Origin of the sequence: Myxococcus sp. CA051A, from assembly GCF_013336705.1 — a bacterium.
Lineage (GTDB): Bacteria > Myxococcota > Myxococcia > Myxococcales > Myxococcaceae > Myxococcus > Myxococcus llanfairpwllgwyngyllgogerychwyrndrobwllllantysiliogogogochensis.
Window position 1 is genome coordinate 1 of record NZ_JABUMS010000007.1, and the last position, 57,435, is coordinate 57,435.

Annotated in this window: 46 protein-coding genes (1 of these 46 only partly in view); 25 read left to right on the top strand and 21 right to left on the bottom strand. The window is 70.1% G+C overall.

The features are described 5' to 3' along the window. Positions 1-141: 141 nt before the first annotated feature. From HUA74_RS20755 to HUA74_RS20765, 3 genes are all read right to left on the bottom strand, one after another. Positions 142-912 carry a hypothetical protein gene (locus HUA74_RS20755; RefSeq protein ID WP_174455902.1) on the bottom strand — a complete coding sequence of 257 codons (771 nt, stop codon included), beginning with the start codon at positions 910-912 and terminating at the stop codon, positions 142-144. Between the two features lie 313 nt (positions 913-1,225). Next, complete coding sequence (locus HUA74_RS20760; RefSeq protein ID WP_174455903.1) at positions 1,226-1,639, bottom strand: hypothetical protein; 414 nt, start codon at positions 1,637-1,639, stop codon at positions 1,226-1,228. A gap of 63 nt (positions 1,640-1,702) precedes the next feature. Then, positions 1,703-3,130, bottom strand: a complete 1,428-nt coding sequence (locus HUA74_RS20765; protein ID WP_141646416.1) for a S8 family serine peptidase — start codon at positions 3,128-3,130, stop codon at positions 1,703-1,705. A gap of 634 nt (positions 3,131-3,764) precedes the next feature. Here HUA74_RS20765 and HUA74_RS20770 point away from each other — a divergent pair. Further along, positions 3,765-4,559: a prolipoprotein diacylglyceryl transferase family protein gene (locus tag HUA74_RS20770; RefSeq protein ID WP_174455904.1), complete on the top strand. Its 795-nt coding sequence runs from the start codon at positions 3,765-3,767 to the stop codon at positions 4,557-4,559. Between the two features lie 96 nt (positions 4,560-4,655). Here HUA74_RS20770 and HUA74_RS20775 read toward each other — a convergent pair whose 3' ends face one another. Together HUA74_RS20775 and HUA74_RS20780 are read right to left on the bottom strand one after the other, a co-directional pair. Then, positions 4,656-5,615 (bottom strand): sigma-70 family RNA polymerase sigma factor, encoded by a 960-nt coding sequence (locus tag HUA74_RS20775; protein ID WP_174455905.1) that lies wholly within the window; start codon positions 5,613-5,615, stop codon positions 4,656-4,658. Positions 5,616-5,618: 3 nt separating this feature from the next. Further along, on the bottom strand, positions 5,619-6,920 hold the full coding sequence (locus tag HUA74_RS20780) for an NAD(P)/FAD-dependent oxidoreductase (RefSeq protein ID WP_174455906.1): 1,302 nt from the start codon (positions 6,918-6,920) through the stop codon (positions 5,619-5,621). Between the two features lie 265 nt (positions 6,921-7,185). On the opposite strand from HUA74_RS20780, the gene HUA74_RS20785 reads away from it, so the two are divergent. The 3 genes from HUA74_RS20785 (at position 7,186) to HUA74_RS20795 (ending at position 9,124) form a co-directional block, all read left to right on the top strand. Beyond that, the gene (locus HUA74_RS20785) at positions 7,186-7,431 is read left to right on the top strand and encodes a hypothetical protein (RefSeq protein WP_174455907.1); all 246 of its coding nucleotides are present in this window, start codon (positions 7,186-7,188) and stop codon (positions 7,429-7,431) included. A gap of 76 nt (positions 7,432-7,507) precedes the next feature. Beyond that, complete coding sequence (locus HUA74_RS20790) at positions 7,508-7,987, top strand: peroxiredoxin (protein ID WP_174455908.1); 480 nt, start codon at positions 7,508-7,510, stop codon at positions 7,985-7,987. Between the two features lie 201 nt (positions 7,988-8,188). After that, the gene (locus HUA74_RS20795) at positions 8,189-9,124 is read left to right on the top strand and encodes an alpha/beta fold hydrolase (RefSeq protein WP_174455909.1); all 936 of its coding nucleotides are present in this window, start codon (positions 8,189-8,191) and stop codon (positions 9,122-9,124) included. Positions 9,125-9,137: 13 nt separating this feature from the next. Here the strand turns inward: HUA74_RS20795 and HUA74_RS20800 are convergent, their stop codons facing one another. The 3 genes from HUA74_RS20800 to HUA74_RS20810 form a co-directional block, all read right to left on the bottom strand. Continuing rightward, on the bottom strand, positions 9,138-10,097 hold the full coding sequence (locus HUA74_RS20800; protein WP_371817279.1) for a DMT family transporter: 960 nt from the start codon (positions 10,095-10,097) through the stop codon (positions 9,138-9,140). Between the two features lie 30 nt (positions 10,098-10,127). Then, positions 10,128-10,409 carry a rhodanese-like domain-containing protein gene (locus HUA74_RS20805; protein ID WP_174456228.1) on the bottom strand — a complete coding sequence of 94 codons (282 nt, stop codon included), beginning with the start codon at positions 10,407-10,409 and terminating at the stop codon, positions 10,128-10,130. 81 nt (positions 10,410-10,490) lie between these two features. Then, entirely contained in the window at positions 10,491-11,993 is a 1,503-nt protein-coding gene (locus HUA74_RS20810; protein ID WP_174455910.1) for a hypothetical protein, read from the bottom strand. A gap of 191 nt (positions 11,994-12,184) precedes the next feature. Here HUA74_RS20810 and HUA74_RS20815 point away from each other — a divergent pair, with 191 nt between their 5' ends. Together HUA74_RS20815 and HUA74_RS20820 are read left to right on the top strand one after the other, a co-directional pair. Beyond that, the gene (locus tag HUA74_RS20815; RefSeq protein ID WP_141641679.1) at positions 12,185-12,700 is read left to right on the top strand and encodes a GreA/GreB family elongation factor; all 516 of its coding nucleotides are present in this window, start codon (positions 12,185-12,187) and stop codon (positions 12,698-12,700) included. 100 nt (positions 12,701-12,800) lie between these two features. Further along, entirely contained in the window at positions 12,801-15,323 is a 2,523-nt protein-coding gene (locus tag HUA74_RS20820; RefSeq protein ID WP_254613989.1) for a sensor histidine kinase, read from the top strand. Between the two features lie 18 nt (positions 15,324-15,341). Here the strand turns inward: HUA74_RS20820 and HUA74_RS20825 are convergent, their stop codons facing one another. Next, positions 15,342-17,087, bottom strand: a complete 1,746-nt coding sequence (locus HUA74_RS20825; RefSeq protein WP_174455912.1) for a HAMP domain-containing sensor histidine kinase — start codon at positions 17,085-17,087, stop codon at positions 15,342-15,344. Between the two features lie 226 nt (positions 17,088-17,313). Between HUA74_RS20825 and HUA74_RS20830 the strand changes: the two genes are divergently transcribed. Together HUA74_RS20830 and HUA74_RS20835 are read left to right on the top strand one after the other, a co-directional pair. Further along, entirely contained in the window at positions 17,314-20,175 is a 2,862-nt protein-coding gene (locus HUA74_RS20830) for a PAS domain S-box protein (protein ID WP_174455913.1), read from the top strand. 6 nt (positions 20,176-20,181) lie between these two features. Beyond that, positions 20,182-20,838 carry a hypothetical protein gene (locus tag HUA74_RS20835; RefSeq protein WP_174455914.1) on the top strand — a complete coding sequence of 219 codons (657 nt, stop codon included), beginning with the start codon at positions 20,182-20,184 and terminating at the stop codon, positions 20,836-20,838. A gap of 7 nt (positions 20,839-20,845) precedes the next feature. On the opposite strand, the gene HUA74_RS20840 is transcribed toward HUA74_RS20835, so the two are convergent. From HUA74_RS20840 to HUA74_RS20850, 3 genes are all read right to left on the bottom strand, one after another. Further along, positions 20,846-21,457: a hypothetical protein gene (locus HUA74_RS20840; protein WP_254625165.1), complete on the bottom strand. Its 612-nt coding sequence runs from the start codon at positions 21,455-21,457 to the stop codon at positions 20,846-20,848. A 45-nt stretch (positions 21,458-21,502) separates the two neighbouring features. Beyond that, positions 21,503-23,017 carry a M91 family zinc metallopeptidase gene (locus tag HUA74_RS20845; RefSeq protein WP_174455916.1) on the bottom strand — a complete coding sequence of 505 codons (1,515 nt, stop codon included), beginning with the start codon at positions 23,015-23,017 and terminating at the stop codon, positions 21,503-21,505. 434 nt (positions 23,018-23,451) lie between these two features. Further along, entirely contained in the window at positions 23,452-24,963 is a 1,512-nt protein-coding gene (locus HUA74_RS20850; RefSeq protein WP_174455917.1) for a M91 family zinc metallopeptidase, read from the bottom strand. Positions 24,964-25,306: 343 nt separating this feature from the next. Here HUA74_RS20850 and HUA74_RS20855 point away from each other — a divergent pair, with 343 nt between their 5' ends. Further along, complete coding sequence (locus HUA74_RS20855) at positions 25,307-26,734, top strand: VWA domain-containing protein (RefSeq protein ID WP_174455918.1); 1,428 nt, start codon at positions 25,307-25,309, stop codon at positions 26,732-26,734. A 19-nt stretch (positions 26,735-26,753) separates the two neighbouring features. Beyond that, positions 26,754-27,896, top strand: coding sequence for a hypothetical protein (locus tag HUA74_RS20860; protein WP_174455919.1), 1,143 nt, complete (start codon positions 26,754-26,756; stop codon positions 27,894-27,896). A 10-nt stretch (positions 27,897-27,906) separates the two neighbouring features. On the opposite strand, the gene HUA74_RS20865 is transcribed toward HUA74_RS20860, so the two are convergent. Then, entirely contained in the window at positions 27,907-28,239 is a 333-nt protein-coding gene (locus HUA74_RS20865) for a hypothetical protein (protein ID WP_246137061.1), read from the bottom strand. A gap of 254 nt (positions 28,240-28,493) precedes the next feature. On the opposite strand from HUA74_RS20865, the gene HUA74_RS20870 reads away from it, so the two are divergent. After that, positions 28,494-29,318: a sterol desaturase family protein gene (locus HUA74_RS20870; RefSeq protein WP_174455920.1), complete on the top strand. Its 825-nt coding sequence runs from the start codon at positions 28,494-28,496 to the stop codon at positions 29,316-29,318. Positions 29,319-29,380: 62 nt separating this feature from the next. Here the strand turns inward: HUA74_RS20870 and HUA74_RS20875 are convergent, their stop codons facing one another. Both HUA74_RS20875 and HUA74_RS20880 read right to left on the bottom strand, forming a co-directional pair. After that, positions 29,381-30,028 carry a hypothetical protein gene (locus HUA74_RS20875; protein WP_174455921.1) on the bottom strand — a complete coding sequence of 216 codons (648 nt, stop codon included), beginning with the start codon at positions 30,026-30,028 and terminating at the stop codon, positions 29,381-29,383. Positions 30,029-30,090: 62 nt separating this feature from the next. Further along, entirely contained in the window at positions 30,091-30,993 is a 903-nt protein-coding gene (locus HUA74_RS20880) for a hypothetical protein (protein WP_254625166.1), read from the bottom strand. 423 nt (positions 30,994-31,416) lie between these two features. Here HUA74_RS20880 and HUA74_RS20885 point away from each other — a divergent pair, with 423 nt between their 5' ends. From HUA74_RS20885 to HUA74_RS20900, 4 genes are all read left to right on the top strand, one after another. After that, entirely contained in the window at positions 31,417-31,815 is a 399-nt protein-coding gene (locus HUA74_RS20885) for a BlaI/MecI/CopY family transcriptional regulator (protein ID WP_141641690.1), read from the top strand. Beyond that, entirely contained in the window at positions 31,812-33,881 is a 2,070-nt protein-coding gene (locus tag HUA74_RS20890) for a M56 family metallopeptidase (protein WP_174455923.1), read from the top strand. Before HUA74_RS20885 ends, HUA74_RS20890 begins: the two co-directional genes overlap by 4 nt. A gap of 161 nt (positions 33,882-34,042) precedes the next feature. Next, complete coding sequence (locus HUA74_RS20895) at positions 34,043-35,212, top strand: 4-hydroxy-3-methylbut-2-enyl diphosphate reductase (protein ID WP_254625167.1); 1,170 nt, start codon at positions 34,043-34,045, stop codon at positions 35,210-35,212. A gap of 93 nt (positions 35,213-35,305) precedes the next feature. After that, on the top strand, positions 35,306-37,882 hold the full coding sequence (locus HUA74_RS20900) for a carbohydrate binding family 9 domain-containing protein (RefSeq protein ID WP_174455924.1): 2,577 nt from the start codon (positions 35,306-35,308) through the stop codon (positions 37,880-37,882). A gap of 12 nt (positions 37,883-37,894) precedes the next feature. Here HUA74_RS20900 and HUA74_RS20905 read toward each other — a convergent pair whose 3' ends face one another. Then, positions 37,895-38,323, bottom strand: a complete 429-nt coding sequence (locus HUA74_RS20905) for a hypothetical protein (RefSeq protein WP_174455925.1) — start codon at positions 38,321-38,323, stop codon at positions 37,895-37,897. A 348-nt stretch (positions 38,324-38,671) separates the two neighbouring features. Here HUA74_RS20905 and HUA74_RS20910 point away from each other — a divergent pair, with 348 nt between their 5' ends. Further along, positions 38,672-39,130, top strand: a complete 459-nt coding sequence (locus HUA74_RS20910; protein WP_254613991.1) for a fibril protein — start codon at positions 38,672-38,674, stop codon at positions 39,128-39,130. 21 nt (positions 39,131-39,151) lie between these two features. On the opposite strand, the gene HUA74_RS20915 is transcribed toward HUA74_RS20910, so the two are convergent. After that, the gene (locus HUA74_RS20915; RefSeq protein WP_254613992.1) at positions 39,152-40,840 is read right to left on the bottom strand and encodes a DUF885 domain-containing protein; all 1,689 of its coding nucleotides are present in this window, start codon (positions 40,838-40,840) and stop codon (positions 39,152-39,154) included. 337 nt (positions 40,841-41,177) lie between these two features. Between HUA74_RS20915 and HUA74_RS20920 the strand changes: the two genes are divergently transcribed. From HUA74_RS20920 to HUA74_RS20960, 9 genes are all read left to right on the top strand, one after another. Further along, positions 41,178-42,782 (top strand): hypothetical protein, encoded by a 1,605-nt coding sequence (locus tag HUA74_RS20920; RefSeq protein ID WP_174455927.1) that lies wholly within the window; start codon positions 41,178-41,180, stop codon positions 42,780-42,782. Positions 42,783-43,130: 348 nt separating this feature from the next. Next, a complete protein-coding gene (locus HUA74_RS20925; RefSeq protein WP_174455928.1) occupies positions 43,131-45,851 on the top strand; it encodes an AsmA family protein in 2,721 nt (906 codons plus the stop codon). 165 nt (positions 45,852-46,016) lie between these two features. Further along, positions 46,017-46,592, top strand: a complete 576-nt coding sequence (locus HUA74_RS20930) for a hypothetical protein (protein ID WP_174455929.1) — start codon at positions 46,017-46,019, stop codon at positions 46,590-46,592. 159 nt (positions 46,593-46,751) lie between these two features. Continuing rightward, positions 46,752-48,023: an FAD/NAD(P)-binding oxidoreductase gene (locus HUA74_RS20935; RefSeq protein WP_174455930.1), complete on the top strand. Its 1,272-nt coding sequence runs from the start codon at positions 46,752-46,754 to the stop codon at positions 48,021-48,023. Positions 48,024-48,069: 46 nt separating this feature from the next. Then, on the top strand, positions 48,070-49,368 hold the full coding sequence (locus tag HUA74_RS20940; protein WP_174455931.1) for a sigma-54-dependent Fis family transcriptional regulator: 1,299 nt from the start codon (positions 48,070-48,072) through the stop codon (positions 49,366-49,368). A 169-nt stretch (positions 49,369-49,537) separates the two neighbouring features. Further along, positions 49,538-50,245 carry an MBL fold metallo-hydrolase gene (locus HUA74_RS20945; protein ID WP_174455932.1) on the top strand — a complete coding sequence of 236 codons (708 nt, stop codon included), beginning with the start codon at positions 49,538-49,540 and terminating at the stop codon, positions 50,243-50,245. A 132-nt stretch (positions 50,246-50,377) separates the two neighbouring features. Further along, a complete protein-coding gene (locus tag HUA74_RS20950; protein ID WP_174455933.1) occupies positions 50,378-50,971 on the top strand; it encodes a rhodanese-like domain-containing protein in 594 nt (197 codons plus the stop codon). Then, positions 50,968-51,861, top strand: coding sequence for a sulfite exporter TauE/SafE family protein (locus HUA74_RS20955; RefSeq protein ID WP_174455934.1), 894 nt, complete (start codon positions 50,968-50,970; stop codon positions 51,859-51,861). The genes HUA74_RS20950 and HUA74_RS20955 overlap by 4 nt, the downstream gene beginning before the upstream one ends. A gap of 71 nt (positions 51,862-51,932) precedes the next feature. Further along, on the top strand, positions 51,933-53,588 hold the full coding sequence (locus HUA74_RS20960; protein ID WP_174455935.1) for a formate--tetrahydrofolate ligase: 1,656 nt from the start codon (positions 51,933-51,935) through the stop codon (positions 53,586-53,588). Positions 53,589-53,645: 57 nt separating this feature from the next. On the opposite strand, the gene HUA74_RS20965 is transcribed toward HUA74_RS20960, so the two are convergent. The 4 genes from HUA74_RS20965 to HUA74_RS20980 form a co-directional block, all read right to left on the bottom strand. Beyond that, positions 53,646-54,806: a methyl-accepting chemotaxis protein gene (locus HUA74_RS20965; protein WP_371745647.1), complete on the bottom strand. Its 1,161-nt coding sequence runs from the start codon at positions 54,804-54,806 to the stop codon at positions 53,646-53,648. Positions 54,807-55,103: 297 nt separating this feature from the next. Beyond that, a complete protein-coding gene (locus HUA74_RS20970; protein WP_174455936.1) occupies positions 55,104-56,180 on the bottom strand; it encodes a saccharopine dehydrogenase NADP-binding domain-containing protein in 1,077 nt (358 codons plus the stop codon). Between the two features lie 95 nt (positions 56,181-56,275). Further along, positions 56,276-56,770, bottom strand: coding sequence for a PTS sugar transporter subunit IIA (locus tag HUA74_RS20975; RefSeq protein ID WP_174455937.1), 495 nt, complete (start codon positions 56,768-56,770; stop codon positions 56,276-56,278). Between the two features lie 339 nt (positions 56,771-57,109). After that, positions 57,110-57,435: the 3' portion of a PTS sugar transporter subunit IIA gene (locus HUA74_RS20980; RefSeq protein ID WP_174455938.1), read on the bottom strand. Its footprint extends 169 nt past the window's final position; 326 of the gene's 495 nt are visible here — the last part of the coding sequence; the start codon falls outside the window, past its right edge; its stop codon occupies positions 57,110-57,112.

Here is a 57,435-nt window from a genome sequence, read left to right on the forward strand (position 1 = left end):
ACGTCGGTTGGGACACTCCTACCTGCCGGGCCAGCGTCGAGGCATTCACCGCGCTCGGGCCCATCATCCGCTTCACCATCTGCGCCTTGAATGCGTCTGTGTACGGCACTTCAACCGCCTGCGCTCGCCCCCAGGGCGTCGTCAGCTCGGCGCGTCAGCCGAGGCGACATCTTCCCTGACACAGGGGGGCTCCAGCGCCAGCGAAGCCGAACCCGAGACGAGGCGACGAGTGACCCCACTTAGCACCTTGGCTTCGAGAAGCTCGAAGGTCATCGGTATAGCGCCATCCGCGTGCGCCGCTAGAAACGCCATCAATCGCTGATGAACCTGTTCGGCGTTTTCGACATATCTGTCGAGGAGATCCTGGGTCCCCTGCCGATATTCTCGCTCAGCGCCGAGCGTGTGTAACTCCAAACGCCCGAGCAGCTTCAGCGCATCAAGCTCGGAACTGCTTCCCAGGAGTCTCTGAATGAGCTGAATCCACACCCGCTCCTTCTTGCTCAGGGCAAGGTCACCGCCCATGTCTAGGCCCACCTCTTGGAGTCGCGCACACAGGTCGGCGAGCACGCCAAGTGGGCCCAAACTCGTCACGTCCACCATGCTGTAGAGCGCCAGGTGAGCCCTTACCGCCGGGTAGCGCGCTAGCGCACCAAGGAGAGTCTCCATATCCTCGCGAGTAAGCGCGCCGTGCTGCCTCTTCACTTGCCATACATGCTCGGTGACCGCGCCTAACTCATTCCGGTGTTCTTCCGTGAGGTCGCCCCAAGGCTCGTAGCGAGCATCCTCGACCCGAAGAACATGCGGCCCCTCCACTCCCGAAAGCCGAGTCCGGATGACCTGAGCGGCACGCCGCGCGACCACCAAGCACCCATACTGGTCCCTCATGAGGAGCTGCGACTTCTTCCGACCCATAGGCGATGTCCGCTCACATCAAGACACCGAGAACATACTCCGCTCTCGCGGCTGTCCTCTTTCGACCGCCCCACGACGCCCACATGCCCCGCGGGGCGATTGCGGGATGACATGAGAATCGCGACTTTCTACGTTAATCAGGAAGAAGCGGAGAGCCCGTGCGTTTCCCGGAAAGGAGACGGCGTCCCCTCCCCTTCTCCCACGCGAGCAGCCCACGGGCATCGCGCATGGTGGGACAAGCCACCGCGGGCCGCCCTCCGCAGCATCGGATGGGGAGCCCAGACCAGGGGTGCACGGCGAGGGGCACCCACCGCTAGTAGAGGTCGACGGGCATCATCGCGCCCGCCTCGAACTCCGGAGCACGCCGCAGCTGGTCCAGCACGCGCGGCGCGCAGCGCAGGTGGAGCATGGGCAACGAGCCCGGCTCGCTCACCGAACGCACGGAGCCCAGGAGGTGGTGCGCCTCGAGCCAGCGCATGAAGCTCTCGTGGAAGCGAGCGCTCTCCGCCAGCCCGGCCCGTTGGACCTCCGCCCGTGACAAGGGCGGAGGACGGACAGGGGCGTGCCCTCGAGGCGCCTTGGGCTCCTCGCGAGGCATCACCGTGATGTCTATCCACTCCGGCTGCGTCCTCGCCCCGGCCAGGCCGGGCAGCGGACGGACCGCCGAGGACACGCGGGGCATGCCCGCAGCGAAGCCGTCCCCCGGCTCGCCAATCTTTCTGCTCATGGCCTCATCCTCCCCCGGGCCCGGCGCTCCACTGGCGCCGACCCCGGCTTCAACCCACCGCCGTCACCTGAATACAGCCAGGCCCTTGCCTGTCCGGTGTCCGCTTGAGCGAGGAAGTTTGACCGCATTGGCCAAAATCAAATCCCGCACCTCGAGCGCCGTCAAGTCAGGGGCACGACACCGATAGAGCGCCGCGATACCCGCTACATAAGGCGCCGCCATGCTCGTGCCACTCATTCGCTCGTAGAACGCCTGATTGTTGCAGCGCCTTTCAGTGCTGGAATACACGTTCACTCCGTAACCCATGATGTCGGGCACGACGCGGCGCTCCACGACACCGCTGGCGGAGAAATGAGCCACGTTGCGCTCGAAGTCGACTGCACCAACGGCCAGGGACTCGTCAAAGGCGGCTGGATAACCAACCGTGTCGGGTCCACTGTTGCCTGCCGCGACAACAGGCAGGACGTTGCTGTCGAGCAGCCGACGAATCATCGTCTGGAGCGCGCGCTGGTTGAGCTTGTAGTCCGCCTCGGAGATGCCCGGAGGCGGCTTGAGCGGGAAGCCCAGCGAGAGATTGACGACGGCGGGACGGGTGACGTTCTGCGGGCTGCTGAACTGGTGCAGCAGCCACTCCATGCCGGCGGCCACGCGGCCCAGGCTGGTGCGGATGGTCTCCGATTCGATGACGGACGCGACGTAGAGGTCGACCTCCGGAGCGACGCCGTGGTGCGTGCCCGCGGCGATGCCGCACACGTGCGTGCCGTGGCCATCCGGGTCGAAGCCGCGGATGTCGCGTGCCGGATTGTGCGGCGAGTTGGGGAACAGCGACACGTAGCGGAACTGGATGACCTTGGCGGCGTGCTCGGGGTGGTCGGCGTCCACGCCGGTGTCGAGCACGCCGAGCAACACTCCGGCGCCGCGGATGCCCTGGGCGTGGGCCAGGGGCACACCGCTCTCCTCGGGCCACTCGCGTTCGGCCAGCGAGCTCATGCCCCGGTTGCGCGGACCGGACTGTCCCGCCGACACGGGGCCGGGGAAGGACAGGGGCACGACGTCGGGGATGAACTCGAAGTCCGCGGACAGCTCGCCGCGCGCTTCGGCCTCCGTGGCCTCCGAGTAGAAGTGGGCCATGGTGGCGCCGATGAGCGGCATGAAGCGGAAGCTGCCCGCCTCGCTGCCGGTCTGCTCCGTCACGGGCGAGCCCGGCAGCGGCGTCGTCGAGGCGTCGGCGCCGCGCGTGGTGGGGCGCTTGATTTTGGACCCCTTCGCCACGCGCTTGCGCTCTTCCTGGCCGCTGACGGCCGGACGCGGGCCGGGCAGCGTGGCCGAGCGCAGGCCCAGCGACGACAGGGTGTCCGGTGCGCGGTTGGCGACCGCGAAGCGAAGTGCCGTGGTGCGCGGCAGCACGCGCTCGCCTTGCTGCGTACCGCGAGGCCCGACGCGGGCCTGCGTTTCGATGGACTCCTTGGGAACCAACAGGTAGGACTTCATGGGTTGTCTACTCCTTGAACGACCGTGCAACGCTGGCGGCGTGAGGCAAGGGCCACCGGCACCCAAGCTGCGTCCGCCGCGCCCGGAGCCTCGCGAGCCCGGCGGATGTGGATGGCGCGCGCTGAGCGGCGCCGAACAGCCGGGTCCTCCCCCCCGGCGCATGAGACCTCCTCGCTGCGTGGGGCAGCCCTCCGGCCCCCGACTCCCCAGGACTTCAAGGACGCCACCGCGTCCTCGCGTGCGAGCCCGCGCACACCCCGGCCCGTCGCCGTCACTGGCGCCCGACCTGCGGTGGCTGGGGTTCGCCCTTCCATGGCTTCGCGCTCTCCTCCAGGAATCCCTGAACCCATTGTGAGATTGGACAGGACGGGCCTGACAATTAAACCAGGGATTCCATGCTGTAGACGCACGAGCCCCCCTGAATCGGTCCTAACGGGACTTTCCGGAGCGTCGGGAAGTATGAAGGAGGCCCCCCTGACTGCTCGGAGCGTCACACGAGCGGTGTCCGCCAGCCGACCTGGGGTGTCGGAGGAGGCGGGGAGGGAGGGGGAAGTTCGCGCCCCCACAATTGTTCGCCTACGTCCCCCACGACGGATTAAGTGGGTGGGACGGTACGCCCCCTGGAGCCATCGACGTGATTCCCTACTGGCATGCCCCTTCGCTGAAGCTGGGGCCCCTCACCATCGAGCCCTTCGGCATCTTCGTCGCCGTGGGCATCCTGCTGGCCGCGCGGTTGCTCGGTCGCCAGGCGCAGCGCCAAGGGTTGGACCCGACGCCGCTCGCCGACTACGCCCCCTGGGGCGTGGGCGTGGGCGTGCTGGTGGGCCACTGGGTGCACCTGTTCTTCTACCACCCGGAGGAGCTGGCCAAGGGGCCGCTCCAGATTCTGAAGGTGTGGGACGGGCTGTCGTCCTTCGGCGGCCTGGTGGGCGGCATCATCGCGGCCATCTTCTTCTTCCGGCACCGGAAGCTGCGCTTCAACGACTACGCGGACGCGTTCGCCCTGGGCGTGGCGCCGGGCTGGGCGGTGGCGCGGCTGGGCTGCTTCGCGGTGCATGACCATCCGGGCGTGCGCACCGACTTCTTCCTCGCGGTGGCGTTCCCCAACGGGGCCCGGCACGACCTGGGCATGTACGACGCCATTGCCCTCTTCCTCATCTCCGGCCTGCTGTACGCGCTGCGCGACGTGGAGAAGATGAAGGGACGGCTGCTGCCGCTGCTCTCGCTGCTGTACGCAGCGTGCCGGTTCAGCTTCGACTTCCTGCGCGCCACGGACATGAACTACGTGGACGCGCGCTACTTCGGCCTGACGCCCGCGCAATATGGCTGCTTCGCGCTGGTGGCCTATGGAGTGTGGGGGCTGTTGCGCCGCCGCGAGTCGCGCGCGCCTTCAGCGCCCCCCGGGAACACACTGGGCGCGGCACGGTAGGCAGGACGTCGTTCCCCGAGGCCCTCGCGGTGGTTCGCGAGGGCCTTCTGCTGTCCGGGCCGGGTGACGTCGCCGCGCCCGGGTGCTCCGCTCGACTCACGCGGGCGTGGGCATGCGCACGGCGGAGAGCTTGCGCTGGGTGAGCACCGAGTGGATGTGCGCGATGCGGCCGTCCGCTCCCAGCTCCACGCGGACCACCGCGCGCGTGGCGAGCAGCGGGTCCTTTCCGGGCGGGTACACCAGCACCAGCGCGGGCAGGCCATTGAGCCACTGGAGTTCCACCGCGAGGGGAGTCCCGCGCTGCTCCATCAGCCGCGTCAGGAACGTCAGCACGCGCTTGGGGCCCACCAGGGGCACGTGGGCCGCGCGCACCTCGCCCCTCCCGTCCGTCAGGGTCAGCACGTCGTGGGCGAGCAGCGCCTCGGCCGCCGCCACGTCTCCGGCCAATAGCGCGCCGAGGAAGCCTTCGAGCGCCGCGCGGGTGCGTTGTTGGAGGTCCTTCGTCGGCAGGCAGCGCGCGCCGTCATAGGCCGCCATGGCCGCTCGGGCGCGGTGATGCACGACCTTCACGTTGGACTCGGTCATGCCCAGCGCCTCGGCCACCTCGTGCACGGTGGAGTCGAACACGTCGCGCAGGAGCAGCACGGCGCGCTGCTTGGGGGTCAGGGCCTCCAGCGACAGCAGGAACGCGAAGGAGACACTCTCCAGCAGTTCGTAGCGGCCCTCCGTCGAGCCGCCGCCCGGCAGCCGCGCCTCCACCGCGGGCGGCACCTCTTCGTCACCAGTCTCCAGCGGCGAGGGCAGCCAGGGGCCGATGTAGCCCTCGCGTCGGCGGCGGCGCAGGGCGTCTCGCGAGAGGTTCACCGCCACGCGCGTCAGCCAGGGGCGCAGCTCCTCGTGACGCTCCGGAGGGGAGGTCAGCGCGCGGGCGAAGGTCTCCTGCACCAGTTCGTCCGCGTCCGCGGCCACGCCGGTCATGCGGTAGCACAGCCCCCAGAGGTAGCGCTCGTGCTCCCGTGCCGCCCGCGCCAACGCGCCGTGCTCCTGGTCCGCCATGTCTCAGGCTCCCACCGCGAGGCGCGGCTCCTCGTGGCGATGGCGCAGCAGGGCTCGCTCCACCGACTCCGCGCTGGCGAAGGACGCGTCCACCAGCATGCCCTCGTCGCCCACCCAGTCCCCCACGCGGTAGAGGCCGCGCACGTGAGGCACCTCCGACGGCGGGCGGCCCGCGAGTCCTCCCGACTTCGCCGTGGGAATCCGGTGGCTCACCACCAGCGAGGGTCGGAAGCGCCGGGCGACGAGGTGCGCGCGCCAGCCGGGTTGCAGCACGTCCATCACCGCCTCCAGCTCGGCTTCGGTCGCCTCGGTGTCGGGCGTCGCGAGGTACTTCATGACGTGCACCATGGCGCCTCCCTCCGGCCCCAGCTTCGCGACGGCCGAGTGCACGGAGACGTACCATGGACCATCGATGCCGAGCGCGAACAGCGCCTCGGGCCTCGGCAGCCGCGACAGGCCCAGCTCCAGCGTGGCTGCCTTCACCGGCGTCGACTCGGCGGCCTCTCGCGCGAGCACCGTGTCCTCGGGCAGGAGCCTGGACACGTCACCCGGGCTTCCGGCCAGCACCACCGCGTCCGCGGCGCGCACCGTGCCGTCGCCCATTCGCAGGCCCTGGACCTGGCCCGACTCGATGACGACACCGTCGACTTTCGCGGAGAGTTCCAGCGTGACTCCGGCATCGCGGGCGACGGCCTCCACCGACGACACGAGCGCGGCCCAGCCGTCGTCGAGGTAGAGCACGTTCGCCTCGAGCGCGAGCTGGAGCTGCGTCACCGCGACCTGCGCGCTCAGCGCGTCCAGGTCTCCGCAGTAGGTGGCCACGCGGGCCAGTGTGGCGATGACGGCGCGCACGTCATCGCGAGACAGGCGCGTGTTCAACCACTCGCGCAGGGACACGTGCGCCAGGGTGTCCGGGTCGATTCGGGGGAGGCTCGCGAGGAGCCGGGCCATCTCCAGCTTGCCGGGCAGGCTCAGTACGTCCGTGGTCATCAGCGACACGGGGCCACGCGGCAGGGTGTGCAGCCGGCCCGCGCGCAGGGCGTAGGCCGCGCCCGACTGGCCGGGGATTCCGCCCTGGGGCTTCACCCCGAGGCGCCCGAGCACCCGCATGGCGGCTCCCGCGCGGTAGAGGGCGTGCGGCCCCAGGTTGAAACGGAAGCCCTCCACGTCCGACGTCTGCGCGCGTCCTCCCAGGTGTTTGGAGCGCTCGTACAGCGTCACCGCGCAGCCGCCGCGCGCCATCAGGGCCGCCGCCGTCAGTCCCCCCAGCCCGCCGCCCACCACCGCCACCTTCTTCGCTTCCATGTCCGCCCTCCGTCGAGTCATGCCCGGGAAAATCCCGAGCACTCGACGACTCCACGAAAATGGGGGGCGAAAGGTTACAGGAGGCTCACCACCAGGACGCGGCGCGTCGTGCCGGGCAACGCACCGTACGGGCAGCCCGGATGCGCAAATTCCGCGAGCCAGGTGTCATCCCCTCGCGAGCCCTTTCCCCCGCGAATTCATCGCGAGTCGCCTGCACGGAAATCCCGGTTATGGTGCGGGCACTCAGGGCCGGTTGGAGTCACGCATGCGCCACGTCACCATCGCCGTTGTCGCGGGTCTGCTTCTCACGGGCTGCAGCAACTATTGGTGGGTTGCCCCACTGCTCCCCATCGACCGCTTCGACCACCCGAGCACCCGGTCCAACACCCAGCCCGTCTACAGGGAGCCGTCCCCCGCCCCCTCCAGCGAGCCCGTGTACGGACCTGCCCCTTCCTCGGATGCACCGGACGCTGAAAAAGAAGAGTCCAAGGACGCCGACGAAGCCTCCTGAAACCTCCCGGAAGGGTCGCACGTACCAGGGTTCGTCACATGGCGCGCACGCTCGCGCCACCCCAGGACGTGCCCCCATGCCGCAGCTCGCCGCCCCGACTCAGCCGCTCCGCGCTCCGTCATTCTTCCTGCTGGACCCCGCCCACGACGTCGAGCGCCCCCTGCTCCGTCACGGCCGCCCCACCCTCATCACCTTCCTGCGCGGCACCTGGTGCTCATCCTGCCAGGCCTTCCTGGAGCGCCTCTCCCCACTGCACACCACCCTGCAGGCGCGCGGCGTGGACCTCGTCGGCGTCGTCTGCCAGGGCCGCCACTGGGTGAAGAGTTGGCTCGCCCTCAACGCCCTCCCCTTCCCCCTCCTCGTCGACGAACAACGCACCGTCGCCAAGGCCTATGACGTCTACAAGGCGCTCGGCCTCGATGGCATCCACATCGCCCGGCCCGCCACCTTCCTCGTCGATGCCCAGGGCCACATCGTCTGGCGCTACCTCGGCGACGACCGCGACGACCGCCCCGCCGACGCGAGCCTCCTCGACGCCCTCCAACTCCTGCGCTGAGACATGTCTGATACTTGATTTCGCTCGGACGGAAACCTTCCGCCCCGGTTGATGACAGACACAGCTTCCGGGTCTGGTTCACCTCGTCCCTGAGTGGATACGACCCCAGACGTCATGCCAGAGGAGGCAATGTCAGAGGTAGTCGTAGAATGATGGACGTCACGGCGGATTTCCCGCCGGCTCTGAACAAGGCACGCACCCATGAAGATGCTCCTCGCCGCCCTGCTCACGCTGCCCCTTCTCGCCTGTGGCCCCGCCTCCGAGCCCGCGCCTTCCGAGACGCCTTCGCAATCCGAGGCACTGTCCGAGCAGTCCAGCGAGCTGTCCTCCTCCGCGCCCCGCGAGCGCTCCATCCGCCTGCGCACCGGCGTCACGCTGCGCTACGTGGAGCAGGGCTCGCGCCACGGCCCCGCCGTGGTCTTCCTTCATGGCTACACGGACTCGCACCACACCTGGGACTTGAACCTGTCCCTCTTCTCCCGTGACTTCCACATCTACGCGCTGGACCAGCGCGGACACGGGGACTCCTCGCGCCCGGTGTGTTGCTACACGCAGCAGTTCTTCGCCGCGGACGTGGCCGCCTTCCTCGACGCCGTCGGCGAGCGGCGCGCCATCATCGTCGGCCACTCCATGGGCAGCTTCATCGCGCAGCAGGTGGCGCTCGACTTCCCGCGCCGCGTGGAGGCCCTGGTGCTGGTCGGCTCGGCGCCCACCGTCGCCGGCAACGAGGTGGCGCTGTTCCTCAAGTCCGTCGTCGACGAGCAGGTGGGCACCGTGGACCCGGACTTCGTCCGCGAGTTCCAGTCGAGCACCTTCGTACGCCCCGTCCCCGCCTCGTACCTGGACACGCTCATCTCGGAGAGCCTGAAGGTCCCCGCGCGCGTGTGGCAGGACACGCTCGACGGGATGCTCGCGGAGGACCACTCCTCGCGCCTGCGCTCCATCCGCGTGCCCGTGCTCGTGGTGGGCGGCGACCAGGACGGCTTCTTCCCCGTCGCGCAGCAGCAGGCGCTCGTCAACGCGCTGCCCGATGCGCGCTTCATCCTCTACCCGAACACCGGCCACGCGCCCCACGCGGAGCTTCCCCAGACGTTCGTGCGCGACGTGAGCCAGTTCCTGCGGCGCGTGTCCCGGTAACGCTCGGCGCGGGCTACGCGGACCCCTCGGCCGTCGCTTCCTCGGGGGGCTTCAGGTTCGCCCCCGGCGTGTCCGAGCGGGCCAGCAGCACGGCGGCGGTGAGGATGAGCGCGCCGCCAAACACCTGACGCAGGCTGAGCCGCTCGTCGAGGAAGAGCGCGCTCAGCACCACCGCCGTCAGCGGCTCCATGTTGGACACCAGCGAGGTGTTCACCGGGCCGATGCGCGCCATGCCGAGGAAGAAGAGGAAGACAGCGGCCACGGTGGAGATGAGCGACAGCCCCACCACCGCGCCCCAGCCCAGGCCCGTGGTGGGAAAGGACGGCCCCTTCACCAGCATGGCCAGGCCGAAGACGAGGCCCGCGGACGAGAGGATGACGGTGCTGGAGACCAGCGGCCCCGCCTTGCCCGCCACCCTCGCGCTGGTGACGACGTACACCGCGTAGAGCAGCGCGGACAGCAGGCCCAGGAAGACGCCCGTCGGCGTCACCGCGCCCTGCCGCAGGTCCGCCGTCAGCCCCGTGCCACACAGGGCCAGCACCACCGCCACCCACTTGAGCCGGCCCAGGCGCTCGCGGAACACCAGGACTTGAAGAAGCGCCACCAGCGCGGGGAACGAATACAGCAGCAGGGCCACCAGCCCCGCGGGAGCAAACTGGAGCGCGGCGAAGTACACGCCCGCCTCGCTCACATAGCCCACCGCGCCCAGCAGGATGAGCCCCACCAGCAGGCGGCCCTTCGGCAACGGCTGGCGCATGGCCACCATGAAGGCGGCCAGCACCGCTCCGGCGAACGTGAAGCGCAGGAAGAGCAGCGTGAAGACGTCCGCGCCCGCCGCATAGGCGAGGCGGCCGAAGAGTCCGAGCGCGCCGAAGCACGCTCCGGACAGGGCCACGATGAGGAAGCCAGCGGTGCGATTCATGACGGGAGCGGCGGCACGCTGCTCCAAGCCGCGCCCCATGTCACGCGCCACGCGTCCGGCCCCTCCAGCCCGGACAGGGGGTTACCAGTTGTTCACGGACCGCAGGTCGAACACGTCCGGGAAACCATTGGCGCGCAAAATTTGTGAGGCCACCGCGCTGCGACCACCAGCGGCGCAATACACCACCACGGGGGTGCCGGGCGGGCCCACCTCGGCGACGCGCTGGGCGAGCTCCTGCACGGGGATGTTGCGCGCGGCGTCGGGGTGGCCCTGCTGAAACTCCTGGGGGGTGCGCACGTCCAGCAGCACCGCGCCATCCGCGACGAGCTGCCGGGCCTTCTGGGACAGTTCCTGGGGCGTCATGCGCGGCAGCATGCCTGATTCAGGCAACAGTGGCTCGCGCTTCACACGAGCCCGTGTTGCCTTCACGGCGAAACGCGCCACTCACTCCTCCGCCCCTCCCGCGTGGAGGTCCACCGTCTCCGAGAAGTCCTCCTCCGACTGGACGATGAGCGTCTGAAGACTGGGGAAGCGCGGCTTCACCAGGGCGACGAGCCCATCCAGCCTGTCGCGGGCGTCATCCTCCCGCGTGTACTCGAGGGTGAGCTCCGTCACGCTGTCCGAGCGCACGTCCTCCAGCTTCATCCCTCCGTCCATCTCCAACGTGAGGCTCCTCAGCCGGGGAAGGAACTCCACCAGCAGGCTCATGGCGGACTGCCGGGCGCCGAGCCTCAGCGTCTCCGTGGTGTCGACATGCACACGCCGGCGCCGCCAGGTGAAGGCGGGCATGAGGACGATGCGGGAGTGCGCGCTGCCATTCCACTCCGGCTCGAAGCCGTGCTTGCGCAGGGTCTCCACGACGACGCGGCCCACCTCCTCCGCCTGCGCGGACACCTTCGCGTCCTCTTCCTCCGACAGCTCGCCTTCCCTGTCGTCGTCCTCCACGTCGTTCACCAGGCCATAGGCCAGGTGGAGCGGATGCCCCTCCAGGGCGGAGTCCGTGTCCTGCTCGTGGAAGAACACCGTGCCCCGAATCGTCTCCCCTCGCGCCCGGCGCTCATCCGCCACGCCCCGGGACACCTCCCACCCGCCGCTCATCGTGGTGGAGGCCGACATCTCCGCGACGAAGCCCTCGCGCCGCAGCTCCTGGAAGGCCGCCTCCAACCGGTCGGAGTCAATGACCTCCGGCCACGTCTTCTCCTCCTCCGCCCGAGCCCGGATGAACGCGAGGAATTGCTCCATCACCCTCCGCTGGACCCGGACATCCACCACGTCGTCCCAGTCAGAGCTGCCCGTGTAGTCGAAGACCCTGTCCAGCGGGTGATGGCCGTATTCGAAGACCCGAATCACGCCTTCCACCACGCCGGGCACCAGCGCCACCTCATCCTCGGGCAGCACCACCTCGGGCACGAAGCCCAGAGCCCCCAGTCGCTTCGCCAGCGCCTCCGCCTGCGACTCCAACCCCAAGCGCCGCGCCCGCCCTGGCATCGGCACGTCACCGCGTGTCGTGGCGAGCACCTCGAAGCGGAAGCTCCAGTCCTCCTCGTCGAACGTCTCGATTCCCACCGCGAGGTGCCCGTCATCGAGCCACTCCGTCGCCGCGTCCTGCCCCGCGGGCTCGAGCAGCTCCTGGCCGAGCGCGAGCGCCTCCAGCTCCAGCACGTCGTCGGCCGGGTTCGGCCCGGTGTCCAGGGCCCCCAGCCGCCGCGCCAGCTCGGTCGCCCGCTCGAACAGCCCGCGCTGCCGGGCCCACAGCGGAAACCTCACCTCGCCCCGCGTCGACGCGAGGAAACGCGTGATGACGAGTCCCACTCTCTCATCAATCAAGTCGATGCCCACGAACGCGGTGCGGGAGGTCGGATACGTCGCGACATTCACATTCGCCACACCGGCCATCACCTCGTCGGAGATGGCGCGCACCCGCGCCCTCAGTTCTTCCTCGTTCACACCGGGCTCCTACTTGTTGAGAGCATCGCGAAGACGCGGGCCACGTACCGGCAGGAGAACGGGAGGCCCCAGGGGATGTCGCATCGCGCCGGCCTTCACGCACATGCCCGCATCCACGGCCCGCACTCCATCGCAGGCGAGAGGCCAAAAACTGGAGGTGTCACGGAGGGGCGCTACAGTTCTGTGCCATCATGTCACTCGACAAGCAGGCATTGATGCTCCAGCTCGCCGAGCGCCTCCAGCAGAGCGACAGGCTGGCCCACCGGGCCGAGGCCGAGGCCCGCGAGGCGGCCCGCAGTCTGGCCACCGAGTCGGAGAAGCGAGAGGACGGCCGCGCCGCGCTGGAGTTCGGCAGCCTGGCCACGGGACAGGCGAATCGCGCCCGTCGCGTGCAGGAGGAGCTCAAGGCGCTCTCCAACTTCGGCCAGGGGCCGGTGCCGCGCTTCCCGCGTCAGGGGCCCGTGGGCCTGGGCGCGCTGGTGGATGTGAGCACCGAGGACGAAGAGGGCTTCGCCGAGCGCACCTTCTTCGTGCTGCCCGTGGGCGCGGGCACGGAGCTCACCGGCCCCGGCGGCGACGGCTTCCTGTCCGTCATCACCCCCGCCTCCCCCGTGGGCCGCGCGCTCATGGGCCGCAAGGCGGGCGACACCATCGAAGTCACCCTGGCGGGCGAGGTGCGCGAGTGGACGGTGCTCGAGGTCGCCTGAGCCCGGGTGTCCCACCCCTGTCGTCCGGGGTGTCCTGCCCCCGACGAAACGTCAGCGAGCACTAGAACCCATGGGCCCTGACACGCGTGAATCCAGGAAGATGTTCCCACTTCCCGCACCGCGTTCACTCCAGGCGCCCTCCAACTCGACGCTGCTGCCACTCACGTGGCCCGCCGCCCTCATCGGCCTGCTGTTCGGCGTGCTGATGACGTATGTGCCGTACGAGTTCCGCGTGGCCGCGTTCCGGCCGCTCTACCCATACGTTCGCCTGCTGGGACTCACCTACCTCACCGGCAGCATCTGCTTGATGGGCGCGCTCTTGTATCCGCGCGCCCCGCGCTGGCTGGACGTGGGCGGACGCGTGCTGCTCGGCGCGGCCATCGGCCTGTACTGGTGGGTGCTGAATGTCATGCCCGGCAGCCTCACGGGCATCGTGCTGTATCCGCTGTTCTTCATCGGGCTGCTGCTAGAGGCATGGCCGTCCATGCGTCAGCGGCCCACCCTGCGCATGCTGGCGGCCCTCACCGGCACCGCCTTCGGCGTGGCGCTGCTCACCGCGCCCGAGCGCTTCCCCTTGTCCGTCTACGCGCACCTGTCCCCGTTGCGCCCGGTGGTGGGGCTGCTGTTCACCGTGGGTGGCGTGGGGCTGCTCTTGCCCGCGCGCTGGCTGCACCCGCGCATGCCCTCGCTGCTGATGGGCGCGCTGGCGGTGCCCTACGGGCTGTTGGCCTATGCGCTGGCCCGGGGCTCCGCGTGGCTGGGCGCGAGCGTGTACACCGTGCTGGCCCTCGCGTGCGTGGCCCAGGCGATGAACTGGCGACCGCGCGCGCCGCGCACCGTGGGCTGGAAGCTCCTGCGAGGGCTGGCCTTCGCCGGACTGGTGCCGCTGCTCGCGCTGGGCGGGCTCGCCGCGTACATGGCACAGCGGGCCATCGAGAAGCAGGTGCGCGACGACACGCGCTACGCCGCCGCGGGCGAGGCGGACTTCCTGCGGCGCTACCTGGACGACTCGCGCGAGTCGCTGCACCTGCTGCTGGAGTCCCCGGGCTTCCGCGCGGCGCTCGCCAGCGGAGAGCGGGAGCGGCTGGAGCCGTACCTGGCGAACCTCGCCGCGCGCGAGCGCACCTTCCACGCCGCGTTGACCATGGACGAGAACGCCCAGGTGCTGGCCACGTCCGAGGGGCCGGAGGGCTGGGGCTTCAACATCCAGGGGTACTTCCCCGAGCCCCCCGCGCCCGGCGAGCTGCCCCTGTCGCTGCCCTTCATCCGTCCGCACAACCATCCGCTGGTGGCGGTGGCCCTGCCGTTCGAGCTGGAGGGCTCCCGGCGCGGAGTGCTGGTGGGCCTCTTGTCCCTGGAGCGACTGAGCGAGGCCGCCACGCCCGCGTCCCAGCGCTTCCGCGTGCAGGTGTTGGATAGGCGCGGCCAGAAGGTGCTTCGAGACACCGCGGAGGGCGCGCAGTTGTTGGGCGAAGCCCACCTGCCGGAGGCGCTGCGCGAGGAACTGGAGCGTCCAGGCGGGGGCGTGCTGGAGGCCTTCGACGCGGCGGACCGGCGCGTGCTCGCGGCCGAAGCCCCGGTGGAGGGCTCGCCGTGGAGCGTCGTCGTGACGCAGGAGCTGGGCGTCGCGTACGCGGCGATTACGCGCATGAGCGCGGCGGTGGTGGGCCTGGTGCTGATGGGCGTGCTGATGGCCCTGGGCCTCTCCCAGCTGGTCGCGCGCGACGTCATCCGCCGACTCGACACGCTGCGCGAGGCCACCGCCGCCCTGGCCGCGGGTGACCTGGCCCGACGCGTGGAGGTGGAGGAGGACGACGAGCTGGGGGAGCTGGCGCGCGGCTTCAACGAGATGGCGGACCGCACGGGCGCGGCGCAGCAGGAGCTGAAGGAAGCGGTGCGCACGCGCGAGGAGTTCCTCAGCGTGGCCAGCCACGAGCTGCGCACGCCGCTGACGCCACTCAAGGGCTTCGCCGCGCTCACGCTCCAGCGCCTGGAGAAGAGCGGCGACTTCCCGGAGCGCGAGCGGCTGCTCAAGGCGCTGCGCTCCATGGCCCGGCAGACGGAGCGGCTGGCGCGACTGGTGGATGACCTGCTCGACACCGCGCGCATCCAGGGCGGACGCTTCGAGCTGGAACGCCAGCGCGTGGACCTGACGCCGGTGCTGCGCGAGGTGATGGAGCGCTTCGAGCTGCGCGGCGAGGGCGGCATCACCTTCGAGCTGCGCGTGCCCGAACATCCCGTGGAGGGCGACTGGGACGCGCCCCGGCTGGACCAGGTCATCACCAACCTGGTGAGCAACGCCGTGCGCTACTCGCCCCAGGGCGGCGCGGTGTGCGTGACGCTGGAGGAGGCGGCGGACCACGTCCTCATCCACGTGAAGGACCAGGGCATCGGCATTCCCCCGGAGAGCCTGGCGGGCCTGTTCCGCCCATTCGCTCGCGCGTCCAACGCCACCGCGCGGCACTACGGCGGCCTGGGCCTGGGCCTCTTCATCTGCCGCGAAATCGTGGACCGCCACGGCGGCACCATCTGGGCGGAGAGCCCGGGGCCACAGCAGGGCAGCGCCTTCCACGTGCGCCTGCCTCGCCTCGTCGAGCCCCAGGTCACCGACGTGGCGGCCTGAGCATCCACGGCCCTCGCCTCAAGGCTTGGGTTCGGGCGCGCCCGGCACCGACAGCCACTCCTCCGGGATGTCACCGCGCGGCAGCTCCAGCACGAAGGTGGAGCCGCGCCCCAGCTCGCTGGTGGCCTTCACCGTGCCGCCGAAGGCCTCGACAATCTGCCGGGTGATGTAGAGCCCCAGGCCCAGGCCGCCGTAGTGCCTGTCGCTCACCGCGCGCTCGAAACGCTCGAAGATGCGCGGCAGGTCTCGCGCGGAGATGCCGATGCCCCCGTCCTCCACGATGAGGCGCGCGGTGCGCCCGTCCGCCTCCACGCGCAGGAGCACGGGCTGGCCCGCGCCGTACTTCAGCGCGTTGGAGAGCAGGTTGGTCACCACCTGCTCCAGCCGCAGCCGGTCCCACCGGCCCAGCACCGGCACCGGCGCGTGCATCTCCAGCGAGCAGTGCAGTTGGGCCGCGGAGGGCGCGAAGCGGTAGAGGATTTCCGCCGCCACGCTCGCCAGGTCCATCTCCTCCAGCTCCAGCTTCAAGCGGCCGGCGGTGATGCGCGACACGTCCAGCAGGTTGTCCACCAGGCTCGTCAGCTTGCGCACCTGGCGCTGCACCACGTCCAGCGTCTCGGAGACGCGCTCCGCGGACACGGGCTTGCCATTCGCCGCCAGCAGGTCCACCTGCTTCTGGAGCAGTTGCACCTTGAGGTGCAGCGGCGTCAGCGGCGTCTTCAGCTCGTGACTCGCGATGCCCAGGAACTCGTCGCGCAGGCGCACCGCCTCGCGCGCCTCACGCAAGAGCCGCGCGTTGTCCAGCGACAGCGCCGTGCGCCGCGAGAGTTCCTCCGCCAGTCGCTCGTCCTCGTCGCCGAAGGCCGGCGCCCCGTCCGTGCGGAACAGCGCCAGCGCGCCGATGATGCGCCCGCGCGCCACCAGCGGCACGCCCAGGTAGCTGCTCAGCCCCAGCGAGAGCAGGAGCCGCGCGTGCTCCACGTCCCGCGTGAGGGCCACCTGATGCTCCTCTGTCAGCTCCGCCGTCCGCTCCGTCCGGCCCGTGAGGAACAAGGAGGGCAGGCCCCGAGGGTCCAGCGTGTCCGGCGGATACCGGCACAACATCTCCACGAGCAGCACGTGCCGCTCCGGCTCCGCGTGCACCGCGGCCACGGCGCGCACCGATTCGCCCGACGAGCCCAGGAAGAGCATGCCCGCGTCCGCCAGCGAGGGCACCAGCAGCCGCAGCAGCGGCTCCATCTGCGCCTCGGTCTCCAGCTCGGCGCCCAGCAGCGCGCCCGCCTCGGCCAGAAGCCTCGCGGCCCGCGTCGCGTCCAGGCGGGGCAGCAGCTCCTCCCGCGCACGCAGGAGCACCCCTGACGGAGCCTCCTCCGTGCCCCCGGCGGGCGATATCGGGAACACGCTGCCTCGGAGCACCACCACCGTGCCATCCGGCCGGCGCAGTCCCCAGCGCTCCTCGCGAACCCCTTCTCCCGCGAGCGCACGCGTCAGCGGAGAAACTTCCAGTGGCACGGACGCGTTCTCCGGGCGCACCCAGTCGCACCCAGGCAGGCAGCCTTGTTCCAGGCGCTCGGGGGCGGGGATGCGGAACTGGTGCGCCGCCTCGGCGTTGAAGGCCAGGACATGGCCCGCGGCATCCATCAGCAGGAGCGCTTCGCCCGTCTGCTCGACGAGCAGACGAAGGGCCGCGTCGCTCAGCCGGGCTTCCGCCCGTTCCACGAGCACCTGACGAATCTTCGAAAGCTGGGCGCGGCCAGAGGACATGAGTTCAGGGGATTTCTGCTCGTGGCATGGTGGCATCCCGACCCGCCCGAAGGAAGACAGCTCCCCGCCCTCGCTCAACACCTGAGAGGGCGCGGTCTGAATCCCAACCTTCCTGGGGTCAGGTCAGCCCCCTTGCCTGTACTGCAGGAAATCCTGAATCGTTGGATAGTTGTACATCGCCCGGACTCCTCGTTCGTGCGACGCGTCCACTTCCTCGAGCCTCAACATGCAGACGCCGCCCGCCAGGCCTGATTGGACTCCCCACGAGCGCCGGTACCGGCTCGTCATCGACAGCCTGAAGGAGGTCGTCTTCCAGACGGACGCGCAGGGTGCGTGGACGTTCCTCAACCCGGCGTGGACGGAAATCACGGGCCACACGGTGGAGGACTCGCTCGGCAAGCCCTTCTCGGAGTTCGTCTACGAGGAGGACCAGCGGCGCAGCCTGGAGGGCTTGCGGCGGCTGGTGACGAAGGAGCTGGAGTACGTGCGCACGGAGGTGCGCTACGTGAATCGCGGCGGCGGCTTCCGGTGGGTGGAGGTCTACGGGCGACTGATGGTGGGCGAGGACGGCGCGGTGCTGGGCACGTCCGGGACGCTCAACGACATCACCGAGCGCAAGGCGTCCGACGGCGCGCTGGCGCGGCGTGAGCGCTACCTCACGGCGCTGGTGGAGATGCAGCAGCGGCTGCTGGCGGTGCGTGACGGCGGAGATTTGTACGGGCCGGTGCTGGAGCCCCTGGGCCAGTCGTCGGGCGCCAGTCGTGTGTACGTCTTCGAGCTGCACCCGGGCCCCGCGGGAGAGCGCTGGTGCAGTCAGCGCGCGGAGTGGTGCGCGCCCGGCGTGCGCGCGGAGATAGACAACCCGGAGCTCCAGAACCTGCCGATGGAGCCGAACCTGGAGCGGTGGGCGAAGACGCTGTCGCGCGGGGATGTCATCGAGGGGCTGGTCGAAACCTTCCCCCCCGTGGAGCGCGAGCTGTTGGAGCCGCAGGGCATCCTCTCCATCCTGGTGCTGCCGCTGCGCGTGCAGGGCGTGCTGACGGGCTTCGTGGGCTTCGACAACTGCGCGGAGGCGCGACGCTGGGACCGGTTGGAGGTGGACCTGTTGTCCGCGGCGGCGGGCGCCATCTCCGTGGCGCTGGAGCGCAAGGAGTCCGAGCGCGCGCTGCGCGAGCGGGAGCGGCGCTTCCGGCAGCTCGCGGAGAACGCGTCGGACGTGCTGTATCTGTACCGCTGCGAGGCGCCCAGGGGCTTCGTCTACGTCAGCCGCGTGGCGCACGCGAAGCTGGGCTATGGGCCGGTGGCGCACTACGGCGACGCGGACCTGTGGTACCGGCGCGTGCATCCGGAGGACCGGGACGCGCTGGAGCGACTGCTGGAGGCCCCGCGCGCCTCGGCCGGTGCGCCGGTGACGGTGCGCTATCTGCATCCGGATGGGCGCACGCTGTGGCTGGAGCACGTCGTCGTCCCGGTGACGGACCCGATGGGGCGCATGGTGGCGGTGGAAGGTCTGGCGCGCGACATCACCGAGCGACGTCAGGCCGAGGAAGCGCTGCGCCTGTCCGAGGCCAGCTTCCGCGCGCTGCTGGAGGGCGTGCCGGACGCGGCGGCGATTGAGCGGGACGGGCACATCGTCTACGCGAACGCGGCGCTGGTGGGCACGCTGGGCTTCGAGCGCGCGGAGCAGCTGGTGGGCCGCCAGTTGTCGGAGTTCGTGAAGGACATGCGCGGCACGGAGGCGGTGAGGGCGGGCGCGCTCACCGGTGAGCGGCGACTGGTGCGGCGCGACGGACGCACGCGCGTGGCGGAGGTCGTGTCCCTGCCCCTGCGCTTCGACGGCCAGCCCGCAGTGGTGTCCATCGCGCGCGACGTGACGGAGCAGCGGCAGCTCCAGGCGAGGCTGACGCTGGCGGACCGGCTGGCGTCGGTGGGCACGCTTGCCGCGGGCATCGCGCACGAAATCAACAACCCGTTGGCCTTCGTGCTGTCCAACCTGAGCTTCATGTCGGACGAGTTCCGCCGCAACCTGCCGCCGGGCGACGGTGCGACGGCGCTCCAGGCCCGGCTGCGGGGCGAGCCTGATTTGGGCGAATGGGTGGAGGTGCTGCACGAGGCCTGCGAGGGCGCGGAGCGGGTGCGGCAGATTGTGCGTCAGCTCAAGACGTTCTCCCGGCCCGACGAGGAGAACGTGTCGCCGCTGGACGTGCACGGGGTGCTGGAGTCGGTGGCGATGATGGCGGCGAACGAGATTCGCCACCGCGCGCAGCTGCGGCGCGAGTACGGCGACATTCCCTCGGTGATGGCGAACGAGGGGAAGCTGAGCCAGGTGTTCCTGAACCTCGTGGTGAACGCGGCGCAGGCGATTCCGGAGGGTTCCGCGCACCGGCATGAAATCCGGCTGGCGACGCGGCGTGACGGACGCTCGCGGGTGGTGGTGGAGGTACAGGACACGGGCGTGGGGATTCCGCGCGAGGTCATCGACCGCATCTTCGACCCGTTCTTCACCACGAAGCCGGTGGGCGTGGGCACGGGCCTGGGCCTGTCCATCTGTCACAGCATCATCCACGGGCTGGGCGGTGACATCACCGTGGAGAGCGAGCCGGGCAAGGGCACCATCTTCCGCGTCAGCCTGCCCACCATGGAGCAGGACACGCGCGCGGTGGCGGCGGCGCTCGACGTGACGCCCCGGCCTCTGGTCCAGCCCCGTGGACGTGTGCTGGTGGTGGACGACGAGCCCGCGGTGGGACGCGTGTTGCAGCGCATCCTCCGGGGCCACGAGGTGGAGGTCGCCTGCAGCGGACGCCAGGCGCTGGAGCTACTGGAGCAGGGCATGGAGCCGGACGCGGTGCTGTGTGACGTGATGATGCCGGACCTGACCGGCCGCGACGTCTACGAGTCCGTGCGGCGCGAGCACGCGGGCCTGGAGGGACGCTTCGTCTTCGTGTCGGGCGGGGCCTTCACCACCGGCGCCCGGGAGTTCCTCGCCAGCATCCCGAACCTCCTGCTGGAGAAGCCCTTCGACGAGGGCCGCGTGCGGCGCGTGGTGGAAGACCTGGTCCGGCTGCGACGTCCCACCGCGGAGGCGTGAGAACCCATGTGGAATGACGTGGAGCTGAGAGACCTTCCGGCGTGCGCGGCACGGCTGCTGGACGAGGTGCGCCGGGCGGACGGGTTCGCCTTCGTTCGCGAACAGGCGGCCGAAGCCGAGGCCGTGGACGAAGGGCTCGTCACCGAGATGACGGCGGGGCTGGTGAAGAGCTTCGGGATGTACCGCCAGCCTCGCTACCTGCGTCCGGAGGCATATGCCTGGGAGGAGCGGGACGGCGTGCGCACGGCGCGCATCCGGCCGCTGTCCGCCCTGCTCCTCTACTGGGCGGGCGGGGACGTGAGCCCGTACGTGCCGCAGGTGGTGTGGGGCACGGGACTCGTCGGCCACCACTACGAGGAGACGGCGTCGGAGAACGTGCTGGAGTTCGGCGCGACGAACTTCGACTCCTCTGGCGGCTTCGACCTGGGCGCGCCCGGAGCGACGCTGGTGGAGCTGGCCGAGGACGAAGCGCTGAACGAGCTGGAGGTGTTCGTCCCGCTCAAGAAGCTGCTGCTGGTGCGCACGCTCCAGTGCGCGCACGCGGCCGTGCGCAAGGCCGTGAAGTCAGAGGCCTTCCGCGAGCTGCCTCGCGAGGAGTCGTTCCGATTCTTCGCCACTCCAGGACACGACGAGCCGTCCTTCGTGCTGCCCCACGAGCCCTGAGCGCGTCCTACTTCACGCCGTCCAGCGGCAGCGGCCCGCTGTCCAGGACTTGCTGCCGGGTCACCACCTGGCCGTACTCGGCTGTCCGGTACGCGGTGCCTCCGGACTCCGTCGCCCCGTGCAGGCGCACGTCGTCCGCGGCGGGCAGGTAGCCCACGCGCAGACGCAGCTCGCGCACGGCGGACAGCTCGCGCGTCACCTCAGGGCCCGTGGCATAGGGCATCGACGTGCGCAGCGGCAGGGGCACGAGCAGGCGGCGGGACGCGGTGGTGCCGGGCTCCACGCGACTCAGGGCGGGGACCTCGGGGGCCTCCACGTCCAGGTTCTCCGGCACGGGCACGAGCTGACGCAGCAGCACCGCGCCGTCACCGGAGAGGTCCACATAGGCGCGCTCGGGCGCGAGGCCCACGTAGCCCGTGGGGCCCCACTCCGGCAGCCCGTCCACCAGCAGCACCGCGTGGGAAGAGGCGTTGCGCACCGCGTACGCGACAGCGAGCCCCTCGGGCCCGCTCGTCACCGACTCCACCTTCAGCTCCACTTCCGCCTGGGCCACGCGTCCTCCCGGATGCGCGGGCTGATTCGAAGCCCGCGTGCAGCCCACGATTATCGCCAGCGCCATGCAGCAGGCGCCAGCTTGGAGCAGGGCTCTCATGAGAGAGGGCTGTTAGTAGCGCGGCCGGGTCGGCAGGTTCAGGTCGTCGCGGAGAACATTCTCGCCGGGGCGTCCGCCCTGCACCACGTCCGGCGTGGCCGGGTTCTGGTCCAGGTCGATGGGCAGGCCCACCGCGGACGTCTCGCGGTTGTTGGTGCCGTTCTTCTCGCCGACCGCCAGCGTGCCGTTGGCGTAGTCGGACGCGTGCACCAGCTCGTGGAACAGCGCCACCACCGGCGGGCGGTTCATCCACTCCTCGCTCCCCAGGGAGATGCGCGAGGTGTTGTAGTTCACCGTGCCGTCGGTGCCCTTGCCCGGCGTGCCGTCCGCGTTGAACCAGGCGTCATCCTTGTTCTTGGCGGACGCCGAGTTGCCACCCGTCGTCTCCTTGATGGTCGTCGAGTGGCCGCTGTCGTCCAGCGTGCGCAGCAGGTCCTGTCCCGACGGCAGCGAGCGCATCGCGTCCAGGTCCGACTGCACGCGCGCCTGGAACTCCGGGCTGCCCTCCACCGTCACCGAGCTGCCGCGCTTCTCCGCGTCCGTCATGTCGACGATGGTCCGCTCGCCCTCGGCCGCGTCGGCGGTCTCTTCGCCCTCCTCGACGTAGAGCTTGTCCGTCCCGCCGTTGCCGTTGACGGTGTCCTTGCCCGCGCCACCCGCCACCGCGTCGTTGCCCTCGCCACCCGTCAGCGAGTCATCGCCCCGGCCACCGATGACCTGGTCGCCGCCCGCGCCGCCCGTCGCGGTGTCATTCCCCGCGCCAGCGTCGATGTAGTCGCGGCCCTCGCCGCCGTTCAGCAGGTCATTGCCGTCCAGGCCGTAGAGCACGTCGCGACCCGCGCCACCGTTCACCAGGTCGTCGCCCGCGCCGGCCTCGATGTAGTCGTCGCCGTCGTCACCGGAGACGGAGTCGTTGCCCTCGCCCGCGATGAGGGAGTCGTTGCCCGCGCCGCCGATGAGCGTGTCGTTGCCCTTGCCACCCGTCAGCTTGTCGTTGCCCGCGCCGCCGTCCACGGTGAGGTCCTGCGTGACGCTCGCATCCAGGGTGATGCTGTCGTTTCCATCGCCGCCCTGGATGATGGCGCCCTTGGCCTGCTCCGCCGTCAGCGTCACCGAGTCCTTGCCCGACGTGACGGTCAGCGAACCATCCGTGCCCTGTGACACCGTCGCGCTGTTGTTCCCCGTGCCCAGGTCCACCACCGTCTGGCCACTGGCGTTGGTGCTCACCTGGGGACCGGAGGCCGCCGCCGCGTCCTTGATCTTGTTGGCGACGTTGGCCACGGCCTTGCCGACCGCGGAGCCGGGGGTGCTCGGGGGGGCGCCCTCGAAGTCACTGCCCTGCGCGGACGCCGCCGGGCGGGACGCCGTGCGCGGGGCCGCGTCGAAGCCGTCCTGCATCCGCTGAGCGACGGCCGTCTTCACCGCGTCGGGACGCTGGGCCTGGGCGGGCTGCTTCACCGGCTCCGGCTTCGGCTCGGGCTTGACGTACGTGGTGGGGCGCGAACCGGGCTTTCCAATCGTGGTCATGACGACTTCTCCCTGAGAACGAGGCACCCGGTACAGTCCCAGCGGCCAATGCCGGGGCGGACGAACGCCGACCTTCCCGATTATCGGGGCTCCTAGGTGGGAGTTGCGTCGCTTCTCTAAAGCCGGGAGCGGATCATCCGCTCAGGGGCGGGACCACGGGCCAGCACCTGCTGGCGGGTCCTCTCTGACCAGCTTCGGCTGACTGGTACGACGGTGCAGGGCTCCGTGTGGCCGCACGTCGGCACAGCTCCGCTGTGACGGAGCGGCCCGTGCGGCTCGGATGCGGCGAAGCTGCTGGCAATGCGCGGATGTGACGAAGCGTCCGGCAACGCGCGGATGTGACGGAGCGGCCCGTGCGGCTCGGATGCGGCGACGCAGCCGGCAACGCTCCGCTGTGGCGGAGCGGCCGGCGGCACTCACCTGCTACGCAGCGGCTAGTAGTGCGGCCGGGTGGGCAGGTTCAGGTCGTCGCGGAGGACGTTCTCACCGGGGCGGCCACCCTGCACCACGTCCGGCGTGGCCGGGTTCTGGTCCAGGTCGACGGGCAGACCCACCGCGGACGTCTCCAGGTTGCGCGTGCCGTCCTTCGAGCCGTTCGCCAGCGTGCCGTTGTTCATGTCGGACGCGTGCACCAGCTCGTGGAACAAGCCGACAATCGGAGGACGGTTCATCCACTCGTCAGCGCCCAGGGAGATGCGCGAGGTGTTGTAGTTCACCGTCGCGTCCGTGCCCTTGCCCGGCGTGCCGTCCTTGTTGAAGAAGCCGTCGTTGAAGGCCGTGCCGGACGCCGTGTTGCCACCCGACGTCTCCGAGATGGTCGTCGTCTTTCCGCTGGCATCCAGCGAGCGCAGCAGGTCCTGACCCGACGGCAGCGAGCGCATCGCGTCCAGGTCCGACTGCACGCGCGCCTGGAACTCCGGAGTGCCCTTCACCGACACGGAGCTGCCCCGCTTGTCCGCGTCCGTCATGTCGACGATGGTCCGCGTGTCCCCGGCCGAGTCGGCGCTCTCCTCGCCCTCCTCGACGTAGAGCTTGTCCGTCCCGCCGTTGCCGTTGACCGTGTCCTTGCCCGCGCCACCCGCCACCGCGTCGTTGCCCTCGCCACCACTCAGCGAGTCATCGCCCCGGCCGCCGATGACCTGGTCGTCACCCGCGCCACCCGTGGCGGTGTCGTCACCCGCGCCCGCGTCGATGTAGTCGCGGCCCTCGCCGCCGTTCACCAGGTCATTGCCGTCCAGGCCGTAGAGCACGTCACGACCCGCGCCACCGTTCACCAGGTCGTCGCCCGCGCCACCCTCGACGTAGTCGTCGCCGTCGTCACCCGACACGGTGTCGGTGCCCGCGCCACCCAACACCGCGTCGTTGCCCGCGCCGCCGATGAGCGTGTCGTTGCCCGCGCCGCCCGTCAGCTTGTCGTTGCCCGCGCCGCCGTCCACCGTGACGTCCTGCGTGACGCTCGCGTCCAGGGTGATGCTGTCGTTTCCATCGCCGCCCTGGATGATGGCGCCCTTGGCCTGCTCCGCCGTCAACGTCACCGAGTCCTTGCCCGACGTGACGGTCAGCGAACCGTCCTTGCCCTGCGACACCGTCGCGGTGTTGTTCCCCGTTCCCAGGTCCACCACCGTCTGGCCACTGGCGTTGGTGCTCACCTGGGGACCCGCGGCAGCAGCCGCGTCCTTGATCTTCTCGCCGACCTTGGCCACGGCCTTGCCCACGGCCGACCCCGGACCCACCGGCGCACCCTCGCCACGAATCTCCGAGAGCACCGGACGGGACGCCGAACCCGTGCGCGGGGCCGCCTCGAAGCCGTCCTGCATCCGCTGCGCGACGGCCGTCTTCACCGCGTCGGGACGCTGGGCCTGGGCGGGCTGCTTCACCGGCTCCGGCTTCGGCTCGGGCTTCACGGACGTGGTGGGACGCGAACCGGACTTGCCAATCGTGGTCATGACGACTTCTCCCTGAGAACGAGGCACCCGGTACAGTCCCAGCGGCCAATGCCGGGGCGGACGAACGCCGACCTCCCCGATTATCGGGGTCCCCAGGTCGGAGTTGCTTCGTTTCTTGATTCCTGGGAGCGAATCGGTGGATCCGCGTGGCCAAGGCCGGCGCAAGCCCCCCCGCGCAAGGACAGACGTCTGGGTTTACTTCCACCCTCCAGCGCCCGCCACCGCAACGCCTGACATCGCTCCATCGGTCATCGGGGGGACCCTCCTCCCGGTGACCGATGCGGCCCGGGAGCGGACGGGAGACTGTGCCGTCCACGTCAGCCCTCACACCCCGAGGAACCACATGAACCGCACCCTGCTGCTGCTGTCCGCCGCTGGATTGCTCGCCCTGGGCGCGCTCTCGCTGGGCAGGCCTCCGCCTCCCCCTCCGCCGCCCGTCACCGACACCAGCCACACCGTGGCCCAGCCGGATGAGCAGCCGGCCACCGCCGTGCTGCCGCTCATCGTCGCCCAGCCCTCCGATGGCGCCCTCACCCTCTCCGGAAAGCTGTCCGGCGCCTATGTCCAGCCGGGCGCCAGCGAGGCCTTCGCGTGGATGGAAATCAAGGCCCGCCCCGTGGAGAGCGGACGCCGCGTCCCGGTGAACATGGCCCTGGTGGTGGACCGCTCCGGCTCCATGGAGGGGCAGAAGCTCACGGACGCCAAGCGCGCCGCCGCCGAGCTGGTGAGCCGCCTCACCCCCGAGGACCGTCTGGCGTTGATCCACTACGGCACCGACACGAAGGTCATCGCCAGCCGACTCGTCACGGACGCCTTCCGCGAGGAGCTGCTCGCCGCCATCAGCGCCATCCGCGCGGATGGCTCCACCAACATCAGCGGCGGACTCTCCGATGCGGCCACCGCGCTGCGCGGCCACCTCGCCCAGTACCGCGTCAGCCGCGCCATCCTGCTGAGTGACGGCCAGCCGACGACGGGCTTCGTGACGGAGCCGGAGCTCTTCAACCTCACGCGCAGCCTGCGCGACGAGGGCATCACCGTCAGCGCGCTCGGCGTGGGCGAGGACTTCCAGGCCAGCCTCATGCGCGGCATGGCCGAGCAGGGCGGCGGGTTCTCCGGCTTCATCGACAACTCCGCCCGGCTGGCCGAGGTCTTCTCCCGCGAGTTGGACCAGGCCACCAGCACCGTCGCCCGCCGCGTGGAGCTGCGGCTGACCCTGCCCCCGGGCGTTCGCGACGTGGAGGTCATGGGCCTGCCCACCACCCGCGAGGGCAACGTCGTGAAGGTGCCGCTGTACGACCTGGCCAGCGCGCAGTCCGTGCGTGTCGTCGTGAAGCTGACGCTGCGAGCGACAGCCTCCACCGAGCCCGTGCGGCTGCTCGACGCCACCGTGCGCTACTTGGACGTGGCCCGCGACGCGACGGCGGAGGCGACGCTGCCCCTGACCGCCCAGGTCACCGAGGACGCCGCCCTGGTGCGCGCCCACCTGGACCGGGACGTGCGCGTGCACGCGGTGCGAGCGTTGGGTACCCAGCAGATGCGCGCCGCCGTGGAGGAGATGAAGCGGGGCAACCGGAAGGCCGCCGTCGGTCTGCTGGGCAACGCCAAGAAGCTTTTTGGCTCGTCCCCCTCCGCGCTGTCGGGGGAGCTTGCGGAGCTGGACCAGACAGAGGCAGCCTATGGGCGGGCGTCGAATGACGGTGACGTTCGCCGCGAGTCGCTGAACCTCTACAAGAAGACGATGAAGAACTTCGGCGAGAACAACGCCTATTAGTCAGGACGGTGCAGCCCCCATGGCCCTCTCCCTGCAGTTCCTCCACCGCGAGGAGTTTGAATCCCGCACCTTTCGCGCGCTGGGGGGAGGAGCCTGCATGGGCATCTTCGCGGCGCTCGCGCTGCGCGTCTGGGAGCCCTTCACGCCCATCGTCCGGCTGACGCTGGAGCCGGGCTACTTCGCGGTGGTGGCCGCCGCGCTCGCCGCCGCGAGGCCCCTGAAGGGCTACGGGCTGGGCCTGCGCGCGGCGCTCACCGTGCTGCCCGTCTTCCCCTTCCTCTTCTCCGCGCCCCACCCGCTGCCCCAGAGCCTGGCGGCCTGCATCGCCGCGGCGCTGGTGACGTGGCTCGGCAACGGCCGTGACGCCGCGGGAAGCTCCACCGCCGTCGCCGCGAGCGCCGCCGCCGCCGGCATCCTCGCCCCGGTGGGCCTGTACGTGCAGCAGGTGCTGGATGCCCGCTTCCTGGGCGACATGAACCTGGTGTCCCTGGTGGTCGGCTTCGCCTGCGTGGCCCTCTTCTGGAGCATCGGCACGCTGCCCTCGCACCTGGTGCTGCACACCGACACGGTGGAGGCCCGGGGCCTGGCGCTCGGCGACACGCTCAAGGGCGAGGCGCGGGAGCTGGCCGCACGCGCGCTCGGGCTGTACCAGCAGTGCAAGACGGCGGTGCTGCGCATGCCCGCGAGCACCGGGCGGCAGGAGCTGGTGGGCGTGCTGGAGAAGATGGCGTCGGAGAGCTTCTCGCTCGCGGAGGCCCACGCGGCGCTCACCGCGCAGCTGGACTCCGTCGTCGCCCATGACGTGGACGCGCAGGTGAAGGAGCTGCGAGCACGCGCCGCCGCCATCCAGGACACCATCGCCCGGCGCCAGCTGGAGCTCGCCGCGTCCTCACTGGGCGAGGAGCTCAACCACCTGGATGCCCTGAGCCGCAAGCGCGAGCGGCTGTTCGCCCAGCTCCACGCGCAGGTGGCGCTGCTGGAGCGCGCCCGCGTGTCCTTCATCGGCGTGCAGGGCCATGAGCTGGGCTCCAAGGGAGAGCAGGCCGCGCAGCTCGCGCGACGACTCAAGGGCCTGGGTGACGACTCCACCCAACCTCCCGCCCCCGAGGACGCGCAGGACACGCCGCGTCCCACCTCCGAGGCCACGCGCCTGCGGAGCTGACGCCGCGCCCCTAGTTCTTCTTGGCCTTGCTCCGGGTCTTGCGCACGGCGACACGGGCCGGCTGCTTGCGCTGGGTCTTCGCCCGGAAGCTGCCGGGGGGCGCGTGCAGCTCGTCGGCGATTCTCCGCTCGATGGCTTCTCGCGTGTCTCGCGCGACGATGAGCGCCGCCTCGATTTCCTCGCGCACCCGCGCCGCCTGCTCCTCCGCCGCGGCTCGGTACTCCGAGGTGGTCCGACGTAGGGCCAGTGTCCCTCGGTCCGCTGGCTCCACGCTCCGCGCCACCGCTGCCTGCCCCCGGGCCCTGCTCCCTCGCGACTTGTCTTCCCCTGCCTTTTCCGCCATGGGAGCCTCCACGCGCTGATCCCTTCCGTCGAAAGTGGGCCGTGGTCTCCTGTCGGGGAAGTCCGCCGCTCAACTCGGCCCCCATCCAGGCGGGAGGGCAGGCACCCAGCCGGCGGACCGGCAAGCAGCGGTGCTTCTCTTGCATCGCAGAAAAACGTAAAAGCAGGCCGGATGATTGTGGCGCAAGGGTGCCGGGCCCCTGCTACTCACAGCGACGCCGCATGGGCGGGCAGCGTCCAATTGCGAGGGATACCGTGGCGGTCAGCGAACCCTTTTCATTTCTGAAGCACCGGAAGCACAACCTGGACCGGATGACGCTGGGCGACCTCGTCTACTCGTTCTTCACGTACTACGCGGTCCTGGCCTACATCACCGTGGGCATCGTCAGCCTCGTGTACGCGGTGAAGTGGTTCGACAACCCGGTGCGCATGCTGCTGGCCATGCTGGCCGCGAGCGTGGTGTTCCCGTTCGGCTGGTACCTGGTCCACAAGAACATCCTGCACAGCCGCTTCCTCTACAAGACGCCCTTCACCGCGGCGACGTGGAAGCGCATCCACTTCGACCACCACCAGGACCCCAATGACTTGCGCGTGCTCTTCGGCGCGCTGGCCAACGTGCTGCCGACGGTGGGCGGCGTCATCGCGCCCATCGGCTATCTCATCGGCGGGAAGTCAGGAGCGGCGGCGGCGCTGGGCTGGGCGATGGTGGTTACGTGTTTCTATGAGTTCTGCCACTGCATCCAGCACCTGAACTACACGCCGAAGGTGGGCTTCCTGAAGGAAATCAAGCGCCTGCACCTGTCTCACCACTACCACAACGAGCAGGGCAACTACGGCATCACCAACTACTTCTGGGACCGCCTCTTCGGGACCTTCTATTCGAAGGCCGGTGAGAAGCCCAAGAGCCCCACCGTCTTCAACCTGGGCTACACCGCCGAGGAGGCCAAGCGCTACCCGTGGGTGGACAAGCTCTCCAACGGCACGCGCGGTGATGACCACCCGCGCCGCTTCTGGCAGGGCAAGGAAGGCCAGGGCACGCAGCCGGAAGACGCTTCGGCGCGAGTGGGCGGCGAGCCGTAGACGAAGGGAAGCGGCGAGCCTCCTGAAGAGGCTCGCCGGAAGAGCTCACCCGCCCGACGCGGCTAGTACTTCACCGAGCCGTTGGGCAGCATCAGCGTCGAGTTGGACTTCTGGAGCGCCACCATGGAGCGCGCCATGTCCAGCACGAGCACCGCGCGGCCACGCACGGACAAGTCCCTCACGCGAGCCTCGAACGTCACCGGCGCCACCCGCGCGTCCAGCTCCGACGCCTGAGCGCCATTCCGGGCGAAGTCACCCAGCGCGTTGAAGTGCACGGTGATTTTGACCTTGTCGACGCCCGGCGGCACCGTGAAGCGCGCGGCCAGCGGCGAGTGGCCCGGCGTCGCCAGCTCCAGCATGTTCGACATCACCTGCACCGGCACGGGCTTGCCCTCGGCGGTGGTGATGAGCACGTCGGAGACGGGCACCTTCAGCGAGGTGTAGTCCGCGAGGCCCTCGCCCCTCACCCGCAGCTCGAAGCTCTGCGTGGAGGGAGTGCCGGGACCCTGCCCGCCGCCGGGAGTGGGGCCGGGGTTTTCACCGCCGGGAACGGGGCCCGGGTCCTGACCACCCGGAGCGGGGTCTTCACCACCAGGCACGGGCGTCTCCACACCCGGGTCGTCGCCCGGGAACGGGACGGAGTCATCACCGCTGCAGGCGGCGAGCACGAGGGCCGAGGCCCCCAGCGTGGACAGCAGGAACTTCTTCATGACGTGTCTCCTCGAAAGCTTTTGAGTGAATCGATGTCTGGAAGGTGTGTGTGGAACGGGGCTCAGGGAATGCAGATGAGGCCCGTGGGAATGGTGAAGTCGACGGCGAGCGCCTGGGCGGCCTGGGGCGTCGCGGGGCCCGGGTCGAAGCCACCGGGGAACGCACCGGCGTCACAGGAGTTGTTGTACGCGTCCAACTGCGTGTTGAGGGTTTCGAGCGTGGTGCAGTCGACGGAGCCCAGCGCGGTCAGCACGAGCGCGAGCAGGTTGGGCGGGACGGTGAGGCCGCCGAACAGGCGCTGGTTGCAGGTGGCCACCAGCATCTGACGGGCGACCAGGAAGCGGATGCGGTCCAGTTGGCTGCGCGGCAGGCCGGTGATGGGATACTTCGCCGGGTCACCCCACAGGAGGCCCTCCGCGCCCGGCAGCGTGGCGACGATGCCGATGCTGCCCAGGGGAATGGGGCCGCCAGCCAGGCACTGCTGCACCGCGGAGATGTGGCTCTTGTAGAAGCCCAGCGTCCGCGTCGCGGTGCACACTTCCGGCGGCGGCTGCACGCAGGTGATGCGCGCGGTGCACAGCGAGGAGCCCAGGTCGAACCCGGAGGTGAACACGTTGTCGATGTGGTCGTCCACCAGCCCATCGAGCAGCGCCAGCGTCCGGCAGTCGTCGTAGCTGTTGATCGTCAGCGCGAAGTTCGACGTCACCGACTGGCCCACCGGAATCACCACCGGCGGCGGCGGGATGAAGGAGAAGCCCTCCAACACCAGCAGCGGGTCCGCCGCCGTCAACAAGATGGACGGCAACGTCGGGTGGATGTTGTTGACCTGGAAGCTGAAGTTCGCCGTGAAGGGATACGTCGTGACCTGCACCGAGGACTGCCCGTTCACCAGCTTCGAACACGTCAAATCATGCGCTTCCGCCACACCCGCCAGCCCCACCACGGCGGCACACGCCGCACCCATCCAACCGCTCAACGCCTTCATTTTCTTGCCCCGTCCTGCTTCGTCTTCTCGAGCCGGGATGACTCGTGTCGGGGGGACCTTTTTCACCGGATGTGCCACGCGAGGGACGTGTCAGGTCGCCTCCACGCCGACGAACCCACCTCCCTGGAGGCCGAGCAGGCGCGACGCGAGGGCCCCTTGCGTGGAACTCGCGTTCCCCTCGGTGGGAACGACGCTTCCGACTCGAAAAGGCGATGACTTCTCCTCCTGGGAAAATCCCGGGAGCAGGCAGGCACGGAAGTGAGGCCTCTCGTTCCCAGGCTGAGGACTGGCCCGCACTTCCCGAGCGAATCCGACGTCACGGGGAGCATCTACGAAGACCTTCGTTGACATCTACGAACCCATTCGTATGATGAGTTCGTGGATGCTGGATGCGAGGAAGCCATGAGCGAGTCGAAGCTGCCGCGCCCCACGGATGGCGAGCTGGCCATCCTGAGGGTGCTGTGGGAGCGCGGTGACAGCACGGTGCGAGAGGTGCACGAGGCGCTTCACCGGCGAGAGCCGGCGGAGGCCACGGGCTACACGACGGTGCTGAAGCTGATGCAAATCATGACGGACAAGGGCCTGGTGGCGCGCGACGAGTCCCAGCGCGCGCACGTGTACCGGGCCCATGCGACGGAGCAGCGCACGCAGCGGCAGCTGGTGACGGACCTGGTGGAGCGCGCCTTCGGCGGCTCTCCGGCCCGGCTGGCCATGCAGGCGTTGTCCTCGCGCAAGACGAGCCCGGAGGAGCTGGCCCAGTTGCGCCAGCTGCTCGATTCCATGGAAGGAGCGGACGAATGAGCAGCCTGGTGATGGAGTCGATGGGATGGGCGCTGGTGCACTCGCTCTGGCAGGGCACGCTGGTGGCGCTGGGGTTGGCGGTCGCGCTGATGACGGTGGGCCGGCGCGCGGCCAACGCGCGGTATGCGCTGGCGTGTGGCGCGCTGGTGCTGACCGTGGTGCTGCCAGTGGCCACGGGGTGGCGGCACGCGACGCAAGCACGCGCCACGCGGGCGGCCGAGCACGCCGTGTCCACGCGGGACCTCCGCCAGGAGTCGCTCGTCGCGGCGCGGACCCGGGCCATGGCGCGGTGGGACCGCTCCGCTCACACCGGGGTCTCCGAGCGCGAGCCCGCGCGGGCCGCGACTTCCGACTGGACCCGCATGGAGCCCGCGGGCCTGCTGACGCTGGTGGTGGAGCGGGTGCGCGAGTCACTGGCGGACCTGTTGCGCTGGGTGGTGCTCGCGTGGGTGGCGGGCGTGGGCCTGAGCTCCGGACGGCTGACGGCGGAGTGGGTGCAGTTGCGCCGGCTCGCGCGCCGTGCCCTGCCCGCGCCCCACGAGTGGCAGGAGCGGCTCGACACGCTGTCGCGTCGCCTGGGCCTTTCGCGCGCGGTGCGGCTGCTCCAGACGACCGAGGTGGACGTGCCCTCGACGGTGGGCTGGCTGTCTCCGGTGGTGCTGCTGCCGGTGTCCGCTCTCTCCGGCCTGCCCACCCGTCAGTTGGAGATGGTGCTGGCGCACGAGCTGGCCCACATCCGCCGGCATGACTTCGCGGTGAACCTGGCGCAGGTGGTGGTGGAGACGCTCTTCTTCTACCACCCGGCCGTGCGGTGGATGTCCAACGTCATCCGCGTGGAGCGCGAGCACTGCTGCGACGACGTGGCGGTGAGCGCCAGCGGCAACTCCGTCTCCTACGCTCGGGCCCTCACGGCGCTGGAGTCCCTGCGGGTGCTGCCCTCGTCGGAGCCGAGCCACGCGATGTCCGCGCTGGGCGGCTCGCTGCCCGAGCGCGTGCGTCGCCTGGTCTCTCCGCCCGCGCCGCGCTGCTCCTCCCGCTGGGTCGCGGGGGCGTCGGTGCTGACGCTCATGAGCAGCCTCGCGGTGGCCGCGCCCCTGACGTCGCTGGTGCTGGGCCAGGCCCCCACCTCCGATGTGTCCAGGCCGGGCGTCGCGAACGCCGCCGTCCCCGCGCCGCCCGAGGCTTCCGAGCCCCCCGCGCCGCCGAGCCCGCGGGCCCTCCCCCGCCTCCCCACGGCGCCGAGGCCGCCCGGAGACGTCAAGGTGGCCCTCCCCATGAAGCTGGCCGCGGCGCCCGACGTGAAGGTGAAGGTGTCCACGCGCCAGGACGACGAGGACTCGGACCTCGACGAGCGCACGAAGGTGGGCGCCGGTCAGTCGCTCTCCGTCGACCAGCTGGTGGCGCTGAAGACGGCGGGCGTGACGCCGGAGCGGGTGCGGGAGCTGGAGTCGATGGGCTACGAGCCCACCGTCGCCAACCTCGTCGAGATGGGCCACATGGGCGTCACCTCCGAGTACATGAAGCAGATGACCGTGAGCTTCGGCCGCAAGCTGGAGGCCAACGCGCTGGTGGAGCTGCGCGCCCTGGGTATCACTCCGGAGTACGTGGCGGCGCTCAGGGACGCGGGCTTCGACACGAAGAACCCGGACGACGTGGTGGAGGCGCGCGCGGTGGGAGTGGACCCGGAGTACGTGCGCGGACTGAAGGCCGCGGGCTACTCCGGCATGTCGCTGGAGGACATCTCCGAGCTGCGCGCGGTGGGCGTGGACCCGGCGTACATCGGCGCGCTGGGCAAGATGGGCCTGCCCAAGCTCTCCGTGAGTGACCTCCACGAGCTGCGCGCGGTGGGTGTCACGCCGGAGTGGATGGAGCAGATGCGCTCGGCCGGCGTGGAGACCAAGGACCCGAAGGAGCTCACCGAGCTGCGCGCCCTGGGCATCACCCCGGACTTCCTGCGCGAGCTGAACGCCGCGGGCCTGAAGAACCTCTCCCCCGATGAGCTGGTGCGCCTGCGCGCCGGCGGCGTGGACGCCGACTTCGTCCGGCGCCTGCGCGACTCCAAGTAACACCGTCACACCGAAACACCTGTCACAGAGTGGCCCGGGGAGCATCGCTCGCTCCCCGGCCCCGTGACACCCCGCTCCTCTCACGCCCTTCCCCTCGGACGCGTCCACACCGGACGCGAGCCGGACGGCAGGGCTCCGTCCAGAACCGAAGGAGCCTCACCATGATGCGTCGCGTGTCGTCGCTGTTGACCTGCTGTGCCCTGTTGCTGGTGGCCACCACCGCCTCCGCCGCGAAGGAGCTGAGAGGCACCTGGACGTCCTCCTCCCGGGAGAAGTCCGCCGAGAACTTCCACATCAGCCTCATCCACCCCGACGACGAGGACGGCGGCAACGGGCAGATGGGCTTCTCCGAGCCCCGCGCGGCCTTCCAGGGCCTGCCCACGGCGGACGGCCCGGCCACCTTCACGCTCTCCCGCGAGGCCGGCGTCTTCACCTTCACCGGCACCTTCCAGGCCGGAGACGGCGCGGGCCACTACCGCTTCGCGCCGAGCGACACCTACGCGAAGTCCATGACCACGCTCGGCTACCCGAAGCTCACCGAGCTTCAACAGTTCCAGCTCGCCGCGACGAACGTCACCACCCAGCGGGTGAAGGAGCTGGGGGCGCTCGGCTACAAGGACATCCCGCTGGAGCAGCTGCTCACGGTGGGCATCTTCAACGTGTCACCCGAGTACATCCGCGAGCTGGCGAAGCTGGGGTACGAGAAGCTGACGCTGGAGCAGCTGGTGCAGGGCCGCATCCACGGCGTCACGTCCCAGCGCGTGAAGGACCTGGGCTCCGCGGGCTTCCCCAAGCTGTCCTGGGAGGACCTGCTCGCCATGTCCATCCACGGCGTCACCGCGGAGTACATCCGCGACGTGCGCGCCATGGGCTACGGCGGCCTGGACGCCGAGAAAATCGTCGCCTTCCGCATCCACGGCATCACCACCGAGTTCGCCCGGGAGATGCGCGGCCTGGGCTTCAAGGACCTGGACGCCGACGAGCTGGTCGCCATGCGCATCCACGGCGTCTCCACGCCCTTCGTGAAGGAGATGCGCGAGCTGGGCTTCAAGGACCTGGACTCGGACGACTTCGTCGCCATGCGCATCCACGGCGTCACCATGCCCTTCGTGAAGGAGATGCGAGAGCTGGGCTTCAAGGAAATCACGCAGGAAGAACTGGTCTCCTTCCGCATCCACGGCGTGACGTCCGACTTCGTGAAGAAGCTGCGCGACGCGGGCTACAAGAACATCACCCCGGACGAGCTGGTGCGCCTGCGCATCCATGGAATCGACGAGACGTTCATGCGTTCCATGTCTCGCGGCGGCAAGGGCGACGCGGGCGGCAAGTAGCACTCCAGGGTCATTCAGGAAACTCCGCCTACTCACGTTCTTTACCGAGGGAGCCCGGTGTCCCCGCTTCGCGGGACACGAGGGAAATGGGTCATGTCATCCGGTATCAGAGGGGCCGTCGCGCTCGGAGTGTCGCTGTGGAGTCTGGCGACGAGCGCGGCGGTGGAGGGGCCAGGGAAGGAGCAGTTTCTCCAGGCGGCGCGGGCCACGGGCTCGATTCAGGTGGATGGGAAGCTGAACGAGGACGACTGGGCGCGCGCGCCGGTGTTCGACGGCTTCGTGGAGCGCTATCCGGCGGCGGGCCGGACGCCGTCGGAGAAGACGGAGCTGCGCATCCTCTACGACGGAGACATGCTGTACGTGGGCGTGGTGGCGCGCGACTCGGAGCCTTCGCGCATCGACCGGCGGTTGGGGCGGCGGGACAGCGCGCCTTACTCGGACACGATTCACGTCCTCATCGACCCGACGCATGACCACCGCACGGCGTACAGCTTCTCCGTCACCGCCGGCGGCGTGCAGAGCGACGGGCTCTACTACGACGACCGCTACTACACGGAGGACTGGAGCGGCATCTGGGCGGGCGCCTCGGACGGCGTGGAGGACGGCTGGGTGGCGGAGTTCGCCATTCCCCTCTCGCTGCTGCGCTTCCCGGAGGCGCCGGTGCAGACGTGGGGCTTCTCGGTGCGGCGGGACATCGCGCGCAAGAACGAGGAGCTGGAGTCGGTGGACAACCCGCGCAACCACAACGCCAACGTGTCGCGGCTGGGACACCTGACGGGCCTGGAGAACCTCCAGCCGCGCGGGCGGTGGGAGCTGATGCCGTACCTGGCGGCACGGGGCCTGGCGCGGCCCCAGTTCTCGGACGCGTCACGGCCCGCGCCGCGTCTGCTCAGCCCGTCCATGGACGTGGGCCTGGACGTGCGCGCCGCGCTCACCAGCCAACTGGCGCTGGCGGCGACGTTCAATCCGGACTTCGGCGAGGTGGAGGCGGATGAGCTGCTGCTCAACCTGAGCACCTTCGAGGCGTACTTCCCGGAGCGGCGCCCCTTCTTCACGCAGGGCATGGAGCTGTTCCAACCGGTGGGCATGGACGTGGGCGGCGCGCCGCTGGCGCTCTTCTATTCGCGGCGCATCGGCCTGGATACGCCGCTGCTCGGCGCGGCGAAGGTGACGGGCTCGGTGGGCGGCGTGCAGGTGGGCGTGCTGGACGCGCTCGTCACCGGCCCCTGGCAGGCGCGCGACGAGGCGAGCCCGGACCGGAACCTGCGCTTCGACTGGCGCAGGCCGCTGCACCTGGGCGCGGGGCTGGAGCTGCCGGACGAGCCCTCCGCGACGACGCACTACCTGGTGGCGGTGGCACGAGGGAAGGTGGGCGCGGGCTCGCGCGTGGGCGGCGCGGTGGCCATGGCCAACCCGCTGTCGGGCACCTGCACCGCCGAGGACGCGGCCCTGGAAGACTCACAGCAACCGGCGTCGTGTCGGGGACGCGGCGGGCTCGCGGGCGCGCTCGACTTCGACCTGAAGACGGCGGACAGCACCTGGGGCGTGTACGGGATGATGGTGGCCTCACGCGTGGATGGCGGCCCGCCGGAGCGGGTGCTCGCGGATGGCACCCGGTTGCAAACCGGGGACTCGGGCGTGGGCGGCTATCTGCGCGCGGGACGCTTCGGTGGCGAGGGCCTGCGTCCGGAGGTCGGCGTGGATGTCGCCACGCCGAAGCTGTCGCTGGTGGCCACGGGCTTCCAGCGCTCGCAGAACGAGGTGGCCCCCCGAGCTTCGCTGCGCTACGCGCGGCCCAATGGCCTGGGCCCGTTCAAGGCGCTGTTCGCCAATGCCCACGCCGGTGGAAAGTGGACGGCGGATGACCGGAGCGAGCACCGGGTCACCTGGTTCAACCTCTACGCGAGCGCCACCCTGCCCAGCTTCGACACGCTGAGCGTGGAGACGGGCCTGGACCTCAACGGCTACGACGTGCGGGAGCTGGCGAACACAGGCATCCCGCTGGAGCGACCGGACCGGATGTTCGTGAGCCTCAGCGGCGAGACGAACCCCAACCGCAAGGTGTCGGTGGAGGGGTACGTCGCGCTCGGCCACCGCTTCCAGGGCGGACCGAGCGCTCCGGCCTGGGACTGGGGTGGGGAAGTCACCTTGTCCGCGAGGCCGCACCCTTCGCTCCAGACGGAGCTCTCCGTGGGCAACGACAAGACGGACCATGGGCCGCGCTACGTGGAGACGCTGGACGAGGGCCGCTTCCTGTTGGGCTCGCTGGACTCGCGCTTCCTGTCGCTCACGCTGAGACAGCAGTGGGTGCTGACGCCCCGGCTCACCTTGCAGGGTTACGCGCAGCTCTTCACCGCGCACGGCACCTACGGCCCCTTCTTCACGGCGACGTCCGACGCGCGGCGGTCGCGCATCCGGCTCGACTCGCTGACCGCCGTCGCGCACGACGACGACAGCAGCTTCTACGACACCGCGCTGAACGTGAATGTCGTCGCGCGGTGGGAGTACCAACTGGGCTCCACGCTCTTCCTCATCTACTCACGCTCGCAGCAGGGGCTGCCGGAGCCGGAAGGTGAGCGGCCCTCCGCGACGCTGCGTCCGCGACAGTTGCTGGCGGGTCCGGCCAACGACGCGGTGATGCTCAAGTGGAGCTACTACTGGGGCGTGTGAGGTGACGGGGCCTCACGGCAGGGCGCACAGGCGCGAGACGGCGGAGCGCGCCTCGTTCACCACGCCCTCATGCGTGGCCAGCGAGAGGCCGGGCCCCACGTGCCCGTCATCCGACTCGGCGGGCTCCAGCGCCGGCCGCGCACGCGCACGAGCATGGTGCGCATAGGCGCGCGCGAGGACATCCAGGTCCGCGCCGTAGCGCCGCACGGCCTCGCGCAGCTGGGCGTCACGAACCTCCAGGGACTTCACCCGCGAGGACAGCTCCTCGAGCTGGCTCGCGTTCAAGGCCAGCGAGTGGGAGTCATGCTGCCTGTCTCGGAAGCCATCCGTCACGCGCAGCTCCTCCAGCACCAGGGCCTGCACGGAGGCACAGGTCTCCTTCTTGCGCGTCTGGCACGCGGACAGGCCCACGAGCCCCGCCGCCAGCCCCCACACGAGCACACGGCGACCCGGCCCCGAGAGCCGAGGCCACCTGGCGCGACATGGGCGTGGAGACAGGCGCACGCACCCACGCTCGGCGTGCAACCCGGGGCTGTCAATTCCAGCCGGGAGCCGGTGTCGCGGGGCGAAAAGCCCGGGCGCGCGGGGCGGCTCTTCCGGGGGTCGCAACGCGCAAATGCGCGGTTCTGAAAAGACGCGCGCACGGCGGTCCTAGAGGCACGGGCAGGCGGGGGCCCGCCGCGAGGGCTTGGGAGCGTCGGCTGGCGAACGACTCGGGCAGGCGAGTGCGTGCACGCGAGAAAGGCAGGTCCCAGTTTCGCCGCGGGTGGCGTGGAGGAGGAGGGTGCAATGGTTTCGCTTCGAATCGCCTGTCTCGGACTGCTGATGGCACTGTCGGCGTGTGCCTCGTCGAATCCGGCCGTGGTGAGGGCCCCCCGCGAGGAGGCGCCTCCGGTGGTGGGCCTCCAGGAGGAGGGCGGCACCTACGGCTACCGCGCGGAGGACCCGGTGCGCGTGGGCTGGGGCAACCCGGGCGTCATGGCCTTCTTCGAGCTGCTGCGCGGCCCCCAGGGTCAGCGCGTGGCGTGGAAGCGGCTGGGCCCGTGTTGTGACACCGGCCCCACGCCCTCGCTCGAGTACGCGGGGCTGGAGGTGTTCGAGGTGGGCTACGAGGGGCTGGAGCTCCCCGTGCGCCTGTTCATCGACCCGAACCACGGGGCCGCCATCCGCGCGCCCCGGGGCTTCACCATCGAGGGGCTGACGTCCCGCGAGACGCCGACGACTCCGTCGGACGTCATCGAGCTGTAGCCAGGCGCGCGAGCGGGGTGCTCACTCCAGCGACGGTGACTCGTCGTTGGGGATGAGCACCTTGCGCGCGAGCGACACGGGCAGGCCCAGTTGCAGGAAGCGGTCGTGGAAGTCCTTCAGGACGAACTTCTTCCCGCTCGCCTCCAGGTGCTTCCGGTAGTCCTCGCGCAGCTTCAGAATCTGCATGCGGCCGGCCGCGTAGTACAGGTACGTGGGGTTGGACGTGCCGCGCTCCACCTCGCGCATCGCGGGGAAGGGCTCGAAGTACGCAATCTCCGCGTAGCGCTTCGCCACCACGTCCACCGGCTCGTTGTACACGTGCAGCGCCAGCGCCGCGTACCACCGCGCGTGCCGCTGGAGCGCGCGCCGCAACTGGCCCAGGCGCACCGACGGGTCACCCTGCCCCAGGCCCTCGTCCACCATCATCTGCTCGGCGTAGTGGGCCCAGCCCTCCACCACGGAGGCGGGGGTGAAGACCTTGCGCACGTCCGTGGGAATCTTGGACCCGTAGAGCAGCTGCACGAAGTGGCCCGGCATGGCCTCATGCACGGTGATGCCCAACAGGCCCGCGCGGTTGAAGTACGTCAGGTGCTGCGACTTCTCCTCGGTGGACCACTCCGCCTCCACGTTGGTGATGTTGTAGTACGCCTCCTTGGCCTTGCTCTCGAAGGGGCCCGGCGTGTCCATGGACGCGAAGCCCAGCCGCTCGTACGGCGGCGTCTCGCGCACGGACGGCAGCGCGTCCGAGGGCAGCGTGAGGATGTCCTTCTCGCGCACGAAGCGCTGCAACTCCACCAGCTGGGTGCGCGCCAGGGGAATCAGCTCCTCGGAGGTGGGGTGGTCCTTCACCAGGACCGCCATCACCTGCTCCGGCGTCTTCGATGGGTCCACCTTCGCCGTCTCGCGCGCCACCCACGCCTTGTACTCACGGATGGCCCGCTCGTTGATGTCGCGAAGCTGGTCCGCGCTCAGCGAGATGTGCTCCTCCAGCGCCAGCTTCTTCTCGAACAACTCGCGGCCCAGCCGGAAGTCGCCGTTGGCCTGGGGCAGCAGCTCCTCCTCCAGCCACTCGGTGAAGCCCTCCATCTGCCGCAGGGCGTCCGCGCGCGCGGCGTGGAAGGCCTCGCGCTCCGCCGGAGGCACCTTGTCCAGGCCCTGGGCCTCCAGGGCGCGCGGCAGGTCCAAGCGCAGGTACACCTGCGTGCCGCGCGCATCGCGGATGGCCTGCTCCGCCCACAGCCGGGGCACACCCGTGAGGTTCGCCTTCGCCGCCTCCAGGACTTGAGGGATGCGCGCCATGCGCGAGCGCATGTCCCGCATCCGCTCGTTCAGCGGCGCGAAGTCTCGCGAGGACAAACTCGACAGCCCCCCGGAGACGAGGCCCACGTAGGCGCCGGGGTTCTTCTCCCAGATGCGCTCCTCCTCCAGCTCCAGCAGCTCCGCGCGAATGGCGTTCTGCAGCACCACGCCGTCGACGGCGTCGTCACCGGAGAGCGCGGAGCAGTTCACCTGCTCCAGCCGGGTGAGCCAGCCGCGCAGCGCCTCCGCCTTGCGTTGCAGCGCTTCCTTGGAGACGTCCTGCAGGTGCGCGTCGTGCGCGTGGAAGCCCAGCCGCGTCGCGCGCACGGGGTTGGCCGCGGAGAACCAGTCCAGATACTCGCGGATGAAGTGCGAGTAGGAAGCGGTGGCGGCGCGAGAGGGCGTTGGCAAGGAGGAGGAGGACTCCGACCCGTCCTTCGAGCGCGACGCGCACGCGGAGAGACTGGCCAGCAAAATGACTGCGACACGAATGCGCATGAGGGCTCTCTTCAAGGATGACGGGCCGAAGTCTCGGCACTCGTGTGGGCAAGGGGTAGGCGGAAACAAGCGCGCTCGCAAGACGCCGTCGTGCGCTCAACCCGTCGGGTCGCCCCGGAGGACACCCTTGACGTGCGCTGACCCACCGTTGCGCGAACGCCCCCGTGGGTCCGTCCTGAGTCGGACGCTCATGACGCGCGCACAACGCCTGCTTGCTCACCCATGACGACGTGACGCAGGCTGGGACGACATGACTCCGCGCGCCTGTGTCCTGTGGTCCCTGGTGTGGCTGTCCAGTGCGTGTGCCTCGCGTGGGCACCTCCCGAGCACCCCACCTCCTCCAGCGGAGTACGGAACTCCGCACCCCTTCCTCCTCCAGGCCGCCGCGCCCGATGGCCGGTGGCTGCTCGCGTGTCAGGCGCGCGAGGACACCAACAAGGATGGAACCATCGCGGTCAGGGTGGGCAGCCATGGACAGCTCGGCGGTGACGAGGCGCGGCTGTATCTCTTCCGGGAGCCTGGAGCGGGCCTCGCCGTCGACGACGTGCTCGCCGTGGACTCCCTGGCACGACACATCGTCCTGGTGCGCGAGGGCGCGCTCCGACTCCTCGACACCGTGACGGGCACGGAGCAGGTGCTCGCGCCCTGGACCGCCGACGACGTGGGCACGAACGCGTCCCAGCCGCCCGTGCGCGCCAGCTTCTCGCGCGACGGCCAGCGCCTGCTCTATCTGAAGACCGAGGCTGGGAAGAAGGTCGCGGTGCTGCGGGACGTCGCGCGTGGCGAGGAGCGCGTGCTGGACGCGGGCCCGGGGTTGCTCGGACAGGCGAGGCTGCATGAGAACGGACTCTGGGCCGTCTTCGACGTGGTGGCGCAGGACACCGACGAGGACGGCACGCTGACCTGGCCTCATCAACAGACGTCCCTCGCTCCGGCGCGATGCCGGGGACCGGTCAGCTCCGCCTCCCAGGGCGAGCGGAAGGGCGACAGTCCCGTGCGCCGCTTCCTGCGCGTGGACGGCGGCACGCTCGTCGAGGGCAGGGACATCCTCCAGCCGCTGGGTGACGGCCTGCTTCGCACCCTGCCGCATGGCGCCATCGCCTTCGAGGACGCGCGGGGCAACCAGCAGACGTGGGTGCCCGAGAGCTGCCGGGCCCGGCTGTACGCCGTGGACGAGCCCCGTCGACTGCTCGTCGTCGGCTGCAAGACGAGGGACCCGTTGGGGACGATGCTGGAGCTGCACGGCCCCGAGCTGCACCTGTCCCTGGAGCGCGAGGTGTCTCCGTACGCACCGGTGAGGAGGTCCTCCAACGAAGAGCGTCCTCGACTGCTGCCCACCTTCGTCCTCACCAGCAAGGACACCGAGCGCACCTATGCCGTCTTCATCCTGGACATGGAGCGCCACACGCTCGTGCCTCCTCCCATCCCCGCCAGCACCTGGGTTCATGCACAGGGTTCCCATGCGCTGCTGCGGGAGGACCCCACGGGAGACGGCGGAGAGCGTGGGAGGCCTCGACTGTGGCTGTGGAACGCGGACACCGGCGAGAAGCGTCTGGTCGGCGAGGCCAGTGGAGACTTCCAGGAGAGGGCGGGAGAGCGAGTGCTCTACATGGGATGGCTGATGGACCTGGGCACCGGCCAGGTGCTGGGTCCCGTCACCGAAGCGCCCCTGGCCATCGACACGCGGGGCGGAGCGCTGCGCTACACGCATGCCGCCCCCGCATGGGCCGACCCCAAGCCCGAGAAGACCGTGCCCCTGGGCCCCGTGAAGTGGGAGCCCGCGGTGAATCCCTCCGTGAAACCCACGAGCCCACCCGGGAATACCTCCGCCGCTCCCTCTCCGAGCGGCCCCTGAGCCGCGCGTTTTCCGGGGGTTGATAGCGACCACGGAGGTGAAGGCCCCTTCCCTCTCGCCTGCTCCGTGCGCACATGGAGCGTGTTGGGTGGCTGGAGGCGCCAGAGGGCCGGCTGGCGCCTCCGTTTCTCGCCCCTGGGACGGCCGGACGACCCCACCGCGCGGGTCGCGTGCATTTCCACGCCCCTCGCCCGTCCCGGGATGCGATGAGGTCTTCCGCCGCATGCAGGGGGGTTCTTGCGCCTGACGCGTGCGGCAAGGTCCTGGCTGGGCTAAGCGTCTCACCGCGGTCCTGGCCCCGCGCCGGGCCGAGCCCCGGGGCCCGCTCGCTGGAGGAGGTACCAAGCAATGTCTGACGTCGTGAAGAAGAAGCGCCGCTGGCCCTACGTGCTCGGAGGAGTCTTCGCGCTCCTCGTCGTCGTCGTGCTCGGGGTCCTCTGGCGGCTCGACGCCATCCTGCTGAAGACAGCGCGCGAGCAGGCCGCCACGTATTCGCAGAAGCTGGGTCGCCCGATTGAAATCGGGGACATCTCCACCCAGCTCTTCCCCACCGTGGGCGTGGAGGTGGAGAACGTCTCCATCGGCGCCGCCGAGGGTGAGGAGCTGCCCCTCGCGCAGATGGCCTCGCTGGACATCAGCGTCGCGGCCGGCCCCCTGTTGTCCTCGCGAGGCAAGGACATCCAGGTGAAGAACGCCGAGCTGTCCGGCCTCACCGTCAACGTGGTGCGGCTGGCCGACGGCACCACCAACGTGCAGCGCCTGCTGCAGCGGCTGGAGGAGCAGAGCCCGAAGGAGGAAGAGAAGCCGTCCGAGGACGAGTCGCAGCCCACGGACCTCTCCGGCGTCCATGTCGAGCGCGCCGCGCTCACCGACGGCACCATCCGCTTCGTGGACCGTGCAGGGGGACAGGCCGCGCGGGAGCTGGCGGTGAAGGATTTGGACATCGAGGTGAAGGACCTGCGCGCCGGCAAGCCGCTGGTGGTGGACCTGGCCGCCGCGGTGCTCGCGGACAAGCAGAACCTCCAGTTGTCGCTGCACGCCGCGCCGCTGCCGCCCACGCTGATTCCCACGCCGGAGCGCGTGACGCTCAAGGCGCAGAAAATCGACCTGTCTCCGCTGGGTCCCTTCCTGCCTCCCGACGTGGGCCTCCAGGCCGGCACGGTGGACGCGGACTGGAAGGCGGAGTTGGGCGGCGCGGTGCCCGGTGGCAAGGGTCCCACGCGGCTCGTGGGTGTCATCTCCGCGCTGGGCCTGCGCTTCGCGGGCTCCGAGGGTGGCAAGGCGCTGGACGTGGTGCTCGACACGGACGTCGCGGGCGACCTCGCCACGGGTGACTTGTCGCTCGACAAGCTGAAGCTGGACCTGGGCCCCGCGAACATCACCGGCAAGGGCCAGGTGAAGGGCCTGCTGTCGGAGAAGCCGTCGGTGCAGGGCTTCGAACTGGTGGGCCGCAACCTGGACCCCGCCGTGCTCGCCGAGTACTACCCGCCGCTGAAGAAGCAGCTGAACGGCATGATTGCCGGCCCCATCGGCCTGGAGGTGCGCGGCAGCGGCACGCAGGACGCGCAGGCCATCAACGTGGACGTGGACCTGACGCCGGTGCGCCTGCGCGTGCCGGCGCAGCTCACGAAGAACGCGGGCGGCGCCATGAAGCTCACCGCGCGCGTGGCGGGTGCGGCGGCCAGCGGCGGTGCGCTGAAGTTCGACGCGAACGCGGACCTGTCTGGCGTGGACCTGCGGCCCGGCCTGCTGGTGGACAAGTCGCCCGGCCAGCGGATGGACTTCGCCGTCGCCGGCACCTACGCGCCCGGCAAGGGCGGCGCCGGCATGAAGGTGGAGGTGCCGAAGATGACCGCGCACGTCCTGGAGGACACGGTGACGGGCAGCGCGTCCTTCGCGCTCGCGGGTCAGGGCAAGAAGCAGACGACGACGTTCTCCGCGGACGTGAAGGCGAACAAGCTGGACGCGGACGCGCTGCTGTTCGACGAGAAGGAGCTGGCGGCGCGCAACGGTGGCACGGTGCCGGCGCCGGAGTCAGCGGAGCTTCCTCCCGAGGACCCGGCGCGCTTCAACGGCTACCGGGGTGACATCCGCTTCGCGGTGGGAGCGCTGCGCTACAGCGAGATGGACCTGAGCAACGTGACGGGCGTCATCAAGATGACGGACGACCTCATCTCCGTGGAGAAGTTCTCCTCGGGCGTCTTCGGCGGCAAGGTGGCGGCGGACGGGACGACGATTCGTCTGGGCCCCTCCGCCGCGCAGCGGCCCTTCGAGGCGAAGGTGAAGGTGGACGGCGTGCAGGTGGCGCAGGCGCTGGCCCAGGCCACGCCGCAGAAGGTGATGACGGGGACGTTCAACGGGAACGTGGACGTGAAGGGCATCGGCTACACGCCGGAGAAGCTCAAGGAGACGCTGCTGGGCGGCATCAGCGGCAACATCCTGGGCGGCACGCTGCTGGGCAAGGACCTGGTGGCGTCCGTCTCCGAGCCGCTCGCCAAGGCCCTGCCCTTCGCCTCCAAGGCGCTCAAGAGCGGCGAGGTGACGTCGCTGAGTGAGAACCTGCCCTTCGGCGTTCAAATCAAGAACGGCGTCGCGCAGCTGTCCAAGCCCATCACCTGGACGCGGCCGGAAGCCGCGATGAGCTTCGACGGTGGCATCAAGCTGGACGGCACGCTGGACCTCATCGGCTCGGTGGCGCTGACGCCGTCGACAGTGAAGACGCTGACCCTGGGCAAGGTGACGCCGCCTTCGGATATCCCCGTGGGCCTGAAGCTGACGGGCCCGGCGTGGAAGCCCGAAGTGACGGGCGTGGACGTGAAGCCGGCGGTGACGACGCTCGCGAAGCTGGCGGCCTCGTCGCTCGCGGGCAACCTCATTGGCGGCAAGCGCGGCGAGCAGGTGCAGCAGGTCATCGAAGGCGGTGAGGAGAAGCTGCGCGCCGACGCCGAGGCCAAGCGCAAGGAACTGGAGGCCAAGGCCGCCGAGGAGAAGTCGCGGCTGGAGGCCGAGGCGAAGAAGCGCGCCGAGGATGAGGCGAAGAAGCGCCTGCGCGGCATCTTCGGCAAGTAGCCCCGTCGCGGTGCGGGCCAGGGAGCTTCCCTGGCTCGCGTCCGGGATTGCCTGTCTGGTTGTACGTTGGTCCGATGACAGTGTTTGCAATGAGCCCGGCCTGAAGCCGGGCCGTTGTCTCAAGTGTCGGGCCTGGAGACGCTCCCTGTCAGCAAGGGAGGTCTCATGTCGGGTTTCTCGTCGAAGTCGTGGGTCGTTCTCGTGGCGGTGGGGCTCGCGGGGTGTGGCGGACCGGAGTCGTCGCCCGCGGTACCGCCAGAGGTGGGGCAGTCGGAGCAGCGGTTGTTGACGCTCGTCTCCTGTCCCGTTGGGTCCACCCAGGCCACGTATTCGCCGCCGCTGCGGACCCAGCCTCAGGACGTCAACGTCACGTCCATCGGGCTGTTGAGCAATTGCTACTCCCTGCTGGGCTCCAGCGTGACGTCCGCGACGTCGTCTGTCTCATTCCTCAGACCGGGCTACTCCTGCACGGGCCTGCTCGACGTCCGTCCAATAACCACGCAGCTCACCTGGAACACCGGTGAGAGTTCGACGCTGCGACTGACGCAGTTCACCACGGCCGTCAATGGCAACGCCCTCATCATCACTCAGACTGGAACGGTCCTCTCCGGAAAGTTCGTGGGAGCCACCGCCGTGCGCACCGTCACCCTGCTCTCGACCGACCTCGCCGCTTGTGACTCTCCCGAGGGACTCGCGGGCATCTCCGGGCCGATGACCATCACCCTCCTCGGACTGCTCTGAGCCACATCCCCGGGCCCCTGTTACATGAAACGGCCTGAAACGATGTGAAACAGCTCTCGTCCCCGAGCGACACCCGTGTCGCCCTCGGGGACGATGGTGGCACGCGCCCTGCTAATGCCCCCTGTCGACGTCCCACGTCAGACAGGAAGCGAGCGCGCGATGAACCCGAGCGAGGACTGCGGCTGCACGGACCCGGCGACCACGCCCATGCCCCACGTGGCACCCGTGAGCGAGCGCCACCGAATCCTCATCATCGGCGGCGGCACGGCCGGCATCTGCGTGGCGGCGCGACTGGCTCGGCTGGGCCAGAAGGGCGTCGCGATTCTGGAGCCCTCCGAGCGGCACTACTACCAGCCGCTCTGGACGCTGGTGGGCGCGGGTGAAGCGCGCATCGAGGACACCGTGCGCGATGAGGCCGACTTCATCCCCCGGGGCGTGAAGTGGCTGAAGGATGCCGCCGAGGAAGTCGACCCCGTCCGCCGCGAAGTGCGCACCCGGGGCGGGCTGCGCGTGGGCTACGACTTCCTCGTCGTCGCGCCCGGCATCCAGCTCGACTGGGACAAGGTGGCAGGCCTTCGCGACGCGCTGGAGACCGAACACGTCAGCAGCAACTACGACGTGAAGCTCGCCCCCAAGACGTGGCGCATGCTCCAGCGCTTCCAGGGAGGCACCGCCCTCTTCACCCACCCGGCCACGCCGGTGAAGTGCGCGGGCGCGCCGCAGAAAATCATGTACCTGGCCGCCGACCACTTCCGCCGCACGGGGGTGATGGAGCGCTCGGAGGTGGTGTTCGGCTCGGGCGCCAAAACCATCTTCGGCGTGCAGCCCTATGCCCGCGTGCTGGAAGACGTGGTGAAGCGCTACGGCATCCACACCCACTTCGAGCACAACCTGGTCGCGGTGGACGGCGCCCGCCGCGAGGCCACCTTCGAGACGACGCGGGACGGACAGAAGAACCGCGTCACCCTTCGCTACGACCTGCTCCACGTCACCCCGCCCCAGAGCGCGCCGGACTTCATCAAGAACAGCCCGCTGTCATCGCGCGACGGCGCGTGTGTCGGCTGGGTGCGCGCGGACAAGCACACGCTCCAGCACCCGGGCTTCCCCAACGTCTTCGCGCTCGGAGACGCCTCCGACCTGCCCACCAGCCGCACGGGCGCGGCCATCCGCAAGCAGGCGCCCGTGCTCGTCGAGAACCTCCGGGCCGTCATGGCCGGCCGCATCCCCACCGCGCGGTATGACGGCTACGCGTCCTGTCCCCTCACCACGGGCTACGGCAAGCTGCTGCTGGCCGAGTTCGACTACGACGGCAAGCCCACGCCCAGCTTCCCCCTCATCGACACGCTCCAGGAGCGGCGGGACATGTGGCTGATGAAGAAGTACGGCCTGCCCCAGTTGTACTGGAAGTTGATGATGCGCGGCCGGGCCTGAGCCGGGCCAGGTGCGAGCCGCCGCGCACCGGGCTATGCAGCGACAGATGCCCACGTCCCGAACTCCGCGCTCGTCCCAGCTCGCCCTGTCCGCGCTCGATGCACTCGCGGGCGCCGTGCTGCTCGTGGATGCGAGTCGGCGCGTGGTGGGCCTGACCTCCGCGCTGGAGGCGCAGCTCGGCGCCCCGGTGCGCGAGGGGACTTTGCTCTCGGAGGTACTCATCCCGCAGGGCGGCGTCGAGCGACTGGAGGCCGTGCTCACCACGGGGCGGGAGACGACGGCGCGGCTGCGCGCGGGGGCGGAGACACAGGCGGTGCGCGTGCGCGCGGTGGCCCTGGAGAAAGAGGGCTGGGCGCTCACCGTCACCCGGGAGCCCACCGCGCGAAGCGCCGAGGGCGTCGAGGTGTTCCACGGCCTGTGGACCCAGGACGCCGAGCTGCGACGGGTCTTCCGCATCGTCGAGAAGGTGGCGCGCGCGGAGTCGAGCGTGCTGGTGCGCGGCGAGTCGGGCACGGGCAAGGAGAACATCGCCCACGCGCTGCATGCGCTGTCCGCGCGTGGCAAGGGGCCCTTCCGCGCCATCAACTGCGCGGCGCTGCCGCCGAACCTGCTGGAGAGCGAGCTGTTCGGCCACGTGCGCGGGGCCTTCACCGGCGCGGTGCGCGACAGTCCGGGACACTTCCGGTTGGCCCACGGGGGCTCGCTGTTCCTGGACGAAGTGGCGGAGCTGCCGCTGGACCTCCAGGCGAAGATGTTGCGCGTGCTGGAGACGCGCACCGTCATCCCCGTGGGAGGCCGGGCGCCGGTGCCGGTGGACGTGCGCATCATCGCCGCCACGCACCGGGCCCTGCGGCGCGAGGTGGAGGCGGGCCGCTTTCGCGCCGACCTGATGTACCGCCTGCGCGTGGTGCCCATCTTCCTGCCCACGCTCCGGGAGCGACGTGGGGACATCCTCCCGCTCGCCCTGCGCTTCCTGGGCGAGCTGCACCAGCGCGGGACGCGGCGCGTGGAGCGAATCGCCCCGGGCGCGCGCCGACTGCTGGAAGCCCACACCTGGCCCGGCAACGTGCGCGAGCTGCGCAACGTCATGGAGTACGCCTACGTCATTGGCGAGGGCGCGGTGCTGCGCGAGGTGGACCTGCCCCCGGAGTTCTCCGAAGGGAGGACTGCTTCATCCCCCGGTGTCGCCCTCTCGCCGACGACAGGTGTCCTGCTCGACGAACAGAAGGTGCGAGCGGCCCTGGCCCGAGCAGGCGGCAACCGCTCCGAGGCCGCACGCCTGCTCGGCGTCAGTCGCGTGACGCTGTGGCGCCGCCTGCGCGCCCTGGGCGAAGCCGGGCACTGAACCTGTTCCACTGGGGCGACAACTGTTTCACCAGGGTGTTTCAGTTGTTTCCCCGGGGACGGCGCTCCCTCCGAAATGGACCCGGGCCCTGCTCGGAGAAGGGGCACTGGCACGGCACTCGCAATATCGTCGGGGGCGCATGGCGGTCATCTCTTCAGGGAAACGGGCGATGCTCTTCCGACAGCTCTTCGACGCGGAGTCCTCGACCTATACGTACCTGCTGGCGGACCCGGCGACGCGAGAGGCCGTGCTCATCGACCCGGTGCTGGAGCAGGTGGAGCGTGACCTGCGGCTGCTGACGGAGCTCGGGCTGAAGCTGACGGTGGTGATGGAGACCCACGTCCACGCGGACCACATCACCTCGGCGGGACTCCTGCGCGCGCGCACGGGTGCCCAGGTGATGGCCTCCGCCCGAGGGGCGCCCTGTGTGGACCGACAACTGGTGCATGGGGACCAGGTGCGCGTGGGCGGGTTGGAGCTGCGCGTGCTGGAGACCCCCGGGCACACGGATGACAGCCTCAGCTTCCTGTGTGACGGGCGGCTCTTCACGGGCGACGCGCTGCTCGTTCGCGGCACGGGCCGCACCGACTTCCAGAACGGCGACTCGGGGCAGCTCTACGACTCCATCACCCGCGAGCTCTTCACGCTGCCCGATGCGACGGAGCTGTATCCCGGCCACGACTACGCGGGCTTCACCGCGTCCTCCGTGGGCGAGGAGAAGCGACACAATCCGCGACTGGCGGGCAAGTCTCGCGAGGACTTCATCACCTTCATGAACGAGCGGCGGATTCCACCCCCGCGCAAGCTGGACGTGGCCGTCCCCGCCAACCGCGCCTGCGGTCTGGACCCCGAGCCCCTGTCACCGTCCTCCGCATGACGTGACGTGCCCTCGGGCACGGGCGTCCGCGCCGTCATCCCAGAACCCTGGTGTCCGACCCCGAGAAACGGGACGGCACCCTATTGCCCGCGTCCTTCCCTCATTGGGAGGACGAGAGAAGGAGTCACCGTCTTGAGTCACCTCTTCGACAGCGCCCATCCCCAGCCCGCCGGATACCGCGACGTGGACGTACGACAGCTCGCGGCGGAGCGCCCCTCGGGGCTGCACCTGGTCGACGTGCGCGAGCCGTCCGAGCTGGATGGGATTCTGGGACACCTCGATGGCGTGCGTGCGGCACCGCTGGCCACGGTGCGTGAGGCGGCGGCCTTGTGGCCCAGGGACACGGAGGTGCTGCTCATCTGTCGCTCGGGGGCGCGGTCGGCGCGGGCCGCCACGCAGTTGGTGGAGCTGGGCTTCACGCGGATGATGAACCTGCGCGGGGGAATGCTCGCGTGGAACACGGAGGCGCTGCCCGTGGTGCGGCTGTCCTCCAGTGCGACGCCGACCCTGGCGGAGGTCCGCGACACCTTGCGAGCCCGGCTCCCTGGTGTCTCCGACGTGGAGGCGCTGCCCCGAGAGCCTTCGCGCGCGGAGCTTGGCGCCGTGCTGGACGCGCTCCAGGCCACGACTCCCTCGGGGCTGGTGGACACCGCGAGCTTCGAGCGGACGCTGCGCGAGGTCAGGGACCTGCTCGCCGTCGCGCGGTCTGGGGGCGCTTCGCGATGATGTTGTACGTGGGCCTCGCGGGCGCGTTGCTCGTGGGCGTGTTGTTGGGGTTGTTGGGTGGCGGGGGTTCCATCCTCACGGTGCCATTGCTGGTGTACGTGCTGGGTGTGGAGCCCCGCACGGCCATCGCCATGTCGCTGGTGGTGGTGGGGGTCACCAGCGCGAGCGGAGCGCTCTTTCATGCGCGGGCAGGTCGGGTGCGGTGGCGCACGGCCTTCGTGTTCGGCGCGGGCGGGATGGTGGGCGCGTTCCTGGGAGGGAAGCTCAATCCCCTCTTCTCCGCGAGCACGCTGATGTTGTTCTTCGCGGGGGTCATGGTGGCCGCGGCCATCGCCATGCTGCTGCGCACGGAGGCCACGCGGGTGTCCACCGAAGTCACTCCGCGCGCGACAACCCACGTGGGACGGATACTCCTTCAAGGCCTGTGCGTGGGAATCCTGTCCGGCCTCGTGGGCGCGGGCGGAGGGTTCCTCATCGTCCCCGCGCTCGCGCTGGTGGGCCTGTCCACGCCGATGGCCACCGCCACCTCGCTGGTGGTCATCGCGCTCCAGTGCGCCGCGGGCCTGGTGGGACATCTGGGTCATGTGGAATTGCCGTGGAAGCTCACGGGCGAGGTCCTCGCGGTGGCACTGGCGGGGAGCCTGCTTGGAGGAAAGCTCGCGGGACACGTGGCGCCGGGCTCGCTGCGCAAGGGCTTCGCGGTCTTCGTGCTCGCCACGGCCACCTTCTTGCTGTGGGCCCAGCTTCCCCTCGGACTGCGCGCGCGGCTGGGACAGGGGCTGGCCAGCGCGGGCGCCTGGCCCTGGGTGGCGGTGGCCACGGGCGTGGGCCTCCCCATTGTCCTGTGGCGGCTGCGTGTCGTCCGACAACGCGCGACGCGAGGACACTGACTGACCACAGGCGCGCGTCCCGTACACTTCCCCCGTTGACCCGTGACGCCGCCGCATCGAGAGTCCTCGGCATGAAGCTGAGACCCATCGCAGAAGTGGGCGCCGAGTTGGGCCTGGCTCCCGACGACGTGCATCCCTGGGGAACGAATCGCGCCAAGGTGTCACTCGACGCGCTCGGCAAGCAGGGCGACCGGCAGGGACGGCTCGTGCTCGTCTCCGCCATCAACCCCACGCCTCCTGGCGAGGGGAAGACCACCATGTCCGTGGCCCTGGCCATGGGCCTGCGCCGTCGCGGACGCAAGGCCGTCGCCGCGCTGCGAGAGCCGTCCCTCGGTCCCGTCTTCGGCGTGAAGGGCGGAGGCACCGGCGGCGGACAGTCCAGCCTGGAGCCCGCGGCGGACATCAACCTGCACTTCACCGGTGACCTGCACGCGATTACCAGCGCCAACAACCTGCTCGCCGCGCTGGTCGACAACGCCGTGTATTACGGCCAGCCCGTGGCCATCGACTCCACGCGGGTGCGGTGGCGGCGCGCGATGGACATGAACGACCGGTTCCTGCGCAACGTCATCATCGGCCTGGGCGGCAAGGCTCACGGCGTCCCGCGAGAGGCCGCGTTCGACATCACCGCCGCCAGCGAGGTGATGGCCATCCTCGCGCTGTCGGAGAACCTCAAGGATTTGGAGGAGCGGCTGGGCCGCGTCGTGGTGGGCCACTCGCCGGACGGCAAGCCCGTGCGCGCGCGCGATGTGGACGCGGCGGCGGCCATGGTGGCGGTGCTGAAGGACGCGCTGATGCCCAACCTGGTGCAGACGCGCGAGGGAGGCCCCGCGCTGGTGCACGCCGGCCCCTTCGGCAACATCGCCCACGGCTGCAGCTCCGTGGTGGGTACGCGGATGGGCCTGGCCTACGCGGACGAGGTCGTGACGGAGGCGGGCTTCGGCTTCGATTTGGGCGCGGAGAAGTTCCTCGACATCAAGTGCCGCAACACCGGCCTGTGGCCTCGGGGCGTCGTGCTGGTGGTGACGCTGCGCGCGCTGAAGTACCACGGAGGCGCACCGCTCGCGCGCGTGGCCGAGCCGGACAGCGCCGCCCTGGCGCGCGGCTTCGCGCATCTGGAGAAGCACCTGGAATCGGTGCGCGCCTTCGGCCTGCCGGCCGTGCTGTGCGTCAACCGCTTCCCGCAGGACACGGAGTCGGAGCTCGACGAACTGCGCGCCTTCGGCAAGGAGCGCGGCGTGGAGATGGCCGTGTGCGAGGGCTTCACGCGCGGCGGCGAGGGCGCGCTGGAGCTGGCGGACCGGGTGCTCGCGATGCTGGACGCGACGGATGCGGCGCCGCCCACTCCGCGCTTCCTCTACGAGTTGAAGCAGTCGCCCGAGGAGAAGGTCCGCGCCATTGCCCGCACGGTGTACGGCGCGGAGGACGTGGCCTTCACGGCGTCGGCGCGCAAGGATTTGGAGATGGTGCGCGAGCTGGGAGGCTCGGAGCTGCCGGTGTGCATGGCGAAGACGCACCTGTCGCTGTCGGATGACGCGACGAAGCAGGGCCGGCCTCGTGGCTTCACGCTCACGGTGCGCGAGGTGCGCCTGTCCGCGGGCGCGGGCTTCATGGTGGCGCTCACGGGCGACATCCTCACCATGCCGGGCCTGCCTCGCGAGCCGGCGGCGAAGCGCATCACCGTCCACGACGACGGCCGCATCACCGGGTTGATGCAGGGCGAGTAGCCGTCGCCCGGTGCATCGACGAGCACGGGCGGCCCGGACGTCGGGCCGCTCTTGCGCTCACACGCGGAACGACGTGGACAGCTCCTGGAGCCGGCCGAGCGTGGCGTTGATCTGCGTCACCGCTTCCTCGGCCGTCATGGTGGAGGTCACCACGTCCGCCATCATCGAGGACAGTTGCGTCATCACCTCGGTCATCTGCGCGATGCCCGCGTTCTGCTGGGTGACGGAGGCGACAATCTGGCGCGCGGCCTGACTGCTCTCCTGCACCACCGTGGTGATTTCCTTCAGCGAGTCGGCCGAGGCCAGCACCTGCTCGATGTTCTCCTCCATCTTCTCGCTGTCGCCCTCCGCGATGGAGGTCGTCTGGCGGATGGCCTGATTGATTTCGAGCAGAATCTTGCCGATGCGCTGCGTGCTCTGGAGGGACTGGCCGCTGAGCGCGCGCATCTCCCGCGCCACCACCGCGAAGCCCCGGCCCTCCTCGCCCGCGCGCGCGGCTTCAATCGCCGCGTTGAGCGCCAGCACGTTGGACTGGTCCGCCAGGTCCTTCACGCTGCTGATGATTTCCCCGGCGTGCACGGCCTGGTCGCTCAGGTGCGCGATGCTGCCCACGAGCGTGCCCACTCGCTGACGAATCTGCTGCATGCCCTCCGCGCTCTGCTCAATCGACTGCTGACCGGACGAGCTGAACGCGTCCGCCTGCGCCGCCACCTTCAGCACCATCTCCGCGCGGCTGGCCGCCATGCTGGAGGTCTGCGCGATTTCGGCGATGGTGGTGCTCGCCTCGGTGAGGCTGCGGGACTGGTTGGTGAGGAAGTTCACCTGGTCCTGGCTCGCCTGCGTCAGTTGCGCGGCCGCCGAGGACAGCTCCATCACCACGGACCGCAGCGTGGCGGGCACCTCGCGCAGCCGGTTGACCATCACCTGGAGGCTGCGGCCCAGGTCACCCACTTCGTCCTGCCCGGCCGTGTCGATGGGCTGCGTCAAATCCCCCTCTTGGGCGATTTTCTGCGCCACCGCCGACAGCCGCGCCATGGGCACCGCCACTTCCCGGTGCAGCCAGAAGGACAGCGCCACCATCAGCGCCAGACACACCAGCGACAGCGCCCCCACCAGCCACGAGGCCCCACCCGCCAGCACCACCGTGAAGATGACCGCCAGGAACACCGCGGCGACAGCCGGAGACAGCATCACTTTCTGCTTCAGCTTCAAACGCACCGAGCCCCCTCCCTCTCCGCGACCACGGAGCCCTCCGGCGTCATGCCGCCGTCCCACCCGGCCAGGCTCCGGCAGTTGAAGCGCGGCTCCCTGGGGAGCCTGCTGCGCCAGCTCATGTCGCCATCCTTCCGAGGGGCCCCGAGGACCCCCTGAAGCTCGGACGGACCGGTGATCCGCCGAAGCGCAGGATAGCCAACTGAACACTTGCTGCTAAGCCTCCCCCCGAAGGTCATCCCACAGTGTCACCCGAGGGGTTTCCACCAGTCTGGGTGGAAATAGACCCCTGCACTGGAAGGATCATCCCAGGGAGTCGAGGCGGCGGCAGCCATCAACGCGGAGGACGAAGTCGGCGCCGAAGGCACCGGCGGGGGTGAGGGCGCCGGGAGAGGGCTGGGCGAGCAGCTCTTCCACGGCGTGGATGGAGGCGCGGGCGGTGAAGGCGTAGCCCTCTGGCACTTCCAGCCAGGCCTGGGCGGAGCGGCCATCCGGGGCGCGGGCCTGGGCCCAGACCTGGGAGCGGCTGGACAGGCGCATGTCGGCGTCGGGGCCCTTCACGCGGGACTCGACGAGCTTCATCAATCCGTCGCGCACGAGGCCGACCTTCAGGACCTGGCTGAGCACGGGATAGGTCCACCGCAGGGCGCGAGCGGAGGACGAGGGGAAGGCCATGTACGTGGTGATGTTGGGGATGCCGGTGGTGCGGTACGCGGTGGAGAGGTCGCCCCAGGGGATGGGCATCACGGTGCGCTCGCGGTCGATGAAGCGCTGGCGGCGGGCGCCCTGGCCCATGGGGAAGGGTTGGAGGACGCCGTCGCGGCGGACCTTGCCGCCCTCGGGGAGTTGGAGGAGGGCGGACTTGGTGGTGCCGGCGCTGGCCTGGGAGCCGGCGCAGATGGCGATGTCGAGCTCTGTGGCGCCGGGGACCTGTTCGGCGACGTAGCGGGCGAGGCAGTCGGTGGGGACGACGTCGAAGCCGACGCCGGACATCAGAGACACGCCGCGCTCCCTGGCTTCGGCGTCATGGCGGAAGGAGCCCTCGAAGACGGGAATCTCGCCGGTGATGTCCAGGTAGTGGGTGCGCGAGGCGAGGCAGGCCTGGCGCATGGGCTCGCTGGTGTGGACGAAGGGGCCGGCGGCGTGGAGCACCAGGGGCAGGCCCTCCATCGCGGCGGCGAGCTGGCGTGCGTCGTCCAGCGCGGCGGGACGGACCTCCAGGCCGAGCGCGTCGGCCAGCGGGGTCAGCTTCTCGCGGGAGCGGCCGGACAGCACGGGCCGGTGGCCCCGACGCACGGCCTCCTCGGCGATGAGGCGGCCGGTGTATCCAGAGGCGCCATACAGCAGCCAGCGGGGGGTCGAGCTCGAAGTCGTCGTCACGGCCGGCCACGCTACCAGGAGCACCGGGCGCGGGATGGCCCGGGTTCGGACTGTGCTCGCTATCTGTCAGCGACCGTGCGCGAGCCGCCCTGCCCTCACCGGGCCAATGCGACTTCGGACCGGTGATTCACGTGCGCGTCCTCGACGCAGACGAGCAGCGCGCGCAGGGCCGAGGGTGACGGCGCCGTCAGGAGTGCCTCGCGCAGCCGCGCGTTGCGCAACAGCGCACCGATGCGCGCGAGCACATTGAGATGCAGGCCCGCCGTATCCGGCGGCGACACCATGCCCACGAAGACGTGCACGCGCCCTCCGTCGGCCTCGCCGAAATCCACGCCCTGGGAATGGACTCCCACGCAGGTGACGATGCGCGACACGCCGGCGAGCCGACAGTGCGGCACCGCCACGCCCCCCACCATCGCCGTCGAACCCAGCTGCTCACGCGCCAGCAGATGCGCCGCCAACTCCTTCGGCGACACCCGCGCCCGAGCCGACATCATCCCCGCCAGCTCGTGCACCACCCCCACCCGCTCGCGCGCCTCCAACGACAGGCGGACAGCTTCTACGTCCAGGAAATCAGTCCACCTCAGCATGCCTCACCTCCTCGGGCGCCCGGCTGCCTCCCGAGTCGGCGCAGAGATGTGTCCACCGCCGCGATTCCGCATCCCTCCGCTGTCTTTCTTCGAGCCCACTACACACTTCTCTCCGGTTTTTCGGGCTCAGTCGTTTCGACCCCGCCCCTCTCGGCTTCTCAACCTCGTCGAAGGCGAGCCCACGGACCGTCGCGTCATCGAGCGAGAACGTCGAGCGCCCCGGGACACGCCCTCCGGAGCGGCCCGGTCCACGCCTCGTCGCCCTTGGACCGGCTCCGCCAGATGCTCCGTGCCCGACATCCGCCTCGCCCTCCAGGGCGGCCCATCCGCGCACGGCACTCAGCGAGAGAGAGACATCTCGTTGCGAAGCGGCAGGCACGCCTCCTCCGCGCGAACGAGCAGCGCGCGCATCACTCCAGCCGACGGCGCGGCCATCAACTCCGCGCGCAATTCGGGGTCATGCAGCAGCGTCGCGATGCGCGAGAGCACATTGAGATGCAGCCCCGCCGTGTCCGGCGGCGACACCATGCCCACGTAGATGCGCACCAGCCCATCCTCGGGCGCGCCGAACGCCAGCCCACCCCGGTGGATGCCCAAACAGGTGACGATGCGCTCCACGCCGGCATGGCGACAGTGCGGCACCGCCACGCCTCCCTCCATGACCG

What these genes read in the sequence shown, in the direction of transcription:
- HUA74_RS20855 (WP_174455918.1), top strand. Translation starts at nt 25,307, where the DNA reads ATGAACCGCACCCTGCTGCTGCTGTCCGCCGCTGGATTGCTCGCCCTG.
- HUA74_RS20785 (WP_174455907.1), top strand. Translation starts at nt 7,186, where the DNA reads ATGCGCCACGTCACCATCGCCGTTGTCGCGGGTCTGCTTCTCACGGGC.
- HUA74_RS20845 (WP_174455916.1), bottom strand. Translation starts at nt 23,017, where the DNA reads ATGACCACGATTGGAAAGCCCGGTTCGCGCCCCACCACGTACGTCAAG.
- HUA74_RS20835 (WP_174455914.1), top strand. Translation starts at nt 20,182, where the DNA reads ATGTGGAATGACGTGGAGCTGAGAGACCTTCCGGCGTGCGCGGCACGG.
- HUA74_RS20765 (WP_141646416.1), bottom strand. Translation starts at nt 3,130, where the DNA reads ATGAAGTCCTACCTGTTGGTTCCCAAGGAGTCCATCGAAACGCAGGCC.
- HUA74_RS20830 (WP_174455913.1), top strand. Translation starts at nt 17,314, where the DNA reads ATGCAGACGCCGCCCGCCAGGCCTGATTGGACTCCCCACGAGCGCCGG.
- HUA74_RS20875 (WP_174455921.1), bottom strand. Translation starts at nt 30,028, where the DNA reads ATGAAGAAGTTCCTGCTGTCCACGCTGGGGGCCTCGGCCCTCGTGCTC.
- HUA74_RS20780 (WP_174455906.1), bottom strand. Translation starts at nt 6,920, where the DNA reads ATGGAAGCGAAGAAGGTGGCGGTGGTGGGCGGCGGGCTGGGGGGACTG.
- HUA74_RS20775 (WP_174455905.1), bottom strand. Translation starts at nt 5,615, where the DNA reads ATGGCGGACCAGGAGCACGGCGCGTTGGCGCGGGCGGCACGGGAGCAC.
- HUA74_RS20945 (WP_174455932.1), top strand. Translation starts at nt 49,538, where the DNA reads ATGCTCTTCCGACAGCTCTTCGACGCGGAGTCCTCGACCTATACGTAC.
- HUA74_RS20820 (WP_254613989.1), top strand. Translation starts at nt 12,801, where the DNA reads ATGTTCCCACTTCCCGCACCGCGTTCACTCCAGGCGCCCTCCAACTCG.
- HUA74_RS20940 (WP_174455931.1), top strand. Translation starts at nt 48,070, where the DNA reads ATGCCCACGTCCCGAACTCCGCGCTCGTCCCAGCTCGCCCTGTCCGCG.
- HUA74_RS20840 (WP_254625165.1), bottom strand. Translation starts at nt 21,457, where the DNA reads ATGGCGCTGGCGATAATCGTGGGCTGCACGCGGGCTTCGAATCAGCCC.
- HUA74_RS20760 (WP_174455903.1), bottom strand. Translation starts at nt 1,639, where the DNA reads ATGAGCAGAAAGATTGGCGAGCCGGGGGACGGCTTCGCTGCGGGCATG.
- HUA74_RS20975 (WP_174455937.1), bottom strand. Translation starts at nt 56,770, where the DNA reads ATGCTGAGGTGGACTGATTTCCTGGACGTAGAAGCTGTCCGCCTGTCG.
- HUA74_RS20755 (WP_174455902.1), bottom strand. Translation starts at nt 912, where the DNA reads ATGGGTCGGAAGAAGTCGCAGCTCCTCATGAGGGACCAGTATGGGTGC.
- HUA74_RS20885 (WP_141641690.1), top strand. Translation starts at nt 31,417, where the DNA reads ATGAGCGAGTCGAAGCTGCCGCGCCCCACGGATGGCGAGCTGGCCATC.
- HUA74_RS20895 (WP_254625167.1), top strand. Translation starts at nt 34,043, where the DNA reads ATGATGCGTCGCGTGTCGTCGCTGTTGACCTGCTGTGCCCTGTTGCTG.
- HUA74_RS20795 (WP_174455909.1), top strand. Translation starts at nt 8,189, where the DNA reads ATGAAGATGCTCCTCGCCGCCCTGCTCACGCTGCCCCTTCTCGCCTGT.
- HUA74_RS20925 (WP_174455928.1), top strand. Translation starts at nt 43,131, where the DNA reads ATGTCTGACGTCGTGAAGAAGAAGCGCCGCTGGCCCTACGTGCTCGGA.
- HUA74_RS20955 (WP_174455934.1), top strand. Translation starts at nt 50,968, where the DNA reads ATGATGTTGTACGTGGGCCTCGCGGGCGCGTTGCTCGTGGGCGTGTTG.
- HUA74_RS20960 (WP_174455935.1), top strand. Translation starts at nt 51,933, where the DNA reads ATGAAGCTGAGACCCATCGCAGAAGTGGGCGCCGAGTTGGGCCTGGCT.
- HUA74_RS20860 (WP_174455919.1), top strand. Translation starts at nt 26,754, where the DNA reads ATGGCCCTCTCCCTGCAGTTCCTCCACCGCGAGGAGTTTGAATCCCGC.
- HUA74_RS20865 (WP_246137061.1), bottom strand. Translation starts at nt 28,239, where the DNA reads ATGGCGGAAAAGGCAGGGGAAGACAAGTCGCGAGGGAGCAGGGCCCGG.
- HUA74_RS20880 (WP_254625166.1), bottom strand. Translation starts at nt 30,993, where the DNA reads ATGGGTGCGGCGTGTGCCGCCGTGGTGGGGCTGGCGGGTGTGGCGGAA.
- HUA74_RS20910 (WP_254613991.1), top strand. Translation starts at nt 38,672, where the DNA reads ATGGTTTCGCTTCGAATCGCCTGTCTCGGACTGCTGATGGCACTGTCG.
- HUA74_RS20805 (WP_174456228.1), bottom strand. Translation starts at nt 10,409, where the DNA reads ATGACGCCCCAGGAACTGTCCCAGAAGGCCCGGCAGCTCGTCGCGGAT.
- HUA74_RS20920 (WP_174455927.1), top strand. Translation starts at nt 41,178, where the DNA reads ATGACTCCGCGCGCCTGTGTCCTGTGGTCCCTGGTGTGGCTGTCCAGT.
- HUA74_RS20890 (WP_174455923.1), top strand. Translation starts at nt 31,812, where the DNA reads ATGAGCAGCCTGGTGATGGAGTCGATGGGATGGGCGCTGGTGCACTCG.
- HUA74_RS20900 (WP_174455924.1), top strand. Translation starts at nt 35,306, where the DNA reads ATGTCATCCGGTATCAGAGGGGCCGTCGCGCTCGGAGTGTCGCTGTGG.
- HUA74_RS20930 (WP_174455929.1), top strand. Translation starts at nt 46,017, where the DNA reads ATGTCGGGTTTCTCGTCGAAGTCGTGGGTCGTTCTCGTGGCGGTGGGG.
- HUA74_RS20815 (WP_141641679.1), top strand. Translation starts at nt 12,185, where the DNA reads ATGTCACTCGACAAGCAGGCATTGATGCTCCAGCTCGCCGAGCGCCTC.
- HUA74_RS20935 (WP_174455930.1), top strand. Translation starts at nt 46,752, where the DNA reads ATGAACCCGAGCGAGGACTGCGGCTGCACGGACCCGGCGACCACGCCC.
- HUA74_RS20790 (WP_174455908.1), top strand. Translation starts at nt 7,508, where the DNA reads ATGCCGCAGCTCGCCGCCCCGACTCAGCCGCTCCGCGCTCCGTCATTC.
- HUA74_RS20850 (WP_174455917.1), bottom strand. Translation starts at nt 24,963, where the DNA reads ATGACCACGATTGGCAAGTCCGGTTCGCGTCCCACCACGTCCGTGAAG.
- HUA74_RS20825 (WP_174455912.1), bottom strand. Translation starts at nt 17,087, where the DNA reads ATGTCCTCTGGCCGCGCCCAGCTTTCGAAGATTCGTCAGGTGCTCGTG.